Consider the following 44,026-nt stretch of genomic DNA (forward strand, 5'->3'; position numbering starts at 1 on the left):
CATAGTGAGCTTTTCACGGATCGTCGCTGGCGAATAACGCTCACCCCGGGGGTTAAGCGCAGAGGCCCCTTTCTCCAGCACTTCTGCCGCGAGTGGAATATCCGCCGTGATCACTAAATCCTCGGCGCTGCACAGGCGCACAATTTCATTGTCTGCTACATCAAACCCTGCCGGCACGCGCAGAGAACGAATAAACTTCGACGGCGTTACGCGAATATTTTGGTTCGCCACCAGCGTAAGCTGCATTTGCACGCGGTCAGCCGCGCGGAACAAAATCTCTTTAATCACATTCGGACAGGCGTCCGCATCCACCCAAATCGCCATGTTGTCTCCCCATAATGACACTGGCGACTATTGTCGCCTGCATTTCGTTGTTAAGCTATCAATAGAGACAACAACGCCTAATAACGGAGAGACGTGATGGAGAAGAAAATCGGGTTTATCGGCTGCGGCAACATGGGCAAAGCCATTCTTGGCGGCCTGATCGCCAGCGGGCAGGTCCTGCCTGGACAGATTTGGGTCTATACCCCATCACCTGACAAAGTTGCGGCGTTGCGTGATGAATATGGCATTAATGCAGCCGAAAGCGCGCAGGACGTTGCTCAGGTGGCGGATATCGTGTTTGGCGCCGTCAAACCGAACATCATGATCAAAGTCCTGAGCGAGATCACCTCTAGCCTGAACAAAGAGACGCTGGTGGTCTCGATCGCCGCAGGCGTTACGCTCGATCAGCTGGCTCGCGCGCTGGGACATGACCGTAAAATCGTGCGGGCGATGCCTAATACCCCTTCCCTGGTCAACGCCGGGATGACGTCCGTCACGCCAAATGCCCTGGTCACGACCGAGGACGTAGCCGATGTTCTGAACATTTTCCGCTGCTTCGGTGAAGCGGAAGTGATTGCCGAGTCGATGATCCATCCCGTTGTCGGCGTGAGCGGCTCTGCCCCCGCGTATGTCTTCATGTTTATTGAAGCGATGGCCGATGCGGCAGTACTTGGCGGGATGCCGCGTGCGCAGGCGTATAAGTTTGCCGCCCAGGCTGTCATGGGCTCCGCAAAAATGGTACTGGAAACCGGCAAGCACCCGGGTGAACTGAAAGATATGGTGTGTTCGCCGGGCGGTACGACGATTGAAGCCGTACGCGTGCTGGAAGAGCGTGGCCTCCGTGCGGCGGTCATCGAAGCGATGGCAAAATGCATGGAAAAATCAGAGAAACTGAGTAAGTCCTGATCGGCCCTGCCGGGCATCAGGCGGCGACCTCGGTCCGCCCCCGCCCGGCATTCTTGGCTTTATAGAGGGCCACATCTGCGGCTTTCAGCCATTCGCGATAATGCGTAAACTGTGGCCTCCAGGAGGCAACCCCCACGCTGATGCGTAATCTTTCGGATGGCGCGCCGGGCAGAGGCATGGTTGTCAGGCGCTCATGAACGCGTGACATCACGGTAAAAGCGCTTTCCGCAGGGGTTCCTGACATAATCACCGCAAACTCATCGCCACCAAAGCGGCCGATAGAGTCACACGAACGCAGCGACATCTGCAGCTGACGCGTAATAGCAATTATCGCTTCATCACCCACATCATGCCCCCAGGTATCGTTAATACTTTTGAAGTGATCGATATCGATAAGCAGAATTGTCGTTTGGCAGTGGCTGCGACGACACTTTTCATATTCATTACGCAGCAGCGTTTCCCAGTGGCGTCGGTTGTACACGCCGGTCATCCCGTCACGGGTACTCATCAACTGAAGCCGCCGCTTATGCTCTGCCAGCCGGATCGCCGTCTTATGGCTGAGCCAGGCAAAAAGCACCGGATATAACATCAGAATCGGGAGCGTGAGCCACCATTCCAGCGGCTCAGAGGAAAATTGGATAAGACTGCCAGTCAGCTGTAGCGAGACCAACGCTGAAAGCAGGGTCAGCGTGATAGCGGTCAGGAAGAACCGTAAACCGCCCGAGCCCATGGTATTCATGCCGATCATCACGATCAGTGCGGCAGAGGGCATAGCGTTGACCCCCATCAGGCCAATCCAGACGCCGGCTATCGTGGCGTCTACCTTCAGATTAAACATCTCGCTACCGTGTGGCTCAGAAGAGCAACAGGCGCGTTGCCAGGCAAGATGTGGCCAAATAAACGCCCACCCCACCAGCAGCAGCCACCAGCCACCGGAGTGAAAATGGGTCACCAAAATCCCGGCGATAGGGAAAAACAGGGCTGTCAGGCCAACAATGCGTGCCAGCCTTACCCGCCGGGCAAATCCAATGCCGGAACGGTATGCGTCTTCGAGAAAAAGTTGATCATGCCATTCTTCCCGAATGCTCTGTTTGTTGTAATAGATTTCATCATTCATCATTTTTGGGAATATTCTGAAACATTTTCCCAAATTATAGAGAGGGGCATTCCGGGGAAAGTATGAAATTTCGGGTGAGTCCCGGAAGAGAATCACCCGTTAGGACTACGCCTGTTTCTTCAGACACGCACCCATGAACTTGCTGCGATCGTCGCCTTTAAGCATCTGCTGCGTGGCCTGAGCGTTGCATTCGCGCATTTTTTGCTGCTGCGGCGTGAGACTTTTCTCCGCGGGTTTCGATGCGCCATTTTTAAGGCAATCGCTCATATACGTCTTGCGGGCATCGCCTTTCAGGGTTTGCGCGGTGGCCTGTTGATTACAGGTGGTCATGCGCTGTTGCTGAGGCGTTAAGGTTTTTTCTGCCGCGTTCGCTGAGGCCATCAGGAACACGCCGGAGAGTAGGGTAACCAGAATTGTTGTTTTCATTGCACCATCCTTTATGTGAAGTTCCACTCTAAGTCTGGTTGGTGCCAGGAAAAAAACCACCCGACGGTTGCGATTTCCGCCGGGCGTTGCGTTTATTTCAGTCCGAGGGCCGCTTTCATGGTGAAGAACAGATCCGTTTGATCGGTCAGCCCTATCACGTTTGCCGCATGCGGGCCGTAGGCCGCAATGCGCAGCTGCGTTCCGGTATGTTCCATCGACTCTTCTTCAGAGTTGCCATAGCTCATCACCATTACCGCGCCATCTTTGGTGTTCAGTGCTTGCGTCAGGCCTGGCGCTTTGGTATCCGGCGGGATGATCTGGCTGGCGTGCGCATGGTCAGCGGTGACGATCACCAGGGTATTACCGTCTTTCTTCGCGAACGCCAGCGCCTTCTGCACCGCTTCGTCCAGATCGACCGTTTCACCAATCTGACCGCACGGATTAGCCGCATGATCCTGTTTATCGATTGACGCGCCTTCCACCTGCAGGAAGAAGCCTTTTTCGCTCTTGCTCAGCAGAGAGATGGCTTTATCCGTCATCGCCGCCAGCGTGGGTACGCTGTCATTACGCTTCGGGTTTGCCGTACAGGTCACCGCAGGCTTATCAATATTGCCGTGGTAAGACGCTTTCGGCCCTTCCCAGCGTACCGGCATATTGCCGTCAGAGAACAGCCCCAGCAGCGGCTTATCCTGATTCGCGTCGGTAATGGCGGCCAGAGAGGTCGCATCGTTTACCAGTTGATATCCGCGTGCCTGCGCCTGTTCCCGAAGCGTTTTGCCCTGCCACTCGCCGGCAGTCGCCGTTTCTGCGAAAGTTTTGGCGCCACCACCCAGCGTTACGTCAGGACGGGCATTGAGCAGTTGCTCCGCAATCGATCCCTTTCCGCCTTTCTCCAGCGCATTGGTGGGGCATTTTTCGCTGGTCACCGACGGGCCGTAGCACTTTCGCGAGGTGACATGTGAGACCAGCGCCGCTGGCGTGGCATCTTGAAGCTCTGCGGTAGAGACGTTACCGGTAGCCAGCCCCGCCGCTTTAGCCATTTCCAGGATCGTTTGATGATCCTTTTCATGGATGTCGACGCCCAGCGCGCCGTTATAGGTTTTCACGCCAGTTGACCACGCCGTTGCAGACGCGGCCGAGTCCGTTACGTAATCCGGTTTACCGGTTTTTTTATCCAGGGCGTAATGGGTATATTGTCCGGTCAGCGGCAGCGCGTCGATACCTTTAAAATAGCCGCCTGCGCCCTCGGCATAATTTCGCGCAGCGGTAATTTCGGCGTCGCCCATGCCGTCGCCAATCAGCAGAATGATATTTTTAGCCGGTTTCTCATTTAGCGAAGCACGAATGGCTGCAGTCTGATCGTCTGACAAACGGCGTGCACCGCCAGGCTGGGTGATATCCCCTTTTGCCGCACGATTATCCAGCACCTGAGTATTTGTGGTGTCTGCATGAATAACAGGGGTAATTAACAGGGGAAGTAATGCGATGAAAAGTGCGCTCTGTTTCAATTTATTTTCTCCATGTACAAATACATAAAAATAAAAACAGAGCGACTATAGGCAACCTGCATGACATTTCTATGACACGCCGTTATGTTCCGTGACGGTTTAGGTGCGAGGATGCCTTAATAGCTTTTTTACGTATTGGTGGAGCATTTCTGCATCCTGAACCGGTACCTGTGAATCAGGCCTGACGCTGTCCAACGCCCCCTCAACGCTGCTGATCAGTGCCTGCTGGTCTTGCTCAGCCATTTGACGTAACAGCGCAGTGACAACAATTTCTAGCGCTTCAACCTGGGCGACCAGTTCTTTTGACTCCTCCTCCTTTTGTGCAAGCTTGAGCAACAACTCAGAAATCAGATTTTTCATCGTGCTATTTCCTTATGTGATTTTTTCTGAAATTAGCATTCTCATTGAAATATGCAAAGAGGAGAAAAGTATTATCTTATGCAAAAGTGACATTGCCGCCAAAATAGATACTTCAGGATATCAGCGAAACGTTTTCCTATAAAAAAACGACCACATTTCGTTATATTAAAATGTGGCCGCCATAAGAATATATAATGTATCTCTCAGCGGTTTACCGCGCCCCTTTTGCCTCGGCAATTTGACGGCGACGGCGTAGCGCAAACGCCAGCTGAATAATGTTCAGCAAGACCACCACCGCCGTTGCGGCAAACACCCAGCGGAAGCCCGCCATTGCAGACACCGATGCGCCAATCAGCGGACCGGCGACATTGCCCAAATACATAAACGACTGGTTATAACCAAAAATACGGCCGGTTACCTGGTCACTCGAATATTTTACCAGTAAGGTCTGCACCGCGGGCAGCATTGCGCCATCCGCAAACCCCAGAAGGAAGCGCAGCACGCCAAGCTGAAGCGGAGAGGTCACAAACGACATCGCGAAAAAGAGGATGACCGCAATAATCAGCGTTGCCATCAGGATACGCGCCGTGCCGATCCTGTCGCCCAGCTTTCCCAGACGGGGGGCAGAAATGAGCGCCGAGACGCCAGGCACCGCCGCAATCATCCCGGCGAGGAAGGCAATATTGTTGCTGTCCGGCTCCATCGATTTAATAAACAGCGCCAGAATGGGGCCAACCGATCCGTTACAGAGCTGGATAACCATTGTCGTGACAAACAGGCTAATCATCAGGCCCGGATACGGCAGCGAAGCAAAAACGGCCTTGCCGCTCAGGCGTTCTGATTTGCTCACCACAGGCCGCCCACCCTCTTTAATCAGAAAGAGCGTGACCAGGAAACTGACCACCAGCAGAATCGCGGTAATGATAAATACCGCGCGCAGGCCAACATGGTCTGCCAGAAAGCCTCCCAGCAGCGGCCCCCCGATGACCCCACTAATTTGCGCAGTAGAGAGCGTACTCAGCGCCCAGCCGCTGCGCTCGCGCGGCACCTGAGAGGCGACCAGCGCCATGGCGTTGGGAATGTATCCGGATGTCAGCCCCATGATCGCCCGCAGGATGAACAGCTGCCAGACGTTGGTGGCGAAGGCCTGCAGCAAAATGGCTATCGCCATGCCCAACGAGGCGCGCAGCAGCATGAGCTTGCGCCCTTTACGATCCGCGAGGCTGCCCCACATCGGCGATACAATGGCGGAAACCAGAAACGTGACGCTGAACGTCAGCCCTGACCACATGGAGAGGGCCTCATGAGAGGTGACCCCCAGCTGGGATACATACAGCGGCAGGAAGGGCAATATCTGGCTGATGGCTAGCCCGGTAAAGAAGCAGCCAAACCAGACCGATATGAGGTTAACTTTCCAGGATTCCATAACAGAAATAGTCTTCATTTTTAGGCGAATTCGCCGACAGATTAGCAAGTTACGCGCATCCACGTAGCGCCAGAGATGCGGCATGACAGACTTTGGTGTTTTATCTTCCCAGTCATCATATTTGTGAAACAAGTCACAAATCATCCAGTTTCTGGCGGAAGATTATGCTTTAACGGCACAGTCCAAATCCCCGCATTCCAAGATGAAAATGGTTGGCGTGCGCCGCGTTATAGTCCGGCCCCAGAGTATTCCCGTAATACCCGCAGCTTGCCGCCTGCAGCGCCTGAAGCCACGGCAGCATTTTCGTCGACTTCCAGCCGCGTAATACGGTCACCCGCTCACCGTTTGCCAGACGAAACGCGCTGATATCCAGCGCCTCGGCCGTCGCATGTTCACTGCGTCGCGCGTCAGGGCGGTGATAAATATTCCGACAGGCAAAGCTCCCCAGATGCTCAATGCGAATCAATTCGCTGCCCATCATGGCTTTGGTTATGGGTCGCGCCTGTTGGCTGACAAACAGTGCGGTGCTCATGGCCAGCGGGCAGCTGGAGAGGAAGCTGCTGTTCAGGCTAACCGGACCGAAGTCATGCACGCGCACCACGTTGCTAAGCGGACAATCTCCGCCAGCGTCTGTGACAGGCTGCGTACGGATAAGCCGCCTTTGATTGGCCTGCAACAGCAAGTTTTCGCACGCGTCAGGCGAGAGATGCCGAAGTTTATACTGGGTGATTTTACCGGGTGGGTCGTCAAGCGTAAGCGGTTTGAAAGGGTTGTAGTGAGACGGCAACCAGCGGTAACCCACCGTTGCTATTGCCACCATGATGATAATTGTCAGCAGGCTTTTTCCTTTCACTCCCCCTCCTCTGCGTCCCCAAACATTATGGCAGAAGGCCGCGAAACCCGCAGGGCATCGTGGTATGTTATTGGCTTTTCGTCAGACTGGAAGAGTGTGAGATGGCAAAGCAGCGCGTAGGTATTGTCTTTGGGGGAAAATCAGCGGAGCACGAGGTTTCATTGCAATCGGCAAAAAATATTGTCGATGCGATTGATAAAAACCGTTTCGATGTGGTGCTGCTGGGCATTGATAAACAGGGCCAGTGGCATATCAATGATGCCAGCCAGTATCTGTTAAATGCTGACGATCCGGCGAATATCGCCCTTAATCCCTCTGAAATTAGCGTCGCAGCCGTACCCGGTGTGGTTCAGGGACAGCTTATCGACGCCGGAAATGCCAGGGCGCTGACGCAGATCGACGTCGTTTTCCCCATCGTGCACGGCACGCTGGGTGAAGACGGTTCTTTGCAGGGGATGCTTCGCATGGCCAACCTGCCGTTCGTTGGCTCCGACGTGCTCGGCTCTGCCGCCTGCATGGATAAAGACGTCACCAAACGCCTGCTGCGCGATGCCGGCTTAAATATTGCCCCGTTTGTCACCCTCACCCGCGCCAACCGCGATAAGTACAGCTTCGCGCAGATGAGCGCCCAACTGGGTTTACCGCTGTTTGTAAAACCGGCAAACCAGGGGTCTTCCGTGGGCGTCAGCAAAGTAACAAGCGAAGCGCAGTTTACCGACGCCGTCCGTCTGGCGTTTGAGTTTGACCATAAAGTGGTGGTTGAGCAGGGTATTAAAGGCCGTGAAATTGAGTGTGCCGTACTGGGCAACGATTTCCCACAGGCGAGTACCTGCGGGGAAGTGGTATTAAACAGCGACTTCTACTCTTACGACACCAAATACATTGATGACAAAGGCGCACAGGTTGTGGTGCCCGCCGTTATCGATCCGGCCATCAACGATAAGATCCGCGCGATCGCCGTTGAAGCTTATCAGGCGCTTGGCTGTTGCGGCATGGCCCGCGTTGACGTGTTCCTGACGCTGGAAAATGAGGTCGTGATCAACGAAATCAACACTCTGCCAGGCTTCACCAACATCAGCATGTATCCAAAACTGTGGCAGGCCAGCGGTATCAGCTATCCCGAACTCATCACCCGCCTGATTGAGCTCGCGCTGGAGCGACATGCTGCCGACAGCGCGCTCAAAAGTTCAGTAAACGGTTAATCGGCTTTATTTGCCGTTTCCGCCTCATCCGCTGTCGCCTCTTCAGGGCGGCGGCGGATGATAAATCCTGCCAGCCAGAAACTGATCACCCACGTCACCAGCCCTACCGCATAGGTTTGCCAGCCCTTTGCTTCAAATCCCAATAGCCCCACCACGCCGTTAAGGATAAAAATCAGCCCAATGGCAAAGGCGTAGTAATGCCAGTCACGGCGTAGTTTGGAAGTGAGCTTCATGACAACTCCGGCAAGGAAAAAAGATATCCTCTCACAGTTTTATGCCCGGGTCTGTGGCAGATGCGGAAAATCTGAAACGCAACGCTATTTCACTTAAGTAACAAAATTGTGATGTGCTGCAGAAATCGGCAATCCAGGAGAAATCCTGACGGTAAATTACCACGATTCTGATATTGACAAATGCTGTGACCTGTCAAACTTCCCCTGTACAACGCGTATTGCACAGAGTGATATTTCGGGAGGTCTTCATGGCTGATTTCACATTGTCGAAACCGATTTTTGGCGGCAAACAACCAAAAACCTCCACAGCGGGGAATATCGCTTACGCCCTGTTTGTCTTGTTCTGTTTCTGGGCAGGCACGCAGTTTCTTAATATGCTGGTGCATGCACCAGGCGTTTATGAACATCTGATGCAGGTACAGGACAGCGGACGCCCGCGGGTTGAGATAGGTTTTGGGGTGAGTACCTTGTTTGGCCTCATTCCTTTCCTCGCAGGCTGCGTGATTTTGGGTGTTGTCGGGTTGGTTCTGCGCTGGCGTCGCCGTCACTCGGTTTGAAGCTACAACGCCATGCAGCGAGCCCGTCGATCGTCAACGCGTTTTGCGAACCATGCGGTCGTCAAATTACGCGTGATTTTCGGGCTCTCTAGCTGAATCCCCGGCAGAATAGCCCTTGGCAACGCCTTCCCACTCTTCTGTTCCGCAAGCTCAAAGACCTTCTGATACAAATCCGTTTTCTCAAACGCCAGGCTGTCACCCTTTTCTAACTGATGGCGGATATCGCTGTTGCTCATGCCAAGCTTTGTCGACAATTTCCGAATCGCCTGCTCGGTCGTCCCCGCCTCGCTACTGCCATAGGCGATAAGATCGCCGTCCAGCGCCAGCTTAACGCCGCTCATGCGGCTAACCGCGCTCTGGAACGCAGCGTTACGGCTGGCGTACCAACCCGCGTTGAAATCCGCAAAGCGATACAGCGGCTCGCTGTAGTTCGCTGGATAGTTCAGAAGATGATAGGTGCCAAACCACAGTCCACCGCGCAGGGAAAACACCTCCTGGCGCACCGTACCGTCTATGCTCCACGGATAACCCTCGGTGTGTTTCTCAGCAAACGCGATGCTTACCTGCATTGGTCCACCTGTATGCATCGGGTTCAGCGAGCCGAACAGCTTCTGGCCCATCGGCACCATGCTGATCAGATCGTCAAAGATAGCGCTCAGCTGTTTCTCCGTTTTGACCGTATCCAACCGTTCACTGTAGGTTTTACCGTTTGGCGACGTGATCTTAAGTGCGGTGTGCACCAGGAAAACCGGAATATGCATCGATTCCGCGCGGCGATCGATCTCCTTCCAGGCAATCTTGTTCAGACCCGGGACCGACGGGTCTGACTGGTACATCGACTCCTGCTGAGCGACGGCCAGCACCGAGCAGATGTTCTCCTCGGTGGGGGCAATCTTCTGGCTTTCAAAGGTCTTTGCCAGCGCGTCCGCCCACGCGTTGCGATCCTTCACCGTTGCGGGCATTTTTTGCCGCACGACGCTCGCCACATCCACGGGTTTCTCACCTTTTTTGAGCGGTGCAGCCCCTTTTTCGGCACACCCCGCCAGCACAAAGGCCGCGAGTAAGGACAGCGATAAGGCACGCGGTACGGCAAAAGACATAGCAACTCCCTGTATTAGCTAAAAGTATTGGTCACTTCCTGCAGGTCTCTGTCATCAAGCTCACGTTCAAAGCTGCGTAAACGTTTATAGATGGACATCAGCTCGACAAGCGTAGTCCAGGAGCTGATCAGGTACTGGAACGATCCGCGCACCTGACCGAAGACGTTGGTGATCTGCGTCATCAGGCCCAGCGTTATCGTACCTGCAACAATCGACGGGAACAGCAGGAACAAACCGAAAACGTTATCGACCTGCAGGTAAAGAATGCGCGCGATGTTGAAATACATGTAATGGAAATAGAGGCGGAAATAGTTACGTCGTACGGCACCAAAGAGTTCACGTACGGTTGGCGGAGATGCACGGTTGGCATCATCTTCGCCGTACACCAGCTCTTTACGATAAGCCGCTTCGACACGCTGATTTTTAAACTCCAGCCCCGGCAGTTTTATCCCAACCACCGCCAGCAGCCCTGTTCCCATGAGTGACCAGACGATTGCGGCAATCACCAGACCATACGGCAGATGGCCAACAATCGGCAGTTCTGGGACATGTGCGGAGAGCGTTACCAGCACCGGCAAGAAGGCTATCAGCGTCATAATCGCGTTGATAAAGCTGGTCCCCATATCTTCAAGCGTAGAGGCAAAGCGCATGGTGTCTTCCTGCACACGCTGTGCGGCACCTTCGATATGACGCAAGTGTTGCCAGTGCGCCATATAGTGTTCGTTCATGGCGGTACGCCAGCGGAAAACGTAGTGGCTGACGAAGAAGTTATTCATGACGCCAATTACCACCGCAATAAGGGCGATGCCGAGGAAAATCCCCACCTCATGGTAGAACTGATTTATGGTCACCTTGTGCGGCGCACTTAGCGCGGTCTGGATCAGATCGTAGAAGGGTGCATACCAGGCGTTAACCGCCACCCCCACTTCCACCAGAAACCAGGTGACGAAGATGATCAGCGACGTACCCAGAATCGACCAGTATTGCCAGCGGTGCGGAGAATAGACAAACCAAAACAGGGCAAATAGCCCGACACATACCATGTAGTAGGCGTAAAACAGCAGGTAGCTCAGTGACCAGAAGCGGGCCGCGCTGATGGGAACGTCGCCCGTCGCGCCCGTGAGGCGTGTTAACCACGAACCACCGCCAGCCTGCCAGAAAACGACAGCGATCAGTGCCCAAATAAATGCCGACAGGAAAAATGGCCCCGGCTTTGGGAAAAAAGACTTAAACATTGTGCTTCCTTCTTGTTGTTATGGCTGTTGCTGCGTTCAACACATCACCACACGAAAATACTGCCACAGGCCAGCCTCCCGGCCCGGGCAAAAAGGTCAGACCCGAGGGTTTATTATTAGTTCGCTTTCCAGTTTTCAAGAATTGTTTCGGTGAGTTTCACCGCGGGGGGATTCGCCGGCGCAATGAAATCACGCCAGACGTCGTTGTAGTGGCTTATCAGAATTTTTGCTTCCGCAGCCGGGCGGTTGGAAGTGGTATGAGCGTCCTGCGCGACGGTAATGTGATATCCCCGGCTAATGCCGTTTTTGAAGGTGGCGTCGACGCAGTAATCGGTGGCACAACCGCAGATGACAAATTCACGAATTCCTTGCTCGCGTAACAGCGCCTCAAGCGTCGTACCATAAAACGCATCACAGGCAGTCTTGGTCACGTAAAGCGCGCCCTCTGGCTGGCTCAGCTCAGGCAGCAACGAAAAGCCTTCGCTCCCCTCTTCCAGCCCTCCCGCTTCGGTATGCTGAATGAAAATAACCGTGTCAGCCGCGTGCGTAAGCTGATTGATGCGCGAGACACATTTTTCACGCTCATGACGAGGGGTTTCGAACACGCCATTCTGCATATCAATAACCATAACCACACGCTTTTCAGTCATACCTTTCTCCGCAAGTTTACGTGACCCTGGTCTCTATCATATACCCTAAATAATTCGCGTTGCATGAAGACGGCAAAGGAGGGAACCCCCCAGGAACTGAATCAAGTACGTGACTGGGGTGAGTGAGTGCAGCCAATCCAAAGGCAACATGAAGTATGACGGGTATCAGCCCGATGTCACAAAATGGGAAGTGAGTTGCAAGTAAATTGTGCATATTTACCCATGGTTACGTTTTTCTCGCTATCGTAATGTAATTCGGACCTTTGCCCAGTATCGATTAGTAGTATAAATATCCCTAACTTTCTTTATTTACTTGATGGATGCTTTTCGTTGAAACGTTGTCTGCTCTCTTTCGCCGCGCTGTGTGCGGTGTGCTTCTCTACCGCCCAGGCAGCACAGCCGCTGACGGCCCCGGTTTTGGCTTCAGATATTGCCGATCGCTATGCGAACCTGATTTATTATGGAAGTGGCGCAACGGGAATGGCGATGGTCGTCATCGATGGTAACCAGCGCGTGTTCCGCAGTTTCGGTGAAACGCGACCGGGCAATAACATTCACCCGCAGCTGGATTCCGTTATCCGCATTGCGTCGATTTCCAAGCTGATGACCAGCGAAATGCTGGTAAAAATGCTCGATCAGGGCGTAGTGAAACTCGACGATCCGCTCAGCAAGTATGCGCCTCCGGGCGCACGCGTTCCGACGTATCAGGGTCAGCCTATTCGCCTAGTGAACCTCGCCACCCATACCAGCGCCCTGCCGCGTGAACAGCCTGGTGGCGCAGCGCACAGGGCTGTCTTTGTTTGGCCAACGCGCGAACAGCGCTGGAACTACCTGAGTACCGCCACGCTCAAGTCCGCGCCGGGCGCGCAGGCATCTTATTCAAACCTGGCGTTTGACCTGCTGGCCGATGCACTCTCTACGGCAGCCGGAAAACCCTATACCCAGCTTTTCGAAGAGCAGATTACCCGTCCGCTGGGTATGAAAGACACCACCTTTACTCCCTCTCCGGATCAGTGTCGCCGTCTGATGGTCGCCGAGAAAGGTGCCAGTCCATGCAATAACACTCTCGCCGCCATCGGCAGCGGTGGCGTTTATTCCACGCCTGGCGACATGATGCGCTGGATGCAGCAGTTCCTCTCTTCTGATTTTTATGCCCGCAGCCCGCAGGCCGATCGCATGCAGACACTCATTTATCAGCGCAGCCAACTGCAACGCGTGATCGGTATGGACGTACCGGGCAAAGCTGATGCACTCGGCATGGGCTGGGTCTACATGGCCCCGAAAAATGGTCGCCCGGGGATTATCCAGAAAACCGGTGGCGGCGGCGGATTCATTACCTATATGGCAATGATTCCGCAGTCCAACGTGGGCGCTTTTGTGGTGGTCACCCGCTCCCCAAACACACGCTTCGTCAATATGAGTGATGGCATCAATAACTTAGTTGCTGAGCTGAGCGCCAATAAAGCGCAGGTACTCACGGCATCTAACTAGCCTTAATATTCCGTGGGCAAACGGTTGATACTGACCAGTTTGCCCCGGCTCATATTGATATAGTTTCCCTGTCGAAGAGCCGCCAGAATTTCTGCAACCACGGAGCGAGAAATACCTGTGCTGCGCTGAATATGATTCATTACACCAATTTTTAAGCGCAGGGCGTCATCCCACTCGGACATATTCAACAGCATTGCGCGGATCTGGGTATAGGAATTATTTCCCACCAGCTGCTTATCACGTTTTTCGAGGTTATGGTTTATCCAGGATAACCAACAAAAAGCCTCATGCCAGAGAGATTCCTGCTGAATGCGCTGACGCGTAGTTGCAGCAGGTAAATAAAATCCCGTGCAAGGCGTCTGTGCAACCATCATATATTCCTGACTGTTGTTAATCATTCCAGCGGTGAGTCCCAAAATAAAGGGCGCTGTTGCGATGGCAATAAGAAGCTCATCTGACTGGCGAAAAATCTCAATAACGCCAGTTTGGATCATAAACGTGTGCGGTTCATCACTATAGCTACCATGAGAAATAATTTGCTGAGAAGCGATATCAAACGGCGTACTGGCGGACTTCAAACACTGTTCGAGCCGGCTTAATTCAGAAAGTGGCTTGGCATTAACGTTCATGCAGACCTCAAGTCATCTGTATCTGTCGGTTCTGTCTATTTTTTATCGTTATATATAAAAAGCGGAGGACATGTCCCCCGCTTTTTTAGTTTACCAGGTGTATTTCACACCCAGATTTGCCCCCCAGTTCTGATCGACGTCGCCGCCACCCAGATAGGTTGCATCGGTATACGCACTGAAGTTTTTGGTGAAGCTAAACTGCGTGCCCAGTCCAATGCGAACGGCTGAACCTTCAACACCGTTATCAATGCTGTCGCCATTAACATCCGCATTGTTATCGGCATCGTCATAGACATATGCCAGCGTGAAGTAAGGCGTCAGCGCCTGCTCCCCGCCATAGTTGAAGGTATAACCCGCATCAACGCCGAGCTCATAACGCAGGCTGTCGTAAGACTGGCCGTCGATACGCATGCCGTTGCTCAACGGGTAATCATCACCAGACTGGAACAAACCGGATACCGCTGCATATGGCGTAACGTAGCCAGACAGGTTTGGTTTCCAGTCATAACCCAGTTTCATGCCAAAGCCGACGGCGTCAGTGGTGGTGTCACCATCAACATACTGGCCGTTGCTCATGTTTGCCGAGAGATCGTTATTAAAGCGGGTGTAGCTTAGCGAGCTGTCGAGGAAGACGTCGTTTGCAAACGTCGCGGAGGCGTAGATCATCGCAGTCTGGCTGTCCTGATCGACCTGACCGGTGCGATCGCTAATATCACCCTTCGCGAAACCGGCGGCGCCACCCAAGGTCCACTTCGCGTGATTACCGTCAATCTGAGTATCCAGACCCACCATAATACCGCTCACGTCCTGATCGTAACTAAGAACGCCATTATCACCGTCGACGTTACCACCGAAGTAGCTTACCCATGCACCGCCGTTATCTGCCAGGCCATGACGGCTATTGGTCAGACGTGTACCAACGGTATCCTGCTGCAGGTTCCAAATGTTGGTATTGGCCGAAGGAATGCTCAGCGCCATGTTGGCGTAATCGGTCAGCTCTTTTTGCTGCAGAACAACAGTGTCACCCTTCTGCTGCGCCTGATAAGTGTAAGCACCTAAATCGGCTTTGTTTGCAGCGGTAAAGCTGGCGCCGGTATCCGCGTTATTGTCATAAACACGGATGATCTCTTTGTTTTTGTAATCAGCAACAGAACCCGCACCGGTAGCATTGTCGATACGCACTTTGTAGTTACCCGCAACGTCACCGTTCACCGCCAGATGGCCGTCAGAATTCAGTGCGACAACGCCATAGTCGTAATCGGCTTTATGCGTATCGTTGGTGATGTAGCGCGCGTTGTTCAGATCGCTGTTCAGCACGTAATCACGGCTGGCAACGTTCAGCACGCCGCCATCGGTCAACACCATATTGTGCGTGTCTACCTGACCCAGGCCCAGCGCCAGTTCCGCACCGTTGTCCACCGTGATGGTGTTGGCATAGAGTTCAGCGGTTTCTTCCGTCAATGTGGCAAGGCTGTAGCTGTCCAGATACAGCCTGTCTGTTGCGACGGCACCGCTGTCGCCGATATTCAGGGAAGACGCGTTGGTCAGGGTGATGGAATCTGCCAGCAAGCCAGAGTTCTCAACATTGACCTGCGAGCGGTTGTTCACCTTCAGCGTGTCGATGTTAGACACCTTACGGGTATCCCACTCGGAGCCTGAATCCAGCGTTACGTTAAACAGGCCGCTCTGATACACCTCTTCGCCCGCAACATGACCGTTGCCGTCGAAGGTGGAATCAGGCCAGATGCTGTTCGGAGACAGAGTGTTCCAGTCGACGTTGCTGTAGCCCTGGCCATACATCTGCGCGGTGCCAATTGCTTCAACGCTGGACTGCGCTGCGCCGACCCATTTGCTGCCGTTGGTCAGCGTAACATCCAGCTTGTCGGTGCCGTCCCAGCCGTTGGTGGTTGGGTTATACACGCCGTCATCGGTGGTATCGGTTGCCGGATCGCCAGTCTCATAGAAGTTGTTATCGAAGGTGCTGGAGAAAAGGATATCGCCGGTGATAGTGGAGCGATCGAACGTCGCGGTAGTCTGCATAGCGTTGTCAGACGCGCCTGCCGCAACAATCAGCGCGGCGTCATCAGCCCCTGTTGCATTGGTTTCACCATAGTCGCTCGGCTTCGCCGTCTGACCGTAGAAACCACGGGTGCCCAGATCGCTGTACGCACCAGAGGTCAGAACAGAGTCTTTGACCACCAGCGTATTCGTAAAGACGTTGCTGCTGTTGGCCACGCCTTCAACGCCGTCGTACGGGGTATTATCCAGCTCATGATAGCCCTGCGTCAGCGTGATGCCCGCAACGTGTGAGTTATTCTGAATAACACTATCCGATTCCACGTCCAGCGTAATGGCGTTACCCAGCCCATAAGAATCCAGATATTGGGTTTCAGTATTGTCTCCATTCACCACATCGTAAGCATAATGCTCATAGGTATCGTTAATGGTTGAATGATCAACGGTCAGGCTAAAACGATCGTATTGAGAATGGGTTGTGCCATCCGTCTCTACGCCGTCAGCACATGTGGTGGTCATGCACGTTGAAGCGATCATGCCATTAATTGTGCTGTTAGAAATGCTCAGCGCATTCGCACGGCCATTAACGCCATCATCAAGATAATACGTCGAAATAACACCGTTGATCGTCGATGATTTAATCACCGGATAAATATCACCATCGAGGGTGCTATCCCAGTCAGTGTAGCCATAATACCAGGGCGTTGATGCCGTATTATCATATCCAAAAGTATTATATGTCGTACCGGAAATATCCTTCGCATTTGCCTGAGAAGCGATAGCGAGAGTGCAGGCTAATGCAAGTTGAGATACAACCAGTTTCTTTTTCCATGTTTGCATTGGGTCATCCCTCCTCAGGGACGTAAGCAAGTTTGTCCATCAAATCATTTGGCAACATTTAATTGCGGAGTGAATTATGCAGTTTCAATTCAAAAAGGTTCAATGAATGATTCCATTAAGTCCGCTTCCAGACAAATAACATGAAAAAAGCGCAACAGCGTTAAGGACTATAATTAATTCCCACAAAAAACAGAAAGTTAAAAACAGCTCCCATAATCACTGAAAATATAATAATTAAAAATAGATCACTCCAAATGATATATTCCATTAAATGTAGAAACATCACCTATATTTCACTCCCTTTAAATATATTTTTATCTCGAATAATATATTCATTATGTGAAGTACAGCCAGTTGCCTTTCCAAAACATAAAGCCCACTTTCGTAAAACACCTTCGCCTGCTTTCAGGTACACTAGCCTTCTTTGTTCCACAAACGTCAGGCATACCATGAACGATTTAATTGCACGTCCCCGTCGCCTGCGCAAGTCACCCGCACTGCGCGCTATGTTTGAAGAGACAACACTGACCTTAAACGATCTGGTGTTGCCGATATTTGTTGAAGAAGAGATCGATGACTACAAAGCCATCGAAGCCATGCCGGGCGTAATGCGTATTCCGGAAAAACATCTGGCACGTGAAATCGAGCGTATCGCCAACGCGGGGATCCGCTCTGTGATGACCTTCGGGATCTCCCATCATACCGACGCAACCGGCAGCGATGCCTGGAAAGAAGACGGTCTGGTTGCCCGTATGGCGCGCATCTGCAAAGAGACCGTGCCGGAAATGATTGTCATGTCCGACACCTGTTTCTGTGAATATACCTCACACGGTCACTGCGGCGTGCTCTGCGATCACGGTGTAGATAACGATGCGACCCTGCTGAACCTCGGCAAACAGGCTGTGGTCGCGGCCGCTGCCGGCGCAGATTTCATCGCGCCATCAGCAGCCATGGACGGGCAGGTTCAGGCGATCCGTCAGGCGCTTGATGCCGCCGGCTTTACCGACACCGCCATCATGTCTTACTCCACCAAATTTGCCTCCTCCTTCTACGGTCCGTTCCGTGAAGCCGCAGGCACAGCGCTGAAAGGCGACCGTAAAACCTATCAGATGAACCCGCTGAACCGTCGTGAGGCCATTCGCGAATCTCTGCTGGATGAAGCCCAAGGCGCAGATTGCCTGATGGTAAAACCGGCTGGCGCGTATCTGGACATTCTGCGCGATATCCGCGAGCGCACCGAACTGCCGCTGGGTGCATACCAGGTGAGCGGCGAGTACGCGATGATCAAGTTCGCCGCACTGGCGGGCGCAATTGATGAAGAAAAAGTGATCCTCGAAAGCCTGGGCGCGATCAAACGCGCGGGCGCGGATCTCATCTTCAGCTACTTCGCGCTGGATCTGGCCGAAAAGAAAATTCTGCGCTAAACCGCTTTTGTGCCGGGTAAGGGCGTCGCCTCACCCGGCCAACGCACACCGCTTTAATCTTCACCAAACTGCAATACAACCGACATCTCCTCCTTCTACTGTCATCGCAAGACGGCAGGAGGAGTGATCATGTTTAGTCTCGACAGCGTTCTCGACGACCTTTGGCCTCAAGCGAGGCCCGCACCCTGGCAAAAAAGTCTGTTAAAAAGACTGTTTTACGAAAAAGAATTTCAACACTACGCCGCTACCCACCGCCACCTGAGAGGGCTGGATATGGTGGAGCACGTTCTCGAACACCTCGATATTCTCTGCTCCGTTTCCGCCCGCGATCTCGAACAAATCCCCGAACATGGCCCGCTGGTGATAATTGCCAATCATCCGACAGGTACGTTGGACGGGCTGGCGTTGATGTACGCCGTTTCTCGCGTGCGCCGCGATATTAAAGTCGTCACTAACCGGATGCTGACCCATCTTGAACCGCTCAGCTCGCTGTTTATTCCCGTGGACAATATGGGCGGCAGGACGGCGAAAACGTCGCTGGTGCAGATGGAGCAGCATTTGCAAAACGCTGGCGTGCTGATCTTCTTCCCGGCGGGAGAAGTCTCGCGCCCCACGCGAAAAGGCATCCGCGATAAGAAATGGCACTCAGGTTTTATCAAACTCGCGAGCAAGCTGCGGGCGCCGCTGCTGCCAGTGCATATTCAGGCGCACAACAGCCTACTCTTTTATGCCAGCACGCTTGTGTCCCCCACGCTGTCCATGCTCCTGCTCATGCAGCAGATGTTTAGCCGCCGCCACAGTCAGCTCCCCATTAAGATCGGCCAGCAAATTACCTGGAACGACTGGTTCAGCTCAACCCTTTCGTCGCGTGAGATGGCCGAGAAGTGCCGTCAGCACGTGATGCGTCTTGGCAAGGGAGTGCCTGGCGTCTTCAAAACCCAATGCGCCATCGCGCGCCCGGAGGACCGGGCCACGCTGAAGCGCGAGCTGGCGCAGGCGGAGTGTCTGGGAAAAACCAGCGACGGCAAAACCATCTACCTGTGGCAACGCAACGGGCAGGAAGATGCCCCTATCCTGCGTGAGCTGGGTCGCCTGCGCGAGATTGCGTTTCGCGCTGTAGAAGAAGGAAGCGGTAAACGCCGGGACATCGACGGTTACGATGATGATTATTTCCATCTGATCCTGTGGGACGACGCGGATCTGGAGGTTGTCGGCGCGTATCGCTTTATGCCAACGGCGATGCAAATCGAAAAACGCGGCGTTGACGGCCTGTATAGCCACAGTTTGTTCCACTACGACGATAAAATGCAGGATGTGCTGGAGCACGGTATTGAGCTGGGACGAAGCTTTATTCAGCCACGCTACTGGGGTCGTCGCGGGCTGGACTATCTGTGGTCCGGTATCGGTGCGTATCTGGCCCGCTATCCGCACTACCGCTATCTGTTTGGCCCGGTCTCAATTTCCGGTGGCCTGCCTCCTGCCGCCCGGGATCTACTGGTAGCCTTTTACCGCCTCTGGTTCCCGGCCAGTCATCCCCTCGCCGCCTCGCGCCGGCCTTATCCAGCATCGTTACCGGATGTTCTGGCGCAGTTTGGCGGTGTGGATTACGTCGATGACCTCACGAAGCTTAAGTCCCTGCTCGGCAATCTGGGCTGCGGTATTCCGCCGCTCTATAAACAGTATTCCGAGCTATGCGAGTCCGGCGGCGTACAGTTTATCGATTTTGGCAGCGACCCGGCGTTCAATAACTGCGTCGACGGGCTGGTGCTGGTGGATCTGTGTTATCTGAAGACGAACCGTTATCAGCGGTATATAGAGGCGCATTTATAACCCTCTCCCTAAAAAGGAGAGGGTTAGGGCGATTAGGCACGATAAAACGGCTTGTCCCCTAAAATCGTCGCCCGCTGCATAATCCGCCGCTGCGGCAGATAATCCGCGTTGGCATAATGCTGCGTCACGCGGTTATCCCAGATAGCCAGATCGTTCTCCTGCCAGCGCCAGCGTACCTGAAATTCCGGTTTCGTGATATGCGCGAACAGAAAGCCCAGCAGCGCCTCGCTCTCTTTCTCGCTCACGTCCACGATGCGCGTGGTAAACCCTTCGTTCACAAACAGCGCCTGCCTGCCGGTCACCGGATGGGTACGCACGACCGGGTGCAGCAGCGGTGGATGCTTCGCGACTGCCTCCTGCCAGCGCTGGTGCTCTTCGTCGGTTTTCCGGTACTTATACTCCTGGAACGATTTTTTAAAATCATGCTCCGCCCGCAGCCCGCTCAACAGTGTCTGGAACGGCGCGGACAGCGCCTCAAAGGCCGCAATACCGCTGGCCCATAGCGTATCCCCACCCGTTTGCGGCAACTGCTTCGCGGCCAGTATCGCGCCCGCGGGCGGCGTCTCGATAAAGGTCACGTCCGTGTGCCAGTTGTCGTTATCCGGCGGGTTATCGTTATGCGTGTCCAGGACGATAATTTCCTCCACGCCTTCCGCATGCGGATAAACCGGATGGATATGCAAATCGCCAAAGCGCAGAGCCAGCGCGCGTTGCTGCTGTGGGGTGATTGTCTGCTCGCGCAGGAACACCACCTGATGGCGCAGCACCGCGTGGTAGAGCTGCTCGAACTGGTTATCGCTCAGCGGACGGGTGACATCCAGGCCGGAGACCTGTGCGCCAATGTACGGCCCCAGCGGGGTGATGGTCAGACGTTCACTCATTGTATTTCTCCATGCCAGGGCGTCAGGCGGCGCTGTAACGCACGCAGCCCCAGTTCTAATCCAAAGGCAATCGCGGCAATCACCGCAATCCCTGCCAGCACCACGTCAGTTGCCAGAAACTCACCGGCAGACTGCACCATAAAGCCAAGGCCGCGCGTGGCGGCGATAAGCTCCGCCGCCACCAGCGTGGACCAGCCCACGCCGAGGCCAATCCGCAGCCCGGTTAAAATCTCCGGCAGTGCGCCGGGGAGAATCACAAACAGCAGTACCTGAACCCGGCTGGCCCCCAGCGACTGCGCCGCACGGATGCGCACCTGCTGAGCGCTCTTCACGCCCGCCAGCGCCGACATGGCAACCGGAGCGAAAATCGCCAGATAGATCAGTAAGATTTTTGAGGTTTCGCCGATGCCGAACCAAATCACCATCAGCGGCAGATACGCCAGCGGCGGCACGGGACGATAAAGCTCAATCAGCGGATCGAGAATGCCGCGCACCGTCGGGCTCAGGCCCATCGCTATCCCAACAGGGATACCGATAGCCACTGCCGCCAGCAGCGCGACCAGAATACGTGCCAGGCTAGCACCTAAGTGCTGCCAGAGCGTGGCATCCATAAAGCCCTGCGGCCCGGCGATGGTAATGAGTTTTTCCAACACCTGTCCCGGCGGCGGCAGAAACAGCGGGCTGACCCACTGCTGGGCAGCAACCGCCCACCACACCGCCAGCAACACCAACAGCGTGCCGACGCTGAGGGTTATCTGACGCGAGAACGGCCAACGCAATGTGAGGCGCGCGCGTCGCGTTTTTTCACTGAAGACAATGCTCATGAGAAGGCCTCCCGTTGCTCGAACACGCGGCTTAGCACGTATTCGCGACGTTCAATAAACTGCGGATCGGACTTGATGCTGCGTACCGGCTCCCCCGCGACATAGCGGCGGGCAAAGTCGAGCGGCAATCGTTCCAGCACGCGGCCTGGCCCCGGAGAGAGCAACACCAGCTCGGTCGCCATAAACACCGCTTCTTCGATGTCGTGGGTGATCAGCAGCACCTGCTTGCCGGTCTCATGCCACAGGCGAAGTAACAGGGTTTGCATCTGCTCGCGAGTGAAGGCATCCAGCGCGCCGAACGGCTCGTCCAGCAGCAACAGCTGCGGGTTTGCCGCCAGCGCGCGGGCAATCCCAACGCGCTGACGCTGGCCGCCGGAAAGCTGCCAGATAAAGCGTTTTTCAGCGCCCTCCAGCCCGACCTTTTTCAGCATCTCCCGCGCCGTTGTCAGCCGTTGTTCTCGGCCAACGCCCGCCAGCTGCAGGCCAAAGGCTACGTTTTCCTGCACGTTACGCCACGGCAACAGCCCCTCGTTCTGGAAGACCACGCCGCGCTCCGCGCCCGGGCCTTCCACCTTTTTTCCTTCCAGTTGAATGGTGCCATGCTGATAAGGTACAAACCCGGCAATCAGATTCAGCAGCGTGGTTTTCCCGCATCCGGATGGCCCCAGCACCACCAGCAGCTCACCGCTGTCCAGCGTCAGGTTGATCTCTTCCAGCGCCGGTTTGCCGCCATAATCGGCAGACAGATTTGTAATATTCAGCATCGCCGTCTCCTTATTTAACGAAGCGATCGGTCACGTACTGGCTGTAGTCCGCTGCCACCGCAGGCACTTTGCCCTGCTCTTTCAGGAAGGTCGCGGTATCTACAATCGCTTTGTTCACCGGCCCGGTCAGCTGTTGCACCTGCTGCGCAGGCGTGAGGTAGGTATTGCCTTTCACCAGCCCCGGCACGTCCGCTTCCGGCACGCCGCTGAGGCGCGACAGTTTTTCCAGGTTAGCAGGCTGCTTAAGCCACGCGTCCGGGTTGTTGATATACGGCTGCTGGGCGTCGATGGCGCTTTTCGCGAAGGCTTTCACCACCTCAGGATGTTTCTCGGCAAAATCTTTACGCACCACCCACACGTCGAGCGTTGGCGCGCCCCACTGGCCCACTTTCCCGGAGTCGGTCAGCACGGTGCCGTCTTTTTCCAACTGGTTCACGGCGGGTGCCCACACGTATGCCCCGTCGATGTCGCCGCGCTGCCAGGCCGCGATAATCGCTGGCGGCTGAAGATTCAGGATTTGCACTTGCCCCGGCTTAATGCCCCAGTGCTTAAGCGCAGCCAGCAGGCTGTAGTGGGTGGTTGAAATAAACGGTACGGCAATACGCTTGCCAATCAGATCTTCCGGCTTGGTGATGTTTTTCTTCACCACCAGCGCTTCGGAGTTACCGAGCTGTGACGCCAGGAGGAAAACCTCAATCGGCACCTGCTGGCTGGCCGCCACGGCAAGTGGGCTGGAGCCGAGGTTGCCAATCTGCACATCGCCGGACGCTAACGCCCGCACAATGGCCGCGCCGCTGTCGAACTTACGCCAGTCAACCTTCGCGCCGCTCTCTTTAGCGAAGGTGTTATCCGCCTGCGCGACTTTCGCCGGTTCCGCAGAGGTTTGATACGCGACGGTGACGTCCACCGCCTGCGCTTGAAATGCCCACAGCGCCAGCGCGCCGAGTAAGGTGATTCGCGATGAAATTACCATAGTGTCTGCTCCCCTGTTGTTATGGAGGCAGTATTTCCGGCACGGTAATTTTGATAAAGGAATAAAAAGGCATCGCTCATTCCGAATCGTTTTTAGAAAAAAAGTGGCAAACGTTAGTTAAAAAATGACGGTCAGCTTTATTGCAATTTTGTTACATCGGTTACATAACCGCAGCGGCAGGATTGCCAGCCCGTGGGCAACGGGCATCATAGGCTAACGTTGATGCAAAGGGCTCCGAGATGATCAAAGTGGTGCTGGTGGACGACCATGTGGTGGTACGTTCCGGTTTTGCCCAGCTGTTAAATCTTGAAGAGGATTTGGTGGTGGAGGGGCAGTTTAGCAGCGCCGCTGAGGCGTGGCCCGTGCTATCACGTCACGATATCGACGTGGCGGTGATGGACGTGGCAATGCCGGACGAAAACGGCCTCAGCCTGCTCAAACGACTGCGCCAGCAGCGGCCAACGTTTCGCGCCATTATTCTCAGCATCTATGACACCCCGGCCTTCGTGCAAAGCGCGCTCGATGCGGGTGCCAGCGGCTACCTGACCAAACGCTGCGGCCCGGAAGAGCTGGTGCAGGCCGTGCGTTCCGTCGGCATGGGCGGTCATTATCTGTGTGCCGATGCGGTAAAAGCCCTGCGCGGCGGCGAGCCGACGCCAAAAGTCCTTGAAGCGCTCACTCCGCGTGAACGTGAAGTGTTTGCGCTGCTGGTCAAAGGTGAAAGCGTCAAGGAAATTGCCTTCACGCTGGCGCTGAGCCATAAAACGGTGCATGTCCATCGCGCCAACGTGCTGGGCAAACTCCAGTGCAACAGCACTATCGATCTGGTGCATTTCGCGCTCGATAATCAGCTGCTAACGGGCCACTGATGCGGCGGTCTGTCCGACATCTGATCCTGTCCCTGTTCATTATGCTGGCCTGGGGAACCGGCTGGCTAATGCTGTGGACGCTCAGCTTTTATCTGACTCACAACGGCCAGCAGGCGGTGCTATTTCTGCCGCAGGGGGTCTGGCTGGCGCTGATGATTTTACTCTCCCGACGCTACTGGCCTGCGTTAATTCTTCCTCCCCTCATCGCCATTTCATGGCTGTACGGTGAGCAGCTCCTTACCCGTTACCTGATGCTCGGCGTGCCGCTTATCGGGATAGCCAGCGCCTGGCTGGCTCAACGGTACTGGCACCGATTCCCGCTCTACTGGCAGCGCCTGTCGATACTGATTGCCGCGGTAACGGTGAATGCCCTGCTGCAAACCCTGTTTCTTTCGCCGTTTCTGGACAGCCCACCAACGCTCCTGCTGCTAGGCTCCTTTACCGGCGGCGTGCTGCTGACGCCGTTTGTTTATCTGGTATTCGAATTTTTACGCCAGCAGCATCGATACCATCTGCTGGGGCTGGACACCAGCAATCCGCCGCTGCGCACCTCGCTGATTATCTGGTGCAGCCTGTTTTTCATTATCGGGATTGCCACGCAGATGGTGCTCTCTCCGGCGCTGGAGCGATTGCTGCTGATCGTGGTGTTTCTGCCAAACGTGGTGATGGCGTGGAAGTTTGGCTGGCAGGGCGGCGTGCTCTCGGGGCTGCTCGGCAGCATGATGATCACCATTGCCCGCCAGGTGGGCGTCGGGTTCAGCGATTTGCTGGAACTGGAAATTTTCCTCGCCACCCAGTCGCTGCTGGGGATCGGGCTGGGGATCGCCATCAGCCGTCAACAGCATCTGGCGATGAATCTGGATCGCTATCGTCGCAGGCTGGAAACGGAGCTGCAGGCCCGGCGGGCGCTCGCGGAAAAACTGATCCACACCGAAGAAGATACCCGCAAACAGCTGGCGCGCGAGCTGCACGACGAGATCGGCCAGAACATTACCGCCATTCAAATACAGTCTCAGCTGGTGAAACGCGCGGGGGATACCGCGCTGGCAGTGGAAGCCGCCGGACAGATTAACGACCTTGCGCGACGTATCCACCACTCCACGCGCCAGCTGTTACGCCAGCTTCGCCCACCGGTGCTGGATGAGCTGTCGCTCAACGAGGCGCTGCACCACCTGGTCAATGAATTCGCCTTTGCCGAACGCGGGATCCGCTGTCGTTTTGACTACCAGCTTTCTACCCCACCCGCGAACGAAACGCTCGTCTTTACCCTCTACCGCCTGCTGCAGGAGCTGCTCAATAACGTCAGCAAACACGCCGACGCCAGTGAAGTCAGCATTCTGCTCTGTCAACAGGACGAACGACTGCATCTGGAAGTCCACGACAACGGCAACGGCATCAGCCCGCAGCAGGCGCCCGGTCTGGGGATTCAGGGCATGCGGGAGCGGGTCTCTGCCCTCGGCGGTGAACTGACGCTCGAATCCCCTATCGGTACGCGCGTAATTGTTAACCTGCCCACAAATTTGCAACAAACGCCGCGCTGACCAGGAAAAAGTCTTAGTCACTCCAGACTTTGTCTCATCCCATTTATGCCGCACTTCCCTACAGTCATCTCAAACGGAGAACGCCATGACCGCACTGTCTGCTGAACAGGTTTCACAACGTTATCGGGCCCTGCGCCCCAGACTGCTGCTGTGTATGGCGATTGGCTATGCCGCGTTTTACCTCACGCGCAAAAGCCTCAACTACGTTTTACCCGCGCTGCAGGTGGATTTAGGGCTGAGCAAAGGTGATATCGGGCTTATCGGATCGCTGTTTTATCTCAGCTATGGGCTGTCGAAATTTGCCGCCGGACTCTGGCACGACAGCCACGGACAGCGGGCGTTTATGGGCATCGGGCTCCTGGCAACAGGCGTGCTGAACGTGCTGTTCAGCTTTAGCGACACCTTCCCGCTGCTGCTGATTATCTGGACGCTGAACGGCTTCTTTCAGGGATGGGGATGGCCGCCGTGCGCCAGGCTCTTGACCCACTGGTATTCGCGCAACGAGCGCGGATTCTGGTGGGGCTGCTGGAATACCTCCATCAATATCGGTGGGGCGATTATTCCACTCATTTGCGCCGTTGCCGCCCACCGATGGGGGTGGCAGGCGGCGATGCTGACGCCGGGGATCATCAGCATCGTGCTCGGCCTGTGGTTGACCACACAACTGCGGGGCACACCGCAGGAAGAGGGTCTGCCGACGGTCGGCGAATGGCGCAACGATCCGCTGGAGTTGCGCCAGCAACAGCAAAGCCCGCCGATGGGGCTATGGCAGATGTTACGCACCACCATGCTGCAAAACCCGATGATCTGGCTGCTCGGGGCGTCGTATGTGCTGGTGTATCTCATCCGCATCGCTTTGAACGACTGGGGCAACATCTGGCTGGCAGAAAGCCACGGCGTGAACCTGCTTAGCGCTAACGCCACGGTGATGCTGTTCGAAGTGGGCGGCCTGCTCGGAGCGCTGTTTGCCGGATGGGGATCCGATTTACTGTTCAGCGGCCAGCGCGCGCCGATGATTTTGCTGTTCACGCTGGGCCTGATGGTGTCGGTGGCCGCTCTGTGGCTGGCCCCGGTTCACCACTATGCCCTGCTGGCAATGTGCTTTTTCACGGTGGGATTTTTTGTGTTTGGTCCACAGATGCTGATCGGCCTTGCCGCCGTGGAGTGCGGACACAAACAGGCAGCAGGCTCGATCACCGGCTTTCTCGGCGTCTTTGCCTATCTGGGGGCGGCGCTGGCCGGCTGGCCGCTGTCGCTGGTGATTGAACGTTACGGCTGGTCGGGCATGTTCAGCTTGCTCTCAATAGCGGCCGTACTGATGGGTTTATTACTGATGCCCTTACTGATGGCGGGCATCACCGCTTCTCGCAGTCACATAACGTCATAAAAAGGGCTGAATAATGAAAACAACGCTTCTCTCTACCCTCATTGCTTCCGGGATCGCGCTCGCCACCTTAACCGGCGGCGCACAGGCTAAAGGCCGACTGGTGGTTTACTGCAGCGCCACCAACGAAATGTGTGAAGCCGAAACCAAAGCGTTCGGCGACAAGTACGACGTCAAAACCGCGTTCATCCGCAACGGCTCCGGCAGTACGCTGGCGAAGGTGGATGCCGAGAAGAAAAACCCGCAGGCGGACGTCTGGTACGGCGGGACGCTGGATCCGCAATCGCAGGCCGGTGAAATGGGGCTTTTGCAGCCCTATAAATCACCGAAGCTGGAAGAAATTATGGAGAAATTCCGCGATCCGGCCAAAGTGAAAGGCAACCTCTCTTCTGCGGTCTACGTCGGGATTTTGGGCTTTGGCGTCAACACCCAGCGCCTGAAAGAGAAAAACCTGCCGGTGCCAAAATGCTGGAAAGATCTGACGAAACCGGAATACAAAGGCGAAATCCAGATTGCCGATCCGCAAAGCTCCGGCACGGCCTACACCGCCCTCGCGACGTTTGTCCAGCTGTGGGGCGAAGACAAGGCGTTTGATTATCTCAAGCAGCTAAACGGCAACGTCTCCCAGTACACCAAATCCGGCATCGCCCCGGCGCGTAACGCCGCACGCGGTGAAACCGCCATCGGCATTGGCTTCCTGCACGACTATTCGCTGGAAAAAGAGCAAGGCGCGCCGCTGGAGCTGCTCTCCCCGTGCGAAGGCACCGGGTATGAAATTGGCGGCGTGAGCATACTGAAAGGTGCGCGTAACGAAGAAAATGCGAAGCTGTTTGTGGACTGGGTTCTGTCTAAAGAAGCCCAGGAGCTGGCGTGGAAGAAAGGCAAATCCTACCAGATCCTCACCAATACCACGGCCGAGACCTCACCGAACTCGCTCAAGCTCGATGACCTTAAGCTGATTAGCTATGACATGGATAAGTACGGCTCCACGGACGTGCGTAAAGCGTTGATCAATAAATGGGTCAGCGACGTGAAGATGGGTAAATAAGCCCGCGATCAGTGGTTATCGCCCGGCGGAATGCATTCGTCGGGCATCCAACACCCGGAAAACTTATGTCACAGACACTTGCTCTTCATCCCGCCAAAAAGCGGGATGCGGTATTCCTGTGGGTTTTACTCGGCTGGCTGGCGTTTGCCCTGCTGCCGAGCTGGAGCCTTGATTACGGCCTGCTGGAGTCTACAGGCGACGAGATCCTCGACGCCTACAGCTGGTCCCATTTCAACGTCAGCTGGCTGTGGTACTTGCTGCCGAGCCTGCTGCTGGTGCGCCCGTTTAAGGAAGCGAAGCGCGAGCAGCGCAGCCGCCACTACCTCGACGCGGGCTGGGCACTGCTGTGCATGGCCTTTGTGGTCATCAGCGCCACCGTGGAAGGACGCGGTTTAGGCTATGCGACTATCGTACTGTTTGTCGCCCTGGGCGCCATCATGACGCTGGCCCTCACCCGCCTGGAATGGCTGGGCGGCGACCGGTTTGTGATCGGTTCGCTGATTACCATCGTCGCGCTGATCGGCATTTTTATCGTCTGGCCGAGCATCGCCATTTTTATCCCGATGTTTACCAACGACGCAGGCGAATTCGCGCCGCTGGCGTTTATGACCGTGCTGTCGCAGGCGCACATCATTCAGGTCATCATCAACTCGATTTTGCTGTCGATTGCCGTCGGAATAGGCTGCACCTTCTTTGGGCTGGTGCTGGCCATCTACACCACGCGCATTGCTAAACGCAGCGCCATCATTGGCCGCATCTTCTCGATTCTGCCCATCGTTACCCCGCCGTTCGTGGTGGGTCTGGGCGTCACGCTGATGATGGGGCGCTCGGGCTATATCACTGAGCTAATGGTGGACTGGTTTGGATTAACCAACACCAACTGGCTGTACGGCTTCACCGGTATCTGGCTGGCGCAGGTGCTGGCCTTCACGCCGATGGCGTTTATGATCCTCGACGGGGCCATCAAAACCATTCATCCGTCGCTGGAGGAGGCCTCTTATACGCTGCGCGCCAGCCGCTGGCAGACCTTCAACGGCGTCTTTGTGCCGCTGCTGAAGCCGGCGCTGGCGAACGCGTTTTTAATTGTGATCGTGCAGTCCCTGGCCGACTTCAGTAACCCGCTGGTGCTGGGCGGGAACTTCGACGTGCTGGCAACGCAGATCTACTTCTACATCACTGGCTCTCAGCTGGACTATCAGGCGGCCAGCACCCTCGGTGCCTTCCTGCTGCTCTTCTCGCTGCTGGTGTTCTGCATACAGTACATGTGGATCGGCAAGCGCTCGTACGTGACGGTGTCCGGTAAATCGTACCGCGGCGACGTGCAGCCGCTGCCGGTGACGCTGGTGTGGAGCGTAGTGGCTCTGCTGGCGGTGTGGATCGCCTTTAACGCCCTGCTCTACGGCAGCATTTTCTACGGCAGTTTTACCGTCAACTGGGGCGTGGATTACACCCTGACGCTGGATAACTTTATCAAGCTGTTCGGCCAGGGGATGAGCGACGGCGCATGGCCTTCTCTGCTGGATACCCTGCTTTACGCCGGGATTGCAGCACCGATCACTGCCGCCCTCGGCCTGCTGATTGCCTGGGTTGTTGTCCGCCAGCAGTTCAGGGGTAAAAAAACCATTGAGTTCACCACCATGCTGTGCTTCGCCGTACCGGGTACCGTGGCGGGCGTGTCGTACATACTGGCCTTTAACAGCGCGCCGGTGTACCTCACGGGCACTGCCGCCATCGTCATTATCTCCATGGTAATGCGCAACGTGCCGGTGGGCATTCGCGCCGGGATCGCGGGCTTAGGGCAGATCGACAAATCGCTGGACGAAGCCTCGCTGAGCCTGCGTGCCGGAAGCTTACGCACCATCACCCACATCCTGCTGCCGCTGCTGCGTCCGGCCATTTTATCGGCGCTGATTTACAGCTTTGTGCGCGCCATTACGACCGTCAGCGCCATTGTGTTCCTCGTCACGCCGGATACCCGCGTGGCAACGGCCTACATACTGAACCGCGTGGAAGACGGCGAATACGGCGTGGCGATTGCCTACGGCTCGATCCTGATTGTGGTCATGCTGGCGATCATCTTCCTCTTTGACTGGCTGATCGGTGAGGCACGTATCTCCCGTTCAAAAGCCAAAAACCAGGCGTAACACTATGACTCAGAAACACTTCGTTGAACTGCGTAACGTGACCAAGCGCTTTGGCACGAACACCGTGATTGAAAACATCAACCTGGCGATCCCGCAGGGGCAAATGGTGACGCTGCTCGGCCCGTCGGGCTGCGGCAAAACCACCGTACTGCGTCTGGTTGCCGGGCTGGAAAAACCGACTGAAGGACAGATTTATATCGACGGAGAGGACGTCACCCACCGTTCCATTCAGCAGCGTGATATCTGCATGGTGTTCCAGTCATACGCCCTGTTCCCGCACATGTCGCTGGGTGAGAACGTAGGCTACGGCCTGAAGATGCTCGGCGTATCGCGTGCGGAGGTAAAATCCCGCGTCAAAGAGGCGCTGGCGATGGTGGATTTAGAGGGCTTTGAAGATCGCTACGTAGACCAGATCTCCGGCGGTCAGCAACAGCGCGTGGCGCTGGCCCGCGCCCTGATCCTCAAACCCAAAGTTCTGCTGTTCGATGAGCCGCTGAGTAACCTCGACGCCAACCTGCGTCGCAGCATGCGCGACAAAATTCGCGAGCTGCAAAAGCAGTTCAATATCACCTCGCTGTACGTAACGCACGATCAGAGCGAGGCGTTTGCGGTTTCCGACACCGTGCTGGTGATGAACAAGGGCAATATCATGCAGATTGGTTCGCCGCAGGATCTTTACCGCCAGCCTGCGTCGCGCTTTATGGCCAGCTTTATGGGGGATGCCAACCTGTTCCCGGCTCGCTTCAGCCAGGATTGCGTAGAGATCCACGGCTACCGTCTGCCGCGCCCGCTGCACTTTGCTACGCAGGGCGACGGCACGGTCGGCGTGCGTCCGGAGGCTATCACCCTGAGCCAGCACGGCGAGGCGAGCCAGCGCTGTACTATCCGCCACGTCGCCTATATGGGGCCGCAGTACGAGGTGATTGTCGACTGGCACGGTCAGGAGATTTTACTGCAGGTAAACGCCACGCGCCTGCAGCCGGACGTGGGTGAGGCGTATTATCTGGAGATCCACCCGTACGGGATGTTTGTGCTGGCAGAGGTGGCCTAGAACGGCAACGTCAGTTACGCCCTCTCCCATGGGAGAGGGTTAAGGTAACATGCCGCATAAAAACTCAGCATTGAGCCGTCAGCTCGGCAATATCTTTCGGCGTGGTGCGGCAGCATCCGCCGATTAATTTCGCGCCTGCCGCCAGCCACTGCGGTAGATATCCCGCCAGCGTCTCGCAGGCTTCACCATGGTGGTGCCACGTTTTGCTCACCGCATCATAATGCTCACCCGAATTCGGGTACACCACCAGCGGCAGCGACGTCAGGCTGTGCAGATGTTTCAGTGCCGCCGTGGTATTTTCCAGCGCGATACAGTTAATGCCCAGCGCCACAATGTGCGGAGAGTCTGCCAGCACAGGGATCACGTCCCGCAGCGGCGTGCCATCGCTCAGGTGCTCGCCGTCACGCAGGGTAAACGAGAACCACGCCCGGGCGCGCGGATACTCCGTCAGCAACGCGGCCAGCGCTTTAATCTCTTCAAAGGACGGCAGCGTTTCGCAGGCCAGCAGGTCGGCCCCCGCATCCAGCAACGCCTCCACGCGCGGGCGGTGAAACGCGATAAATTCTTCTGCGCTGCGTACGTAATCGCCACGATACTCCGAACCGTCCGCCAGATATGCGCCGTACGGTCCGACGGATCCCGCCACCAGCAGCGTGCCCGCTTGTGCGTTCTCGGCCAGATACGCTTCGCGCGCCTTGCGGGCCAGCTCTACGCTTTTACCAATTAGCGCGCGGGATTGCGCCTCGTCAAGCCCACGCGCCGCAAAGCCTGCGGGCGTAGCCTGATAGCTGGCGGTGATCGCCACCTGCGCGCCCGCACGGTAGTAATCAAGATGTACGTCGCGGATGAGATCCGGGTTTTCGACCAGCACTTTGGCCGACCAGAGGCTGTCAGCCAGATTACAACCGCGCGCTTCCAGCTCCGTTGCCATCGCGCCATCCAGCACCACGAAGGGCTGCTTTTCAAGGAGAGGGCTAAGCGGATTATTCTGCGACATGTTCAGGCTCCTGCGATGTGATGTTTCGGGTCAGGTAGTACGCACCATAACACAGGGCGACAAACGGGATCCCGCAGTAAAGGGCAATCCGCTGGGTCGGGTCAAACGCCAGGCCAACGCAGGCCACCACGCAGAGGATAAAGCCCAGCACCGGCACCAGTGGATACCAGGGGGCACGATACTGCAGGGCGGAAAGCGGCTGGCCGGACTGCAGATGACGCCGACGGAACATGAAGTGCGACGCGCAAATGCTGATCCACACCGCCACGACCGCAAAACCTGAAATTGCAGACAGCGCCACGAACACCGTATCCGGCGCGATAACGCTTGAGAACAGTGCCAGCACGCCGCCGAGCATGGACACAGAGAGCGCCGTCAGCGGGACGCCGTTCTTATTAACGCGGGCAAAGCAGCGCGGCAGCGTTTTCTCGTTGGAGAGCGACCACAGCATACGCCCAGAGGCGTACAGTCCGGAGTTCGCCGCCGACAGGATCGCCGTCAAAATCACAAAGTTAAAGATGTCAGCCGCGTAAGGAATACCGACTTTTTCAAAGACCAGCACGAACGGGCTTTTTTCAACTCCCGCCTGCTGCATCGGGATCAGCGCCGCCAGCACAAACACGGTGCCGATAAAAAAGATAATCAAACGAGCAATCGTCGTGCGGATTGCCACCGGAATGACCTTGTGCGGGTTTTCGGTTTCACCCGCCGCGATGCCAATGAGCTCCGTTCCGGAGAAGGCAAAGTTGACTGCGACCATGGTCATCAGGATCGGCAGGCCGCCGTGCGGGAACCAGCCTTCAGCGGTCAGGTTACTTAAGCCCGGCGCGGGAGAACCGTCCTGCATCGGTATAAAGCCAAAGATTGCCGCACCGCCAAGAATAATAAAGGCGATGATGGTGATGACTTTTACCAGCGAGAACCAGAATTCGCCTTCGGCAAAGAAGCGCGTCGAGATGACGTTAAGGCCGAAAATTACCGCGCAGAACACCACGCACCACGCCCAGACGGGCACCTGCGGGAACCAGTACTGCATGCAAAAGCCTGCGGCAGTAAAGCTCGATCCGAGCGCAACCGTCCAGGTGAGCCAGTAGAGCCACGCGACGGTGTACCCCGTCGCCGGGCCAAGATAGCGGGCGGCGTAGACGTGAAAGGCGCCGGTTTCCGGCATCGCCACCGACAGTTCGCCCAGACACTGCATCACCAGCCAGACTACCAGCGCGCCAATCAGGTACGCCAGCAGCGTGCCCGCCGCGCCGGTCGTGGAAATAATGTATCCGGTATTAAAGAATAACCCTGTGCCTATCACGCCACCCAGCGAAAGCATAATCAGGTGGCGCGTTTTCATGGTGCGCTTAAGCTGCCCGTTTTCTTGTTCTGTTTGCATATTACCTTCTAAACGTATGGACATCTAAACATCCAAAGAAGGTGTGTTATACCGCGAATGTTAATAAAAAGCTAGCCAACCAAGCGCAACCGCGCACGTCGCGGGCTGAGTCGGGGATGGGCAGTGAGGATCACGTAGAGAATCGGACGCCAGGCCATAAGCACCTCCGCAAGCAGTTACTTACAGCATGGCGCGAGCGGCGGATAACCTCGGTCAGGCGAAAGTCGTATCTGCGATCCGTCGGTTCATACGCTCACGGTTACGCCAGCTCGGTGAAATCGTGAAAGGCAGCGTAAAGAGCGGGTAAGCCTGGGTTGGGGTTGTAGCCATAATCGCAGCCTCCGATGAAGAAAGCAGGAGGTCAATCCCAACATTGCTTTGGCCTCCCGACAGCCGCACATTTATTGGTAAATCCCTCAATCAGTTCTATAGTCGACAGTGATTATTCGTTACCAGGACTCATTATGCGCTTTAACGGACTGACCAAAGGTTTCTTCATTCTCATTCTTGCCCTTGTCACCTGGGCCTTCTTCGATGTGCTGTCGCCCTACTTCTCCGCGATTTTATGGGCTGCTATTCTGACCATTATCTTTAACCCGGTGAAAAACAAGCTGCGCACCGCCCTCGGAGAGCGCAACGGGCTGGCCTCGTTTCTGACGCTCTGCATCATCTGTCTGATCGTCTTTATTCCGCTGATGGTGATCCTCTCGTCGCTCGCCATTGAGCTGAACGTGGTGTATACCAAGCTGCAGCAAAACAACACGCAGTTCCCGGAGGTGGTGGCGGGCATTTTTAACCGCCTTCCGGGCTGGGCAACGGGTTTCCTGGCCGATCACAATCTGACCAACGCCGCGCAGATCCAGAAAAAGCTCTCTGACGTCGCGCTGCAGGGCGGGCAGTATCTGGCAGGTAGCGCGTTCCTGATCGGTAAGGGCACGTTCGGTTTTGCCATCAGCTTTGGCATCATGCTGTATCTGCTGTTCTTTCTGTTGAAAGACGGTCCCTACCTGGTACGCCAGATCCTCGACTCCCTGCCGCTGTCTGATTTCGCCAAGGAGCACCTGTTTGCGAAGTTCGTAGGGGTTTCCCGCGCGACGGTGAAAGGCACGGCGGTCGTGGCCGTGGTTCAGGGCACGTTAGGCGGCATTGCATTTGCCATCGTCGGCATTGACGGCAGCGTGCTCTGGGGCGCATTGATGGCCTTCCTCTCGCTGGTTCCTGCCGTAGGTTCAGCAATTGTCTGGGTTCCAGCGGCCATCTTCCTGTTTGCCACGCACCAAATCTGGCAGGGGCTGTTTATCGTCGGCTTCTTCGTGATTATCGTTGGGCTGGTGGACAACATTTTGCGTCCGCTGCTGGTGGGCAAAGACACCAAAATGCCGGATTACCTGATTCTGATCTCAACCCTGGGCGGCATGGAGCTGTACGGTATTAATGGCTTTGTCATCGGCCCGCTGATCGCGGCGCTGTTTATCGCCTGCTGGAACCTGTTCTCCGGGCGCGACCACGAAGGCAACGCCGAAGAGCTCGACGCCGAATTTATTGAAGAGGGAAGAAATCCGCGGGATCTCTAGCGTTTTTTGTCAAAACAGGCGGCCAAGTGCCGCCTTTTTTTTCGCTATAAATCAGGCATTTTCTATACTTTGAGGAAATGCTCTCCCACTCTTGTCGCAGAAGGATCCAACAGGTGCGAATCGCCACGATAACTAACTGGGCCTACGGGGCCACGGTGTGCCTGACCCTCGCTTCCGGCATCGTCATGCTGCTGGCATCCCACGCCGACAGCGTCGAACGCCAGGCCGTGAAGCAGCGGCAAGTCTTTGATCAGCTAACGGAAGACGTGGAGACAGATGCCTGGATGCTGTCAGATTTAGCCCGTCTGTTCGTCATCAAAAAAGAGCCCTCTATTCTGGAAGAGTACCGGCAAAAAGAGAGTGCATTTAAGGGCGTTGAACACCGCCTGGAGCAGCTTAAAGACAACGGCGCGTCGGGCGAAGAGCTGATGCTGCTGCAGGAAGGATTAACCATTATCGATGAGCTGCAGGATGAGCAACAAACGGCACTCACCAGCATGACGCGAGGCGATGAGCAGAAGGCAGTTGCGTTGCTCTATGGCACATTCTATGAAAATGAGCTGGAGCGTGCCCAAAGCCAGATTGACCATTTTCGTCAGATACTCGACAAGCGGATTATTGCCGACGTACAGGCGGCCACGAAAACCTCGAAAGCGCTGCGCACCGCTTCTGAGGTGATGGTTGGCCTGACCGCCCTGCTGTTCCTGTTCGTCATGGGCTTTATCCTCAAGCGCCGCGTGCTGCATCCGGTTGTCCGGCTGAGCGACGTGGTTCACCGCCTGGCCTCGCAGGATTACGCCGTTGAAACGCCGAATTTCACCCAGATAGACGAGATTGGCGACATGGCGCAAGCGATAGGTATATTCCGCGAGAACGGCCTGGCGCGGCAGCGGCTGGAAAGAGAACGCGATGCCGACTGGGCAATACGAGAGCTGCTGGCGCGCATGACCCAGCGCCTGCAGGGCTGCGAGAACGTCGCCGACGTCATTAACGTCGCGGAACTGTTTGCGCCCAACATAGCGCCTGGCGTTGCCGGACGCTTGTACATCCTCGATCGCGATGCGTGGGAAATGCGCTGTGCGGCCGAATGGCTATCGCCCGAGGGGGTAAAAACAGCCTTTCACCCTGACGAATGCTGGGCCATACGCCGCGGACAGGGCCATCCCCCGGTGAGCGGAGAGCCCGATATTGGCTGCTACCATTTACCCGAATCACAAGCCCATCGCTCGTTATGTGTCCCCTTGATTGCCCAGGGAGAAGCGATTGGTTTGCTCTCTTTTCAGCACATCACGCCGGAAAATGCCCCCTCACGCGCTTACCTGGAATTGATGGCTGAAGCGCTCGGCCTGGCGCTGGCTAACCAGCGGCTGCGTGATGCCCTGCTGGAAAAAGCGCTGTTTGATCCGCTGACGGGTTTACGTAATCGTCATCATCTGGAAGACACGCTGCGCACGCAGATGACGCAGGCGATGCGTAATGAAACACCGGTAAGCTGCCTGATGATCGATATCGATCACTTCAAGAACATTAACGATCGCTTTGGTCACGAGGCTGGCGATCAGGTGATCAAAAGCGTGGCAGCGATTGTTCAGCGCGCGGTTAAGGATGCCGGTCTCGCCTTCCGCTATGGCGGCGAAGAGTTTCTGGCGTTGCTCAGCGGTGCGGATGAAGAGGCGGCACTGGTCTGCGCGAAGACGATCTACAACGAGGTGCATACGATGTCGCTGCGCTACGGGCTGTCAGAAATTGGTCCGGTGGATGTCTCGATTGGTCTCGCCAGCTATCCGCAGCACGCCCAGGGTGACAACCTGCTGCGAGCGGCAGATGTGGCGCTGTATCGGGCGAAAGAGCTGGGGCGCGCGCGGATTGTAAGCTTTGGAATGCTGGAGGCGGGCTAGCGGCTATTTTGCTCCCGTCGGCGGCAGCGGTTCACAGGATCAAGGCCGTGTCGAGTCCAGGTGTCAGCGTCCAAATCGTGGCGCGAGGGTGTAGGCAAGAAGGGGATCGGTGACGGGCATGGTGCTTCTCCGAAAACGAAAAACCTATTGGAAAATTAACAACGCTGCGACACGAAAAAATGGGAATACCCTGGCACACGACAAAAGGCCCGCTTGATGCGGGCCTTAGAGGATGAGATAAGCATTAAATGTAAGATCAGAACGACCAGCGCAGGTTGGCATTAACCGAATTGACCCGCGTATCGGCGCCAAATTGTCCCTGATAGCCCACATCCAGCGTCGCGGCACGCGAAAGCTGCATGCTCACCCCGATATCGCCCACCATCACGTCTTCATCCACGGCCTGCCCCTGGGTGATAAACGCGTCACTCCCGGCGAATGCCATGCGCGATGAGGTATTTTTATCCCCGTAAGCGTGCTGCCAGCCCAGCGAACCGTAAAGGTTGACGTTCTTTGGCAACTCGGTCACGCCGCGTACCCCAAGGGTAGAATAGAAGGTGTTCATCGTCTCATTGCGCACGTTCAATGCCGCGGCACCGCCGTCTTCCTTAAAGCTGTCGGTATGCAGTCGAATGTACGACAGATTAATAAACGGCTCGACGTTCATCTCCGGCTGGCCAAAACGGTAACCCGCTTCAGTGAACGCCAGCAGCGAGTTGGCGTCGTAATCGGACTTCAGCCGATCCGAGAAGCCGCTGAAATCGACATTGCGCTTGCCTTCAATCTTGTGCCAGGTATAACCCAGCGCACCGCGCAGCGAGAACGCATCCTGCTGCCCTGCCGCATACAGGCCAAGGTGATAGTTATCGGTATCCGCTGAGGAGCGGCGGCTGTCGACGTCGTAATCTCCACGGCTGTAGCCGAAGTATCCGCCAACGCGGACGTTGTGGTCAGCCAGTTTGCGATCTGCGCCCAGCAGGAAGCCGGTCGTGTTGCCGTCCAGTTTACCCACGTTGCCGTCACCGCTGTTTTTGCTCCAGGCGCTGAAGGTTTGCCCCCAGACGCCGTTGTTTTGCGGCTCTGGCTGTTGCACCAGCGACATCGCCATCGGCGGTATCGGCAGGCTATCACTGTCAAACGCGCGCAGCATGCGCTGGTTCAATACGTTGAACAGCTGAGTGCTGCCGGCGATAAGGTTAGACTGCAGTGACGGATAAACTTCGCCTGACAGCTGGTTGAACGCCTCGCGCGCTTCCGGTGCGCTCAGCAGCAGCAGCGAGTTGTAAAGCGCCAGCGACGGACCGCTTTGCGTTAGCGTTGAGAGCGCGCCGGCGGTATTCCACTGGTTGCCGCTTTTGGCGACGGTCTGGAAAATACCCGGCTTGCCGCTACCCGGGTTTTCACCGCCAGGATTCTCACCGCCCGGGTTTTCGCCGCCAGGATTTTCGCCGCCGGGGTTTTCGCCGCCCGGGTTTTCTCCCCCAGGATTCTCACCGCCAGTCTCTTTCTGTGCGATGGTCAGATCCACGGCATTAGCGCTGTGTTCCAGCGCCACGTCCAGGAAGGCAGATTTCGATATCGCCGACGCAAACTCGCCGTCAATCCCGCCGTTCGAGGTCAAAATGCGGTAGCTTTGGCCCGTTTTATAGCTGGTTTGCGGGTCCAGCGCGGTGACCTGCACCTTAGCCTGATTGCTGATGGTGGTTTTGCCCGATACCAGCAGCTGGTCGCTACTGCCATCTCCTGAAATATCAACGTCATAGAAGGATTCGCCGATAAAGTTCAGATAGCGTTTCAGCGTTAGCGTACCGATATTGCCGTCGCCGGGCGAGATATGCCCGCCGGACAGGATCTCGGTCTGGCCGAGGGTGCCGTTACCGCCAAGCGTCCCGCCCGCCTTGATTGACGCGGCGCTGCTGTAACCCGCCCCGTTGCTGACGTCTGTCCCCGCCGTCGCGTTGAGGATCAGCGTGCCGCCGTTCTCCGCGCTAAGCGTCTGAACGTCAAAGATATCGTCTTCTGGCTGAGTGTTGATATTGCTGGCAATGATAATTTTGCCGCCCCGCGCGGTTACGTTCGCCTTGAGCCCGGACAGATCGCCGTTCAGCGTCGTCTGCCCGGAGGTGTTGATCACATCCCCTTCGCCGCTCATCGTGTTACTGAAGACGTAATTCGCATCGGTGTGGTTAAAGTACACATAGCTGCCGAACAGCCCGCCCTGCAGATTGATCGCCGTCTTCGCATCAATGGTGCCCGCGCCGCCAGCCGCGCCGAGCGTCGGCTCGGTCAACCCGGTGCCGGTGTCCATATTGCCGCGGCTGCCAACGATCAGCGCGCCACGGTTTGAGCCGGAGCCGGTCGTGCCTAATACTAGCTCGTTGCTGCCAGCGGAAAATGCCCCGCCGTCGATGACCGACAGCACGCCATTACCGTAATCGCCTACGTTAACGCTGCTGCCGCTGGTAAAGCGCGAGCCGTTCCCCGCCACCACCAGCTCGGCGGTTTTGCCCGCGCCGGAGACGCCTGCCACCTGTACGCTGCCAACGTTAACCGCAGCGCCATTGAGCACGTCCAGGTCGCCGTAAAGCGTGAGCGCGCGGCCGACGTTCCATTGGGAACCGGATCCCACGATCGTGGCTTTCGGGCTTAGCTTGTCGGTTTCATCCGGCCCGGAACCATTGCCGATACGCGCATCGTAAGCGGTGTTCAGCACCGCGCCGTCTTCAATCGCCAGCGTGGAACGCGCGCCAAGATCGGTACCAACGCTCAGGAAATTGCTGACAACGCGAGATCCCGCGCCCGTCGCGATGAGGCGGCTATCGTATCCGCGGGTGGTACCCACCACGATCTCCTTCGCGCTGGCCAGCGCACCCTTTTCCACGCGTAATGTGCCCAACCCCAAATTGAGGTCGCCGCGCAGAATATATTGATCGTTTACCGCGTTCAGCTCGGCGTTCGGGCCGCGAACGGTCACCAGGCTTTCATAAATTTGACCGTTGCTCAGTCGACCAATATTGATGTTATAGGCGGTAATTTTTCCATTATCGATCAGCAGGTTCCCACGCTGGTTACGGCCGACGTAAACATCGCCGGTATAACCCAACGTTTCGGTAACACGTGAGTCGCCGTCATAAATTGCATCGTCGGCGCGCGCGATATCAGCGGGTGCCAGCATAATCAGCGGCGCGGAAAATAGCGCGAGGTACAGTCTGGAAAGCGGCGTTTTCACCGCCAGAGGGTGCGATGTAGGGTAATTCACAGGCTATCTCCATACTCTGGAATTTATTTTTCTCTCGGAGTAGAGGATAATTTCCTGTTACCTTGATACTCCGACAAATAAAATCAGGAAGCGGTATACCTGCTTCCTGAGTGAATTATTTATGTGTAACCACAGGCGTACAGGTCGGCGCACTCAGCGTCGGTGCCGATCCTAAAATTCCCGGCATCATCATCGATGAGCAATCGAAAATACGCCCTTTTTCGGTAGTTGCGCGATAAGAAAGTTTCTGCCCACCCAGTGCATCTGGCTGCGCACCGTTGACATTGGTCACGGTTATTTCATCCGACGATCCCAAGCCCAGCATTTTAGCGGTTTCCGCCTGTAGCAGCGGAATTGCCTGATCGGTTTTAAGCGTAGAACACCCGGCCAGCATCATCGTAACGGTAAAAACGACAACTGTTTTTTTCATAAATTATCCTTTCTATCCAACCGGTTAAAATCACCGATTGTATTTATGTTTTCTATCACCCAATTGTGCGAATAATATATTTCCCTTTCCTATTCGAAAAAACCCTCCTAAAGTAGGGTGGGTAGATAATAATTCTTCGGCATTATCCGATACGTGAAGGTGAAAGGAGATTCCTTTGGGGCAGAATTATGCGTTGGTCGTTGATGACCATCCATTGGTAGCAAGCGGTATCGCCAATTTTCTCATTACGCATTGCCAATTCAAACAGGCGTGCGTAGTAACAAATGAGGAAGATTGCTACCGTCACATTAGGGAAAATGGCCCGCCACGCCTGCTGGTTATCGATTTTTGGCTCTCTTCCGGTACGGCGTTGAAATTACTCAAAGAAGTGAAAGACCGTTACCCTCAGGTACGGCTTATGGTGATCAGCGGTGACGACAATAACGATATCAGGCAGAAGATACGCACCGCTGGCGGCCACGGGTTCGTATTAAAAAGCGAGCCACCAGAACTATTTTCCAAAGCGGTTCTCGCGTTATCGGATAATCTGACCTGGTTCCCGGACGGGAACGAATTAGGTGTTAAAGCGAATAATGAAAATTTAAAAAAATTTAACTTAACGCCGCGACAAATAGATGTCTTAAATATGATTATGCGCGGCCTTCCCAATAAACGGATTGCCGCGCAACTGTCTATTTCAGAGCCAACGGTCAAAGAGCATATCAGCAATATTCTGAAAAAAATCGGCGTAAATAGCCGAGTGGAAGCCATAACGCTATTGCACGGCAAGCGGGAGCCGTCGGAATGAGGTTTTTCCAGAATTTACAGAATGATGGCCTCTCCCCACGCGCGCAGATCCGCCTGCTGGATAATACATTCCTACGGCTGGTGTTCAGCTTTAGCGCCGTGCCTTTCGTAGGCATCCCTTTTGCGATCTGGATTTATTTGCTCGGTGACGACCTTGGCCCAACCATTACCTGGATAATCATTTACCTGCTATGTGCTGTGGCCATCCGTATATGGCACAGACGCTACCTGCGAGAAGCTAAAGAGGATAATGAGAGCGCCGTGTTGGGCCGCTGGCTGCCGCGCATTAATAAGGTGGCCTTTATTCACGGGCTAGGGATCTCATCGCTTTATTTAATTACCCCGCAGACGCAGAACTTCGACTTTTTCCTGCTGCTCAATATCAGCATCGCCGCCATCGTTGCCGCCAATGCGACGCATCTGACGCCGGTCATCAGCACTTTCACCCGTTTTTTCTTCGCCTCCTGGGGCGTGCTGAACGTTGGCATCATCTGGCGGCTTGAGGAGCTGATGTTCATCGTGCTGATGCTGAACCTGCTGTACGGCTTCGCCATTTATCGCCATGCGTTAACGTCACACGCGTTCTTTATTCAGCAGGCTCTGCTGGAAGAGAAAAGCTCGCGCCTGGCAGAGCAGTTCCGTCAGGCCAAAGAAGAGGCGGAGCAGGCGCTGCTGGATAAAAATCAGTTCCTGACGACCGCCAGCCACGACCTGCGCCAGCCGGTGCACGCCATGGGCTTTTTGATTGAAGCCATCATCCACAGGAACCGGGACGACAGCCTGATGCCGCAGCTGCTGGATTTACAGCAAAGCGTCCGTTCGGTGCATTTGATGTTCAATTCCCTGCTCGATCTCAGCAAGATTGAATCCGGGAATATGCTCACGGCTGCCGCCAGGGTCGACATCGTCGCCCTGCTCGACTCGGCTATCACCCTGTTTCGCGAAGAGGCCAACAGCCGCGCTCTGACGCTACGTACCTGGCGACCCAAACGCCGCATCTTTGTGACAGGCGACCCGGTACTGGTGCGGCAATCGCTGATCAACCTGATACAAAATGCCCTGCGCTACACGCAACAAGGCGGCGTGCTGGTCGCCATCCGCCCGCGCGGCGCCGAATGTTTGGTGGAGGTGTGGGACACGGGCGTAGGAATTGCAGACGACGAGAAAGGCAAAATCTTCTCGCCCTACTACCGCCCCGAGCTGGCATGGAAGATTGACAGTGCGGGCCACGGGCTGGGCCTGGCGGTAGTTGCACGCTGCGCCAAGCTCATGAAGGTGAGGTTTGGAATGCAGTCGATTGAAGGCAAAGGGTCACGCTTCTGGATGCGCTTTAGCCAATACGTTGGGGAAGACAAAGCGCCTGAGCCTGTTCCCGCCTATGACAACACCGCCCCACCTGTACGCTATGCCCCGCTGCGCGGATCCTGCCTGGTGGTGGACGACGATCCGCTGGTAACCTCAGCCTGGGAAAGCTTAATGAGCCTCTGGGGCATCAACGTGCGCTGCGCGGCGTCAGCGGAGGAAGCGTTCGCTATCATTGACGACGGCTTCACGCCGTTCGCCGTGCTGTGCGACCAGCGCTTGCGATCCGGAGAGAGCGGGTTCGACATCCTGAAGGCGCTTTTCGAACGCCTGCCGGATATGAGCGGCGCGATGGTCAGCGGGGAGTTTAACTCGCCGGTACTGCTGGAGGCCGAGCAGGAAGGGTATCTGGTGCTGCGCAAACCGCTGGAACCCGCCAGGCTGCATGCGCTTTTGGTACAGTGGTCTGGGGTTCGGGGTTAAGTAGGTATCTGTTGCCTGTAGTAAGGAAGGTTCTTAATGGCGGTGTATAAATAAAGCAATATGATTCGCATTCATTATTTTATGCGCTTTCCATGAAAGACCAAGAAGTATGAGGCACCAGTGACCTGCTCCCCGTTGATTAACACACCCCGATGTTAGTAATGTCTTCATAAGCCACACGAGGACATCCCCATGAAGAAGCGTTATTCCGACGAACAGATCATCAGTATTCTTCGCGAAGCGGAAGCCGGGGTTTCTGCCCGTGAGCTCTGCCGTAAGCACG

The 44,026-nt window shown here is 55.8% G+C and carries 38 protein-coding genes (1 of these 38 only partly in view); 17 read left to right on the top strand and 21 right to left on the bottom strand.

The genetic code is table 11. From position 1 onward, the window contains the following. Positions 1–324, bottom strand: partial view of a YaiI/YqxD family protein gene (locus V5P19_RS11820; protein WP_334403420.1) — the 5' portion only. It extends 135 nt beyond the left edge of the window; only the first 324 of its 459 coding nucleotides appear in the window; it begins with the start codon at positions 322–324; the stop codon falls past the left edge of the window. Between the two features lie 96 nt (positions 325–420). Between V5P19_RS11820 and proC the strand changes: the two genes are divergently transcribed. Beyond that, complete coding sequence (gene proC / locus V5P19_RS11825; RefSeq protein WP_334403422.1) at positions 421–1,230, top strand: pyrroline-5-carboxylate reductase; 810 nt, start codon at positions 421–423, stop codon at positions 1,228–1,230. A 16-nt stretch (positions 1,231–1,246) separates the two neighbouring features. Here proC and adrA read toward each other — a convergent pair whose 3' ends face one another. The 6 genes from adrA to V5P19_RS11855 form a co-directional block, all read right to left on the bottom strand. After that, entirely contained in the window at positions 1,247–2,350 is a 1,104-nt protein-coding gene (gene adrA, locus V5P19_RS11830) for a diguanylate cyclase AdrA (RefSeq protein ID WP_334403424.1), read from the bottom strand. A 102-nt stretch (positions 2,351–2,452) separates the two neighbouring features. Next, the gene (gene psiF / locus V5P19_RS11835; protein ID WP_334403426.1) at positions 2,453–2,773 is read right to left on the bottom strand and encodes a phosphate starvation-inducible protein PsiF; all 321 of its coding nucleotides are present in this window, start codon (positions 2,771–2,773) and stop codon (positions 2,453–2,455) included. A gap of 92 nt (positions 2,774–2,865) precedes the next feature. Continuing rightward, positions 2,866–4,281: an alkaline phosphatase gene (gene phoA / locus V5P19_RS11840; RefSeq protein ID WP_334403428.1), complete on the bottom strand. Its 1,416-nt coding sequence runs from the start codon at positions 4,279–4,281 to the stop codon at positions 2,866–2,868. 99 nt (positions 4,282–4,380) lie between these two features. Then, positions 4,381–4,641 (bottom strand): anti-adapter protein IraP, encoded by a 261-nt coding sequence (gene iraP / locus V5P19_RS11845; protein ID WP_334403431.1) that lies wholly within the window; start codon positions 4,639–4,641, stop codon positions 4,381–4,383. A 211-nt stretch (positions 4,642–4,852) separates the two neighbouring features. Further along, positions 4,853–6,067 carry a multidrug efflux MFS transporter gene (locus tag V5P19_RS11850; protein WP_334403504.1) on the bottom strand — a complete coding sequence of 405 codons (1,215 nt, stop codon included), beginning with the start codon at positions 6,065–6,067 and terminating at the stop codon, positions 4,853–4,855. 169 nt (positions 6,068–6,236) lie between these two features. Next, positions 6,237–6,920, bottom strand: a complete 684-nt coding sequence (locus V5P19_RS11855; protein ID WP_334403433.1) for an extensin family protein — start codon at positions 6,918–6,920, stop codon at positions 6,237–6,239. A 101-nt stretch (positions 6,921–7,021) separates the two neighbouring features. Here V5P19_RS11855 and ddlA point away from each other — a divergent pair, with 101 nt between their 5' ends. Beyond that, complete coding sequence (gene ddlA / locus V5P19_RS11860) at positions 7,022–8,122, top strand: D-alanine--D-alanine ligase (protein ID WP_334403435.1); 1,101 nt, start codon at positions 7,022–7,024, stop codon at positions 8,120–8,122. Here the strand turns inward: ddlA and V5P19_RS11865 are convergent. Beyond that, on the bottom strand, positions 8,119–8,355 hold the full coding sequence (locus tag V5P19_RS11865) for a DUF2754 domain-containing protein (protein WP_334403437.1): 237 nt from the start codon (positions 8,353–8,355) through the stop codon (positions 8,119–8,121). The genes ddlA and V5P19_RS11865 overlap by 4 nt on opposite strands. Positions 8,356–8,603: 248 nt before the next feature. Between V5P19_RS11865 and V5P19_RS11870 the strand changes: the two genes are divergently transcribed. Beyond that, positions 8,604–8,912: a DUF2755 family protein gene (locus tag V5P19_RS11870; RefSeq protein WP_334403439.1), complete on the top strand. Its 309-nt coding sequence runs from the start codon at positions 8,604–8,606 to the stop codon at positions 8,910–8,912. A gap of 2 nt (positions 8,913–8,914) precedes the next feature. On the opposite strand, the gene V5P19_RS11875 is transcribed toward V5P19_RS11870, so the two are convergent. The 3 genes from V5P19_RS11875 to V5P19_RS11885 all read right to left on the bottom strand — a co-directional run bounded on the left by V5P19_RS11875 (position 8,915) and on the right by V5P19_RS11885 (position 11,897). After that, positions 8,915–10,012, bottom strand: a complete 1,098-nt coding sequence (locus V5P19_RS11875) for a DUF1615 domain-containing protein (protein ID WP_334403441.1) — start codon at positions 10,010–10,012, stop codon at positions 8,915–8,917. 14 nt (positions 10,013–10,026) lie between these two features. Continuing rightward, positions 10,027–11,247 carry a peptide antibiotic transporter SbmA gene (gene sbmA / locus V5P19_RS11880; protein ID WP_334403443.1) on the bottom strand — a complete coding sequence of 407 codons (1,221 nt, stop codon included), beginning with the start codon at positions 11,245–11,247 and terminating at the stop codon, positions 10,027–10,029. A 116-nt stretch (positions 11,248–11,363) separates the two neighbouring features. Next, positions 11,364–11,897: an isochorismatase family protein gene (locus V5P19_RS11885; RefSeq protein WP_334403445.1), complete on the bottom strand. Its 534-nt coding sequence runs from the start codon at positions 11,895–11,897 to the stop codon at positions 11,364–11,366. 330 nt (positions 11,898–12,227) lie between these two features. Between V5P19_RS11885 and ampH the strand changes: the two genes are divergently transcribed. Further along, on the top strand, positions 12,228–13,388 hold the full coding sequence (gene ampH, locus V5P19_RS11890; protein WP_334403446.1) for a D-alanyl-D-alanine-carboxypeptidase/endopeptidase AmpH: 1,161 nt from the start codon (positions 12,228–12,230) through the stop codon (positions 13,386–13,388). 2 nt (positions 13,389–13,390) lie between these two features. Here ampH and V5P19_RS11895 read toward each other — a convergent pair whose 3' ends face one another. Next, positions 13,391–14,017 (bottom strand): helix-turn-helix domain-containing protein, encoded by a 627-nt coding sequence (locus tag V5P19_RS11895; RefSeq protein ID WP_334403448.1) that lies wholly within the window; start codon positions 14,015–14,017, stop codon positions 13,391–13,393. Between the two features lie 90 nt (positions 14,018–14,107). Continuing rightward, positions 14,108–16,873, bottom strand: a complete 2,766-nt coding sequence (locus tag V5P19_RS11900; protein ID WP_334403449.1) for an autotransporter outer membrane beta-barrel domain-containing protein — start codon at positions 16,871–16,873, stop codon at positions 14,108–14,110. 449 nt (positions 16,874–17,322) lie between these two features. Here V5P19_RS11900 and hemB point away from each other — a divergent pair, with 449 nt between their 5' ends. Together hemB and V5P19_RS11910 are read left to right on the top strand one after the other, a co-directional pair. Next, positions 17,323–18,297: a porphobilinogen synthase gene (gene hemB / locus V5P19_RS11905; protein ID WP_334403451.1), complete on the top strand. Its 975-nt coding sequence runs from the start codon at positions 17,323–17,325 to the stop codon at positions 18,295–18,297. Between the two features lie 129 nt (positions 18,298–18,426). Next, positions 18,427–20,127: a GNAT family N-acyltransferase gene (locus V5P19_RS11910; protein ID WP_334403453.1), complete on the top strand. Its 1,701-nt coding sequence runs from the start codon at positions 18,427–18,429 to the stop codon at positions 20,125–20,127. 32 nt (positions 20,128–20,159) lie between these two features. Here the strand turns inward: V5P19_RS11910 and tauD are convergent, their stop codons facing one another. The 4 genes from tauD to tauA are packed head-to-tail and all read right to left on the bottom strand — an operon-like array spanning position 20,160 to position 23,569. Next, a complete protein-coding gene (gene tauD / locus V5P19_RS11915) occupies positions 20,160–21,008 on the bottom strand; it encodes a taurine dioxygenase (RefSeq protein ID WP_334403455.1) in 849 nt (282 codons plus the stop codon). After that, complete coding sequence (gene tauC, locus V5P19_RS11920; RefSeq protein ID WP_334403457.1) at positions 21,005–21,832, bottom strand: taurine ABC transporter permease TauC; 828 nt, start codon at positions 21,830–21,832, stop codon at positions 21,005–21,007. The genes tauD and tauC overlap by 4 nt, the downstream gene beginning before the upstream one ends. Then, on the bottom strand, positions 21,829–22,596 hold the full coding sequence (gene tauB, locus V5P19_RS11925) for a taurine ABC transporter ATP-binding subunit (RefSeq protein ID WP_334403459.1): 768 nt from the start codon (positions 22,594–22,596) through the stop codon (positions 21,829–21,831). The genes tauC and tauB overlap by 4 nt, the downstream gene beginning before the upstream one ends. Before the next feature lie 10 nt (positions 22,597–22,606). After that, a complete protein-coding gene (tauA, locus tag V5P19_RS11930; protein WP_334403461.1) occupies positions 22,607–23,569 on the bottom strand; it encodes a taurine ABC transporter substrate-binding protein in 963 nt (320 codons plus the stop codon). Between the two features lie 239 nt (positions 23,570–23,808). On the opposite strand from tauA, the gene V5P19_RS11935 reads away from it, so the two are divergent. The 6 genes from V5P19_RS11935 to fbpC all read left to right on the top strand — a co-directional run bounded on the left by V5P19_RS11935 (position 23,809) and on the right by fbpC (position 31,606). Beyond that, a complete protein-coding gene (locus V5P19_RS11935) occupies positions 23,809–24,438 on the top strand; it encodes a response regulator transcription factor (protein ID WP_334403463.1) in 630 nt (209 codons plus the stop codon). After that, positions 24,438–25,979: an MASE1 domain-containing protein gene (locus V5P19_RS11940; RefSeq protein ID WP_334403466.1), complete on the top strand. Its 1,542-nt coding sequence runs from the start codon at positions 24,438–24,440 to the stop codon at positions 25,977–25,979. Before V5P19_RS11935 ends, V5P19_RS11940 begins: the two co-directional genes overlap by 1 nt. Before the next feature lie 85 nt (positions 25,980–26,064). Next, positions 26,065–27,366 carry an MFS transporter family glucose-6-phosphate receptor UhpC gene (gene uhpC / locus V5P19_RS11945; RefSeq protein ID WP_334403468.1) on the top strand — a complete coding sequence of 434 codons (1,302 nt, stop codon included), beginning with the start codon at positions 26,065–26,067 and terminating at the stop codon, positions 27,364–27,366. A 13-nt stretch (positions 27,367–27,379) separates the two neighbouring features. After that, the gene (locus V5P19_RS11950) at positions 27,380–28,411 is read left to right on the top strand and encodes an ABC transporter substrate-binding protein (RefSeq protein ID WP_334403470.1); all 1,032 of its coding nucleotides are present in this window, start codon (positions 27,380–27,382) and stop codon (positions 28,409–28,411) included. A gap of 65 nt (positions 28,412–28,476) precedes the next feature. Next, complete coding sequence (locus V5P19_RS11955) at positions 28,477–30,555, top strand: iron ABC transporter permease (protein WP_334403472.1); 2,079 nt, start codon at positions 28,477–28,479, stop codon at positions 30,553–30,555. Between the two features lie 4 nt (positions 30,556–30,559). Continuing rightward, complete coding sequence (gene fbpC / locus V5P19_RS11960; protein WP_334403474.1) at positions 30,560–31,606, top strand: ferric ABC transporter ATP-binding protein; 1,047 nt, start codon at positions 30,560–30,562, stop codon at positions 31,604–31,606. A gap of 64 nt (positions 31,607–31,670) precedes the next feature. On the opposite strand, the gene mmuM is transcribed toward fbpC, so the two are convergent. Both mmuM and mmuP read right to left on the bottom strand, forming a co-directional pair. Continuing rightward, a complete protein-coding gene (mmuM, locus tag V5P19_RS11965) occupies positions 31,671–32,603 on the bottom strand; it encodes a homocysteine S-methyltransferase (protein WP_334403476.1) in 933 nt (310 codons plus the stop codon). Continuing rightward, a complete protein-coding gene (gene mmuP, locus V5P19_RS11970) occupies positions 32,590–33,990 on the bottom strand; it encodes an S-methylmethionine permease (RefSeq protein ID WP_334403478.1) in 1,401 nt (466 codons plus the stop codon). The genes mmuM and mmuP overlap by 14 nt, the downstream gene beginning before the upstream one ends. Positions 33,991–34,454: 464 nt before the next feature. On the opposite strand from mmuP, the gene V5P19_RS11975 reads away from it, so the two are divergent. Both V5P19_RS11975 and V5P19_RS11980 read left to right on the top strand, forming a co-directional pair. Next, positions 34,455–35,564: an AI-2E family transporter gene (locus tag V5P19_RS11975; RefSeq protein WP_334403480.1), complete on the top strand. Its 1,110-nt coding sequence runs from the start codon at positions 34,455–34,457 to the stop codon at positions 35,562–35,564. A gap of 113 nt (positions 35,565–35,677) precedes the next feature. After that, on the top strand, positions 35,678–37,462 hold the full coding sequence (locus V5P19_RS11980) for a diguanylate cyclase (protein ID WP_334403482.1): 1,785 nt from the start codon (positions 35,678–35,680) through the stop codon (positions 37,460–37,462). Between the two features lie 256 nt (positions 37,463–37,718). On the opposite strand, the gene V5P19_RS11985 is transcribed toward V5P19_RS11980, so the two are convergent. Further along, positions 37,719–40,721: an autotransporter domain-containing protein gene (locus V5P19_RS11985; protein ID WP_334403484.1), complete on the bottom strand. Its 3,003-nt coding sequence runs from the start codon at positions 40,719–40,721 to the stop codon at positions 37,719–37,721. A 115-nt stretch (positions 40,722–40,836) separates the two neighbouring features. Then, entirely contained in the window at positions 40,837–41,151 is a 315-nt protein-coding gene (locus V5P19_RS11990) for a hypothetical protein (protein WP_334403486.1), read from the bottom strand. Between the two features lie 175 nt (positions 41,152–41,326). On the opposite strand from V5P19_RS11990, the gene V5P19_RS11995 reads away from it, so the two are divergent. The 3 genes from V5P19_RS11995 to V5P19_RS12005 form a co-directional block, all read left to right on the top strand. Continuing rightward, the gene (locus tag V5P19_RS11995) at positions 41,327–41,959 is read left to right on the top strand and encodes a response regulator transcription factor (protein ID WP_334403488.1); all 633 of its coding nucleotides are present in this window, start codon (positions 41,327–41,329) and stop codon (positions 41,957–41,959) included. Further along, positions 41,956–43,743, top strand: coding sequence for a hybrid sensor histidine kinase/response regulator (locus tag V5P19_RS12000; RefSeq protein WP_334403490.1), 1,788 nt, complete (start codon positions 41,956–41,958; stop codon positions 43,741–43,743). Before V5P19_RS11995 ends, V5P19_RS12000 begins: the two co-directional genes overlap by 4 nt. Before the next feature lie 192 nt (positions 43,744–43,935). Then, positions 43,936–44,026 (top strand): transposase (locus V5P19_RS12005; RefSeq protein WP_334403506.1); only part of this gene is annotated, 91 nt, incomplete at its 3' end.

The organism is Enterobacter sp. UNJFSC 003 (assembly GCF_036903355.1).
Lineage (GTDB): Bacteria > Pseudomonadota > Gammaproteobacteria > Enterobacterales > Enterobacteriaceae > Enterobacter.

Bases quoted from the DNA above. Each gene is read 5' to 3' on its own strand.
- ddlA (WP_334403435.1), top strand. From the start codon at position 7,022: ATGGCAAAGCAGCGCGTAGGTATTGTCTTTGGGGGAAAATCAGCGGAG.
- tauA (WP_334403461.1), bottom strand. From the start codon at position 23,569: ATGGTAATTTCATCGCGAATCACCTTACTCGGCGCGCTGGCGCTGTGG.
- V5P19_RS11870 (WP_334403439.1), top strand. From the start codon at position 8,604: ATGGCTGATTTCACATTGTCGAAACCGATTTTTGGCGGCAAACAACCA.
- V5P19_RS11875 (WP_334403441.1), bottom strand. From the start codon at position 10,012: ATGTCTTTTGCCGTACCGCGTGCCTTATCGCTGTCCTTACTCGCGGCC.
- V5P19_RS12000 (WP_334403490.1), top strand. From the start codon at position 41,956: ATGAGGTTTTTCCAGAATTTACAGAATGATGGCCTCTCCCCACGCGCG.
- fbpC (WP_334403474.1), top strand. From the start codon at position 30,560: ATGACTCAGAAACACTTCGTTGAACTGCGTAACGTGACCAAGCGCTTT.
- V5P19_RS11950 (WP_334403470.1), top strand. From the start codon at position 27,380: ATGAAAACAACGCTTCTCTCTACCCTCATTGCTTCCGGGATCGCGCTC.
- V5P19_RS11865 (WP_334403437.1), bottom strand. From the start codon at position 8,355: ATGAAGCTCACTTCCAAACTACGCCGTGACTGGCATTACTACGCCTTT.
- iraP (WP_334403431.1), bottom strand. From the start codon at position 4,641: ATGAAAAATCTGATTTCTGAGTTGTTGCTCAAGCTTGCACAAAAGGAG.
- tauD (WP_334403455.1), bottom strand. From the start codon at position 21,008: ATGAGTGAACGTCTGACCATCACCCCGCTGGGGCCGTACATTGGCGCA.
- tauC (WP_334403457.1), bottom strand. From the start codon at position 21,832: ATGAGCATTGTCTTCAGTGAAAAAACGCGACGCGCGCGCCTCACATTG.
- tauB (WP_334403459.1), bottom strand. From the start codon at position 22,596: ATGCTGAATATTACAAATCTGTCTGCCGATTATGGCGGCAAACCGGCG.
- sbmA (WP_334403443.1), bottom strand. From the start codon at position 11,247: ATGTTTAAGTCTTTTTTCCCAAAGCCGGGGCCATTTTTCCTGTCGGCA.
- V5P19_RS11910 (WP_334403453.1), top strand. From the start codon at position 18,427: ATGTTTAGTCTCGACAGCGTTCTCGACGACCTTTGGCCTCAAGCGAGG.
- mmuP (WP_334403478.1), bottom strand. From the start codon at position 33,990: ATGCAAACAGAACAAGAAAACGGGCAGCTTAAGCGCACCATGAAAACG.
- hemB (WP_334403451.1), top strand. From the start codon at position 17,323: ATGAACGATTTAATTGCACGTCCCCGTCGCCTGCGCAAGTCACCCGCA.
- V5P19_RS11900 (WP_334403449.1), bottom strand. From the start codon at position 16,873: ATGCAAACATGGAAAAAGAAACTGGTTGTATCTCAACTTGCATTAGCC.
- V5P19_RS11955 (WP_334403472.1), top strand. From the start codon at position 28,477: ATGTCACAGACACTTGCTCTTCATCCCGCCAAAAAGCGGGATGCGGTA.
- V5P19_RS11990 (WP_334403486.1), bottom strand. From the start codon at position 41,151: ATGAAAAAAACAGTTGTCGTTTTTACCGTTACGATGATGCTGGCCGGG.
- V5P19_RS11885 (WP_334403445.1), bottom strand. From the start codon at position 11,897: ATGACTGAAAAGCGTGTGGTTATGGTTATTGATATGCAGAATGGCGTG.
- V5P19_RS11975 (WP_334403480.1), top strand. From the start codon at position 34,455: ATGCGCTTTAACGGACTGACCAAAGGTTTCTTCATTCTCATTCTTGCC.
- mmuM (WP_334403476.1), bottom strand. From the start codon at position 32,603: ATGTCGCAGAATAATCCGCTTAGCCCTCTCCTTGAAAAGCAGCCCTTC.
- uhpC (WP_334403468.1), top strand. From the start codon at position 26,065: ATGACCGCACTGTCTGCTGAACAGGTTTCACAACGTTATCGGGCCCTG.
- V5P19_RS11895 (WP_334403448.1), bottom strand. From the start codon at position 14,017: ATGAACGTTAATGCCAAGCCACTTTCTGAATTAAGCCGGCTCGAACAG.
- adrA (WP_334403424.1), bottom strand. From the start codon at position 2,350: ATGATGAATGATGAAATCTATTACAACAAACAGAGCATTCGGGAAGAA.
- V5P19_RS11935 (WP_334403463.1), top strand. From the start codon at position 23,809: ATGATCAAAGTGGTGCTGGTGGACGACCATGTGGTGGTACGTTCCGGT.
- V5P19_RS11850 (WP_334403504.1), bottom strand. From the start codon at position 6,067: ATGGAATCCTGGAAAGTTAACCTCATATCGGTCTGGTTTGGCTGCTTC.
- proC (WP_334403422.1), top strand. From the start codon at position 421: ATGGAGAAGAAAATCGGGTTTATCGGCTGCGGCAACATGGGCAAAGCC.
- psiF (WP_334403426.1), bottom strand. From the start codon at position 2,773: ATGAAAACAACAATTCTGGTTACCCTACTCTCCGGCGTGTTCCTGATG.
- V5P19_RS11940 (WP_334403466.1), top strand. From the start codon at position 24,438: ATGCGGCGGTCTGTCCGACATCTGATCCTGTCCCTGTTCATTATGCTG.